The following is a 47438-nucleotide window of genomic DNA, read 5'->3' as shown; positions in this document are numbered from 1 at the left end:
CCCCCCCCCCCCCCCCCCCCCCCCCCCCCCCCCCCCCCCCCCCCCCCCCCCCCCCCCCCCCCCCCCCCCCCCCCCCCCCCCCCCCCCCCCCCCGCTGCGTTCCACGGCACTGCGTGTACGGCCGGGAGGACCGGGGTACGGCGTCAGTGCGGCCGACCGAACGCCGCACACCCGCACCCCGGGGAGGCACCCTTGCTGGTCGAGACGCTCGCCTTCGCCCTCGTCGGCCTGATCGTCGGCGCCGCCGCGCTGCTTTCACTGCCCGCGTACTTCCCGGCCGGGCGGGGGCTGACGATGGGGACGGCGCTGGTCTCGGCGCTGCTCGCCGGTGTGATCGCGCACTTCACGCTGGACGGCGGGTTCCCGGCGGTCAGCATCGCGGTCTCGGCGGTCGCCTCGGCCCTGCTCACCTCGGTGCTGGCCCGGCCCGACCTCGCCGCCGGGCGCCAGCCCGCCCACCGGCACCACCCGCACCGGGCCGGCGCCCACCGCCGGCACCGCCCCGCCTGACGGCCCCGGCTGGGCCGACGGCCGCGGACCCGCCTTACGAGGCGAGGCCCAGCGCGGCCATCCGCTTGGTGTGCGCCTCGGTGATCCGGTTGAACATCTTGCCGACCTCGACCAGGTCGAAGCCCTGCACGTGCATGCCGCCGACCAGCAGGTTGGAGAGCGCGTCCCGCTCCGCGACCACCCGCTGGGCCTGGCTCAGCGCCTCGCCCATCAGCCGCCGGCCCCAGAGCGCCAGCCGGCCGCCGGCGCGAGGGTCGGCCTCGATGGCCTGCCGCACCTTGTCGACGGCGAACTGGGCGTGCCCGGTGTCCGACATCACGCCGAGGACCAGGTCGCGGGTGTCGTCGTCCAGGCGGACGGCCACCTCGCGGTAGAAGTCGGTGGCGATCGCGTCGCCCACGTAGGCCTTGACCAGGCCCTCCAGCCAGTCCGAGGGCGCGGTCATCCGGTGGAAGAGCTCCAGCGGCTCGACGAACGGCCGCATCGCCTCCTGCGGGTCGGCGCCCACCTCGGCGAGCCGGTCGTGCAGCCGCTGGTAGTGCTGGAACTCGGCGGAGGCCATCCGGGCCAGCGCGGCCTTGTCGGCGAGGTCCGGCGCGAGCTTGGCGTCCTCGGCGAGCCGCTCGAAGGCGCTCAGCTCGCCGTACGCGAGGGCGCCGAGCAGGTCCAGCACGGCCGCCCGGTAGCCGGGGTCGGCCGAGCAGCTCGCCCAGTCCCCGATCGAACCGGCCCCGTCGTCCTGCGTCTCACCATGGGTCTCCATGACCGGCCACCTTAGTCCCGCCCGCCCTCCCGCACACGCATGGTCCGGCACCCGCCGCCCCGGCCCCGGGCCCCGCCGCCGCGCACCCGGCGAGCAGGCCGCCCACCGCCCCGCAGGCCCTCCGAGCAGCGATGTCATGCGCGTCACGTGTTCGAGTGGTCGCGTCACGGTATGGTGGTAGGGAGACCCGTAGTGCTCGCACGGTGTCACCGCCGTCTCGGTGCGCCGGGCAAGCCCGCTCCGTAGCGGGACCGTCCCTAGGACGTGTCCGTACCGGAAGCCGGGTCCTCACGTACGCGGATGCCCGGTCGGAGAGCCGATCGGCTCCGACCATGGCTTGGACTTCAAGCCTTGGCACCGCATCAGTGGCCGAGCGAGGGCCGCCGCGGACCGCGCCGCCCGGCGCAAGGTCCCGCGCAGGTCCCTCACGGGAAATCCTCCCCGACGCCGCCGGAGACGCGCCCCTTCACCGGGCCGCGCGCACCGGCCGGCCGCAGGGACCGGCGCGGTTGTGCGTCCGCGCAGCTGTCATCAGGGCCCCTGGCCCGTACGCAGCCGCGCGGCTGCCCGCCGCTCTCTCGCTCTCGGCCCCACCACACGGAAGAGGCAGCACCCTGTCCACCACCGCTGAACCCGCCAAGACCACTTTCCGGGACCTGGGGATCCTCCCGGAGACCGCCGAGGCCCTGGAGGCCGTCGGCATCATCCACCCCTTCCCCATCCAGGAGATGACCCTCCCGGTCGCGCTGACCGGCCACGACGTCATCGGCCAGGCCAAGACCGGCACCGGCAAGACCCTCGGTTTCGGCCTCCCGCTGATCGAGCGCGTCGTCGTCCGCGCCGACATCGACGCCGGCCGGGCCACCGAGGACCAGCTCTCCGACGGCCCGCAGGCCCTGATCGTCGTCCCGACCCGTGAGCTGTGCACCCAGGTCACCAACGACCTGCAGACGGCCGGCAAGGTCCGCGACGTCCGCGTGCTCGCGATCTACGGCGGCCGCGCCTACGAGCCGCAGGTCGAGGCGCTCAAGAAGGGCGTCGACATCATCGTCGGCACCCCGGGTCGCCTGCTCGACCTCGCGGGGCAGCGCAAGCTGGACCTGTCGAAGGTCCGCGCACTGGTCCTCGACGAGGCCGACGAGATGCTCGACCTGGGCTTCCTGCCCGACGTCGAGAAGATCATCACCATGCTGCCCGCCAAGCGGCAGACCCTGCTGTTCTCGGCGACCATGCCGGGCCAGGTCATCAGCCTCGCCCGCCGGTACATGAGCCAGCCGACCCACATCCGGGCCGCCGCGCCGGACGACACCGGCCACACCGTGGCCAACACCACCCAGCACATCTTCCGGGCGCACTCGCTCGACAAGGTGGAGATGGTCTCGCGCATCCTGCAGTCCGACGGCCGCGGCCTCGCGATGATCTTCTGCCGGACCAAGCGCACCGCCGCCGACGTCTCCGACCAGCTCACCCAGCGCGGCTTCGCGGCCGGCGCGGTCCACGGCGACCTCGGCCAGGGCGCCCGCGAGCAGGCGCTGCGGGCCTTCCGCAGCGGCAAGGTCGACGTGCTGGTCTGCACCGACGTCGCGGCCCGCGGCATCGATGTCGAGGGCGTCACGCACGTCATCAACTACCAGTGCCCCGAGGACGAGAAGACCTACCTGCACCGGATCGGCCGCACCGGCCGGGCCGGCGCCTCCGGCACCGCCGTCACGCTGGTCGACTGGGACGACATCCCGCGCTGGCAGCTGATCAACAAGGCGCTGGACCTCAAGTTCAACGAGCCGGAGGAGACCTACTCCACCTCGCCGCACCTGTACGAGCTGCTGAAGATCGCCAAGGGCACCACCGGTGTCCTGCCGCGGTCGGAGCGGACCCGGGCCGGGCTCGGCGCGGAGGAGGTCGAGGACCTCGGCGAGACCGGCGGGCGCGGTTCGCGTTCGGCCGGCGGCCGTGGCCGGGCCGCCGCGAAGGGCGGCTCCGGCAAGCCCGCCGCCGCCGTCGAGACCCCCGAGGAGAAGCCGGCCCGCCGGACCCGTGAGCGCCGCCGCACCCGTGCCGGCAGCGAGGTCGCGGCCGACGCGGTGACGGGCGTGCCCGTCGAGGGCGCCGCCGTGGTCGACGCGCCGGCAACCCCGGCGGCTCCCGCCATCGAGGGTGCCGAGGGCGAGGCCGCAGCGCCGCGCCGCCGCCGTCGCCGTCCGCGCAGCGCCGCCGCAGGCGAGGGCGCGGTCGCCGCGGTGGCCGAGGCTCCGGCCGCGGTCGCCGAGACCGCCACGGAGGAGAAGCCGGCCCGCCGCACCCGCAGCCGGGCCAAGGCGAAGGCCGAGCCGGCCGCCGAGGGCGCTGCGGCGCCCGAGGCCGCCGCGGACGCCCCGGCCGAGGCCCCGGCCCCGCGCCGCCGGACCCGGAGCCGCCGCCCGGCCGCCGAGGCCGCCGAGGCGACGCCGGAGAGCTGACACACCCGAGGCACCGCCCGGAGGGGGCGGCCCGGTCCCGCGTGTCGGGGCGGGGCCGTCCCCTCCGGCGTTTGACGCCATAGGCTCAGGGGTTACCGGCCGGTCACTCCGGCCGGGTCGCAGGAGAGCCGCAGGAGATCCAGGAGATCCGCCCATGAGCACGCCGCCGTTCCTCACCCTCCCCCGTTGTGCGCGTGCGCTGCGGGTGGCGACCGCCCGCGGGGAGTTCGCCGCCCTGCGGGCCGAACCGGCGGGCGCGGTACGCGGGTCGGCGCTGCTGGTGCCCGGGTTCACCGGCAGCAAGGAGGACTTCATCGCCCTGCTGGAGCCGCTCGCGGCGGCCGGCTACCGGGTGACCGCGGTCGACCAGCGCGGCCAGTTCGAGACCGGCGGCCCTGACGACCCGGCCGCCTACACCGTGGACGCGCTGGGCGCGGACGTCCGGGCGCTCTCCGCCGCGCTGGCCGCCGACGGGGCTCCGCTGCACCTGCTGGGCCACTCCTTCGGCGGCCAGGTGGTCCGGGAGGCTGTCCTGGCGGCCGCCGCCGACGGCCCGCTGCCCTGGCGTTCGCTGACCCTGATGTCCACCGGGCCGGGGGCGATCGAGCCGGGCGAGGCGGAGCGCACCAAGCTGCTGATCTCGGTGCTGCCGACGATGAGCCTGGAGGAGATCTGGCAGGTGCTCCAGCAGATGGAGGAGGGCTCGGGCGACCCGGCCCGCCACCGGACCCCCGAGGTCGCCGAGTTCCTGCACCGCCGCTGGGTGGCCAATGTGCCGCAGGCGCTCGTGACCACCGGCAGCCACCTGGTCGACGCGCCCGACCGGGTGGACGAGCTGGCCGCGGCCGCCGGCGGTCTGCCGACGCTGGTGCTCTCCGGCGTCCGGGACTACGCCTGGCCGGTCCCGGAGCAGACGAAGATGGCCGAACGACTGGGTGCCGGCCGGGTGGTGGTCGAGGACGCCGGCCACTCCCCCAACGCCGAGCAGCCGGCCGCCACCGCCGAGGCGCTGACCGGCTTCTGGAGCCGTTCCTAGCGGCGGTTCCGGGGGCTCCACCCCGGCCCGGCCGCCGTCAGCGCGGGACAAAATTCGTTAGTTACGGTAATATTTGATTCTGTCCGGGAATCGTCGACATCGACGTCGACGTCGGCGCGAATCAGCCGAAACCAGGACTTTACGGACGGGCAACGACCCGGTAGCAGCACCACGACAGAGTGGTTCACGCGGGACCAGAGGTCCTGGGCAAGCAGGGGGGAGCCCTTTTGCCGCAGCAGACCGTCGACCGTTCGACACGACAGACCCCGAAAGGGCTGATACCGACTCAGCCACGACCGCCCCGCACCGCGGGGCCAGGAAAGGAGACGCCCATGCGTTTCGAGATCCTCCGACTGGACGACGCCAACGGCACCGCCACCGACCGACTGATCGCCGACGCCGAGACCGTCCGCGAGTTCGTCCAGGCCGCCGCCCGCACCGGCGAGCGCCTGCTCATCCGTCCGTGCCCGACCGTCTGACCCAGCGCGGCGCCTCCGACCGGGAGCCCTCACCCGCCGCCGAAGACCCGGGAACGTCCGATCCCGACGTTCCGATACCCGACTGACGCCCCGTCGCCGCGATCGCCGATGACGGGGCGTCAGTGCGTCCGGGCCTCCCCCGCCGTCGGGCCGACGTTTGCCGCCGCCCGCCGCTGGACATTCCCTACCGGGAGCCGCCCGCACCGCGCCCACCCCGCGCCGGACGGACGCCCGCCACCGACAGGTGCCGCCGCGCCCTCCGTACGGGTGATCGTCCTTGACGCGGCGGTCCGGAGGGAGGAGCGTTGTCGGCTATGAGGGGCGAGCCAAGCTGCCCGAGGTGCGCCGGTCGGGTCCGCGCCCCCGGTCTGTTCTCAGACACCTGGCAGTGTGACCGGCACGGGGACGTGCACCCGATGCAGCCGGTGCTGCCCCCGAGCGTGGAAGCGCTCGACGTCGCCGTCGCCCGTTCACAGGTCCCCGTCTGGCTGCCCTGGCCGCTCCCGGTCGGCTGGCTCTACACGGGCATCGCGCACGTCGGCGACGACGTCTCGGGCGCCCGGGCCACCGCCGTCGCCTGCTCCGGCCCGGCGCCGCTCGGCGGCTTCGGGGAGCTGGTGCTGGTCGCCGAGGAGCTGGGCGTCGGGCTCGGCGCCCGGTACGCGGGGCTGACCGGCCCGGACCCGGGCGAGTCCGTCGCCCTCTACAAGCCCGCCGACGCCAAGCTGATGGCGGCCGGGCGGCCCACCCCGATGTTCCACGTCCCGGACGCGCCGGCCGACCGCGCGGTCTTCGTCGGCGAGGCCCGCGGGCTCTGGCTCTGGGCGGTGGCCTGGCCCGAGCAGTCGGCGCTGGTGATGTACGACGAGCTGGTCCTCACCGACCTGCGTGAGGCCGGCGCCGAGCTGGACCTGCTCCCCTGCGGGGCCCTCTCCCCCCGCCTGCTCGGCTGAGCCTCACGGGGGCCGCACTATCCTGGGCCGCACCCCGCCGCCCACCCCAGGAGCCGACCCCGTGCGCATCGACCTGCACGCCCACAGCAACGCCTCCGACGGCACCGACAGCCCGGCCGAGCTGGTCGCGGCGGCGGTCGCCGCGGGTCTGGACGTGGTGGCGCTGACCGACCACGACACGGTGGGGGGCCACGCCGAGGCCGCCGAGGCGGTGCACGCCCTGCCGGCCGGCACCCGGCTGACCCTCGTCCCGGGGGCCGAGCTGTCCTGCGTCGTGGACGGCATCAGCATGCACCTGCTGGCCTACCTGTTCGACCCGGCCGAGCCGGAGTTCGCGCAGGAGCGCGAGCTGGTGCGCACCGACCGGTTCCGGCGCGGGCGGGCGATCGTCGAGCGGTGCCGCACGCTGGGCGCGGACATCAGCTGGGAGCAGGTCGAGCGGATCGCGGGCGCCGGTTCGGTGGGCCGGCCGCACATCGCCAGCGCGTTGGTCGAGGCAGGCGTGGTGGCCACCGTCTCGGACGCGTTCACGCCCGAGTGGCTGGCCAACGGCGGGCGGGCGGACGTCCGCAAGCACGAGACCGACCCGGCCGAGGCGGTCCGGCTGGTCCGGGCGGCCGGCGGGGTGCCGGTCTTCGCGCACCCGGGCGCGGTCAAGCGCGGGCGGACCGTCTCCGACCAGGTGATCGCGGACCTCGCGGCGGCCGGGCTGGCCGCGCTGGAGGTCGACCACATCGACCACGACGAGCCGGCCCGGGAGCACCTGCGCGGGCTGGCCGCCGAGCTCGGCCTGCTGACCACCGGGTCCAGCGACTACCACGGCAGCCGCAAGACCGTCCGGCTCGGTGAGCACACCACCGATCCCGCCGTCTACGAGGCGCTGGTGGCGCAGGCCACCGGCGCGAAGCCGATCGGGGGGTAGGACCTCCCCGGCGCGCACGCCGGGGTGCGGGAGCGTCCGGAGGCTCGCAGATCCCGGCCTGAGCCGGCGTCAGTCCAGCGGTACCGCACGGCGGTCGGGGTCGCGCAGGTCGGTGCCGTGCTGGAGCCAGCGCTCCTCCAGCGCGGCCGCGCCGTGCACGCGCTTCCAGCCGGCCTCGTTGGGCGTCATCGGCAGCAGCGGCAGGAAGCGGACCGGGTCGGCCGGCTCGTCCAGCTCCAGATCGGGCACCAGGCCGCCCGGCTCGGCGGCCATCACCGAGGTGAACGGTGCGCCGTCCCAGAGCGGGGACCCGAGGTCCAGCGAGCCTCCGGGGGCCACCACCAGGCCCTCCACCTGCGGCGTCGCGGCGAAGGTGGCCAGGGTGCGGAGCACGCTGTCGCGCCCCCCACGGACCGTCAGGACCAGTTCGGCGCGCGGGCCGCGGACCTGGTCGGCGACCGTCGCGGTCGGGTCGGCCATCGGTGCGGCGGCCATCCCGAGCGTGGCGTAGCGGACCAGTCCCTCGGCGTCCGGGCCGAAGCGCAGCACCTCGATCCGGTCCGCGCCGAGGAAGGTGACCGCGGCACGGCCGCTCGGTTCGCCGAAGGTGGTCAGCAGCCGGGCCTCGACGGCGGCCAGCACCGCCTCCCGGGAGAGTCCGGAGGGGTCGTGGGAACTGCCGCCGGAGGCCGAGGAGGGGTCGCCGAAGAGCGGGAAGTCGTGCGCCATGCCGTGAGCGTAACCCGGGGCACCCGCCCGGTTGTCACGAGCGTCACGGGAACGCCGAAGCGGCAATGGCCGGTCAGATGTTAGTGTGAGCGACTGGCCACCGGGGATGCTTACCTCCTCCGGGGCAGCGGCGTGAAGGAGGTGGTTGCGGTGGATACCAGCCGACCATGCAGTACCGGCAGCTCTACCCGGCCCGGACGCCTTCCCCGTACCCCTCGTCACGCAGGCTGAAACAGCCCCAGCAGTAGCTGGGCCCGCCGCGTCCGTCGAGACGACCGAGGCAGTGTCGGGCCGGCCCGGGAGAGCACCCTCACCGGCGTCCGGTCGTTCCAGCGCGTGCCCCAGCAAGGCCGAGGACCGACCGCAGGCGCCCTTCCACCGGTGTTCCTTCGCCGTCGCACCACGGCCACTCTTCTCACCGTGCCGCCGTGCGGCGGCTCCTGCCCCAGGGAGCCTGCCATGTCGATGATCAACAGCCTGCGCGCCGCCGTCCGCACCAACCGCCGCCGCTCGGCGGCCGGCCTGTTCGACTCGATCCACCCGGGTGCCTCCACCTCGGCGGTGGTGGACTGCGCCGTCTACCAGCAGGGCCGGCGGCAGGGCGAGACCTGCAGCCCGCGCGAGGCGGCTCGCCTCGTCAAGGCCTCGCAGCAAGTACCGGACGGTGCAGGATCGTTCAGCTGGATCGGACTGCACGAGCCGACCGAGGCCGAGTTCGAGGGCATCGCCCAGCGCTTCGGCCTGCACCCGCTGGCGGTCGAGGACGCCGTCCACGCGCACCAGCGGCCCAAGGTCGAGCGGTACGACGACGTGCTGTTCGCCGTCTTCAAGACGATCCGCTACGTCGAGCACGACCAGCTCACCCCGACCAGCGAGGTGGTCGAGACCGGCGAGCTGATGGTCTTCGCCGGGCGGGACTTCGTGATCACCGTCCGGCACGGCGGGCACAGCTCGCTGCAGGAGCTGCGGCACCGGCTGGAGGCCGACGCGGACGGCTCCGGGCTGCTCGCCAAGGGCCCGTCCGCGGTCCTGCACGCGATCGCCGACCAGGTGGTGGACAACTACCTGCTGGTCGCCGACCGGCTGCAGACCGACGTGGACGAGATCGAGTTCGACGTCTTCTCCAACAAGGGCGGCCGGGGCACCGACGTCGGCCGGGTCTACCAGCTCAAGCGCGAAGTACTGGAGTTCAAGCGGGCGGTGACGCCGCTGCTGCGGCCCATGCAGCAGCTCTCCGAGCCGTTGCAGCGACTGGTCGACCCGGACATCCAGAAGTACTTCCGGGACGTCGCCGACCACCTCGCCCGGGTCACCGAGCAGGTGCACGGCTTCGACGAGCTGCTCAACTCGCTGCTCCAGGCCAACCTGGCGCAGGTCTCGGTGGCGCAGAACGAGGACATGCGCAAGATCACCGCCTGGGCGGCGATCTTCGCCGTGCCCACCATGATCACCGGCGTCTACGGCATGAACTTCGACTACATGCCGGAGCTGCACCACAAGTACGGGTACCCGATGGTGCTCGGCAGCGTCGTGCTGATCTGCATCGGCATGTACCGCGGCTTCCGCCGCAACGGCTGGCTGTAGAGCCCCGCGCGGGGCCGCCACGGCCCCACTCGGGCCCGCCGGAGCGCTACTTGCGGCCCCCGCGGGCGACCAGGACCAGGCCGAGCAGGATCAGCACCACCGCCGGGTAGGCGGCCACCGGGGGCCACTGGCCGAGCCAGAGCGCGGCGATCAGCGCGGCCCCCGGGGTCTCCAGCAGGATCGCGGTGGAGGTGACGGACGGGCCCAGGGTGCGCACCACCCGGTTGCTCAGCGAGTGGCCGAGCAGCTGGGCGGTGACCATCAGCAGCACGATCTGCCACCAGGCCCCGGCCGGCCAGCCGCTCATCGGCGTCCCCGCGGCCAGGCAGATCACCAGCAGCACCACCGCCGTGGTGGCGTAGCAGACCAGGGTGTACGCGGTGGTGCTGACGGTCCTGCGGACCTCGGCGCCCAGCAGCATGTACCCGGCCGCCGCGAGGCCGGCACCGAGCGCCAGCGCGTCGCCGAGCATGGCGCGGGGCGACAGCGCCATGTCGACGCCGGTGAGCACCAGCACGCCGGCGAAGGCCACCGACATGCCGATCCAGACCAGCCGGGGCGCCCGCACCCCGAACAGCCGCATCAGCAGGATGGTCCAGAGCGGGGTGGTGGTCACCAGCGCGGTCGCCGAGGCCACCGAGGTCATCCGCAGGCTCGGCATCCAGAGTGCGAAGTGCACCGCGAGCAGCGCACCGGCCGCCACCGCCAGCAGCAGCGCCCGCCGGCCGATCCCGCGCAGCTCGGCGCGGTGCCGCATCAGCGCGTACGGGCCGAGCACGCCGACCGACATGACGTTGCGCCAGAACGCGATCGCCAGGGCGGGGGCGGCGGTGGCGCTGATCAGCGGCCCGGAGAGCGAGATGCCGGAGACGGAGACGGCGAGCAGCAGCAGGTCGAGCTTGGGGAGCGGATGCGAGGGCGCCTGGTCGGCCGCGGTGGCGGTGCGGCCGGATTCGGCGGGGGCGGCGGTCTCGGGCCGGGCGGCGGGCACGGCGCTCCTCTGGCTCGTCGTGAGGGTGTGGGCGGCTCCTAAGGTAAGGCCCGTGGGGCAGTCATGGCACTGTCGCCCGACGGGTGAGACATCTCGTGGACGCCCAGGGCTTACGCTGTGCGCCATGGACCGTACGCCTGCCGCAGCCGCGACCGCCGACGACTTCCTCGACCGGGCCCTGCTGGAGGAGGCCGCGAAGAAGTCCGGCCTGCTCTGGGTGCGCGCCGAGGGCCAGGAGCACAGCCGGGCGCTCTGGCACGCCTGGCACGACGGCGCGGTGGTCGTGGTCGGCGACGGCGGCGAGCAGCCGCTGCACGGGCTCGCCTCCGGGGTCGGCGCGGTGGTCACCGTTCGCAGCAAGGACAAGGGCGGCCGGCTGACCGGCTGGCCGGCCCGGGTCACCGAGCTGACGCCGGGCAGCGAGGCCTGGCTCGGCGCCGTCGAGGAGCTCAAGGGCAAGCGGCTGAACGCGCCCGACACCGACACCATCACCGACCGCTGGGCCCGCGAGTGCCGGGTACTGCGGCTGGAGCCGGCCGCCGGGCTGACCGAGCACCCCGGCGCCATGCCGGACTCCTCGCACGCCGCCGCCCCGATGCCCACCCCCGCCACGACCCGGATGCCCATCCCGGCCGGGCTGCCCAAGCTGCTCCTCAAGCGCCGCAAGGGCTGAGCCGCACCTCCCCGGCCCCCGGAGCAGGAAGCCGGCCGGGCCGACCTCCCGTGCGGCCGCGGGCCGGCTCCCCCGCAGGTCACGTGCCCCGCACGCTTGCCGTGCCTCGCCGGGCCGGGCCCGGGGTGCCCGGGTAGCCTTGGCCGCGGGGCGCTCCCCCGCGCCCGTTCCGGGCATCGAGCAGGTCGAACGAGTCGAGGGAGTCCATGGCAGGGGCAGGCAGCCGGGTCTTCATCTCGCACCTCTCCGGCGTCGCCGTCTTCGACCCGAACGGCGACCAGGTCGGCCGGGTCCGCGACGTGGTGGTCTCGCTCCGCCTCGGCGGCCGCCCGCCCCGGGTGCTCGGGCTGGTGGTCGAGGTGATCGGCCGGCGCCGGATCTTCCTGCCGATGACCAGGGTCACCAGCCTGGAGTCCGGCCAGGTGCTCACCACCGGCGTCATCAACATGCGCCGCTTCGAGCAGCGTCCGTCCGAGACCCTCGTCCTCGGCGAACTGCTGGACCGCACCGTCACCTGGAGCAAGACCGGCCAGGAGGTCACCGTCCTGGACGTCGCGATGGTGCAGTCGCGCCTGCGCGAATGGGAGATCAGCAAGGTCTTCGTCCAGGTCGGCCGGGTCGGCCGGCTGCGCAAGGCCAAGGGCGAGACGATCACCGTGGACTGGAAGGACGTCACCGGCTTCGCCCTCCCCGAGGAGGGCCAGGGCGCCGCCAACCTGCTCGCCACCTTCGACCAGCTGCGCGCCGCCGACCTCGCCAACGTCATGCACCACCTCTCCTCCAAGCGCCGCGCCGAGGTGGCCGCCGCGCTGGACGACGAGCGGCTCGCCGACGTCCTGGAGGAGCTGCCCGAGGACGACCAGGTCGAGATCATCGGCAAGCTGAAGGACGAGCGCGCCGCCGACGTCCTGGAGGCGATGGACCCGGACGACGCCGCCGACCTGCTCTCCGAGCTGCCCGGCGACGAGGCCGAACGGCTGCTCCAGCTGATGGAGCCGGACGAGGCCGAGCCGGTCCGCCGCCTGCTGAAGTACGAGGAGAACACCGCCGGCGGTCTGATGACCACCGAGCCCATCGTGCTGGAACCGGACGCCACCGTGGCCGAGGCACTCGCCCGGGTGCGGGTCTCCGACAACAAGCCGGCCCTGGCCGCGCAGGTCTTCGTCTGCCGCCCTCCGAACGAGACCCCGACCGGCAAGTACCTGGGCACCGTGCACTTCCAGCGACTGCTCCGAGAGCCCCCGTACACCCTGGTCGGCTCGCTGGTGGACGACGACCTGGACCCGCTGCCGCCGGACACCCCGCTGCCGCTGATCACCAGCTACCTGGCGACGTACAACATGGTCGCCGCCCCCGTGGTCGACGAGGCCGACCACCTGGTCGGCGCGGTGACCGTCGACGACGTGCTCGACCACCTGCTGCCCGAGGACTGGCGCGAGGCCGCCCTGCACGGGCCGGCCGACGAGAGAGAGGCGACCGGTGGACGCTGACCGCAAGGGCCGACGGGACGACAGCCCCCGCCAGCGCCTGCAGGGCGAACTGCGCCAACTGCGCCAGCTGCGAGAACTCCGCGAACTGCGCGCCCGGGAGGGCGCCCGCGACCGGCGCGGCGAACCCTCGGCCGGCGGCCCCGCCCGCTCCCGGCTCGACCAGCCGCGGACCGCCCGCCCCGGCCTGATCACCCTGCCGACATACGACCCGGAGGCCTTCGGCAAGCTCTCCGAACGGATCGCCCGCTTCCTCGGGACGGGGCGGTTCATCGTCTGGATGACGATCGTGGTGGTCCTCTGGGTGGGCTGGAACACCGTGCTGCCGGACCAGGTCCACTTCGACGACTACCCGTTCATCTTCCTCACCCTGATGCTCTCGCTCCAGGCCTCGTACGCGGCGCCGCTGATCCTGCTCGCGCAGAACCGCCAGGACGACCGGGACCGCGTCAACATGGAGCAGGACCGCGCCCGCAGCGACCGCAACATCGCCGACACCGAGTACCTGACCCGCGAGGTGGCCGCGCTGCGCCAGGGCCTCGGCGAGGTCGCCACCCGCGCCTTCATCGCCTCCGAGCTGGGGAGCATCCGCTCCGAACTCCAGTCCCTGCTCAAGGAGATCGACGAGCGCCGGGAGACCTCCGACGTGCTGTGACCGGCGGCACGCTACCGCCGGGTTAACCGGTACGCCCGGAGCCGTACCATCAAGGCATGGCCAACGAGACAGAGGTCGCGGCCGGCGTCACGGAGGAGTCCGTACGCCAGGCGCTGGCGACCGTCAACGACCCGGAGATCAACCGCCCGATCACCGAGATCGGCATGGTGAAATCGGTCGAGATCGCCGAGGGCGGCGCGGTGCGCGTCGCGGTCTACCTGACGGTCTCCGGCTGCCCGATGCGCGACACCATCGTCACCCGCGTCCGCGAGGCGGTCGGCAGGGTCCCCGGTGTGACCGGGGTCGAGGTGGAGCTCGACGTGATGAGCGACGAGCAGCGCAAGGAGCTCTCCCAGCTGCTGCGCGGCGGGGCCCCCGAGCGGGAGATCCCGTTCGCCAAGCCCGGCACGCTGACCCGCGTCTACGCCGTCGCCTCCGGCAAGGGCGGCGTCGGCAAGTCCTCGGTGACGGTGAACCTGGCGGCCGCGATGGCCGCGGACGGCCTCAAGGTCGCCGTGGTGGACGCCGACATCTACGGCCACAGCGTGCCCCGGATGCTGGGCGTCGAGGGCCGGCCCACCCAGGTCCAGGACATGATCATGCCGCCGCAGGCGAACGGCGTGAAGGTCATCTCGATCGGCATGTTCACCCCGGGCAACGCCCCCGTGGTCTGGCGCGGCCCGATGCTGCACCGCGCGCTGCAGCAGTTCCTGGCCGACGTCTACTGGGGCGACCTCGACGTCCTGCTGCTCGACCTGCCGCCCGGCACCGGCGACATCGCGATCTCGGTGGCGCAGCTGGTCCCCAACGCGGAGATCCTGATCGTCACCACCCCGCAGATGGCCGCCGCCGAGGTGGCCGAGCGGGCCGGCACCATCGCGGTGCAGACCCACCAGAAGATCGTCGGCGTGATCGAGAACATGTCCGGCATGCCGTGCCCGCACTGCGACGAGATGATCGACGTGTTCGGCACCGGCGGCGGCCAGACCGTCGCCGACGCGCTCACCCGGACCGTCGGCGCCACCGTCCCGGTGCTCGGCTCGATCCCGATCGACGTCCGCCTGCGCGAGGGCGGCGACGACGGCCGCCCGGTCGTGCTCGCCGCCCCCGACTCCCCGGCCGGCGCCGCCCTGCGCGCCGTCGCCGGCAAGCTCGGCGGCCGCCAGCGCGGCCTCTCCGGCCTCTCCCTGGGGCTCACCCCGAAGAACAAGTTCTGACGGACATCTCGAAAGGGCCGGGCGCGTGCGCCCGGCCCTTCGTGCTGTCCGGGGCTACGGGCGGGTGTAGGCGGTCAGGTCGGGGACGGTGGAGAAGCCGGCGCCGTAGGCGCTGACGCCGCGGCCGTAGGCGCCGAGCAGGACGCCGGGGGCCTCGCCGGCGAGCACCCAGCCGTACTCGGACTCGCGGTAGCGGAAGGGTTGCGGCAGGCCGTTCACCGGGAGGCTGAGGGTGGACCAGCCGGGGCCGGCCAGGTCGTCGGCGAGGTCCCAGGCGAGGGCGGACTGCTGGTCCAGCCAGTCCTGGCGCAGGGTGCGGTCCAGCTGGCCCGGCCAGGTCGAGGCGAGCAGGCCGGAGCCGGCCAGCCAGGCCGCGGAGGAGGCGGAGGTCGCCTCCAGGGTGCCGGTGTTGTCGGCGCTGCGGCGGCTGTCCCGGCGGGCGACGGTGACCACGACCGCGAACTTGCGCATGTCGCGCGGCTCGTACTGGCGGGCCGGCTCCTCACCGTGGCCGAGCGTGCCGTAGTCGACGCTGCCGGCCGGTCCGGTGCGCGGGCCGCCGGCGCCGGCCTGCATCAGGTAGCGGCGGCCGGTCCAGCCGTCGTCCAGGCCGTACCAGGGGAAGTCCGCCGACAGGTAGGGCACCAGCGGGTCCGCCGGGCCGGCCTGGCCGCCGACCACCCGGCCACCGGCCGTGGCCGTCCCCACCGCATGACTCGTCGCGTCCATCCCCGGGCCTCCTCAAACGCACGTATTCCTGCCGCTGCGCGCTCCCATCGTGGCGTACCGCGGCGTCTCCGCCGTGCGTCTTCGGTCCGCAGGGGACCGGAAGTGACCGACGGCACAGCGGGAACAATCAGCACAATAGCGGCGCGGACGCCGCCGCCCCGCTCAGCCGTGCGGCCGGGCGGGGCGGTGGTGTCGTCGTGCGGACGCGTCCCCGCCCCGGGCCGAAGGGCACGCCGGGTGCCGAAAGGGTGGGCCCCGCCTGCCCGACGGCGGGCAAGGAGGGCGAGCGAGGAAGCCGTGAGGAACGAGCGGCATCGGAGCGCCGGCCGTCGGCACCCGCTCCGAACGCCCAGAGGCGAGCAGGCGGAGGTGAGCGGGCGGGCTACGTGGCGTCGGGGTCGAACGGGGGACGCTCGCCGGCCTGGAGCGGAGCGCCCGAGGAGGCGGCCGCCGGGGCGGCGGCGGACTTGTCCATGCTGACCGTGCCGGTGCGGCCGTGGCCGTTCACCGTGGCGGCGGGCTTGTCGTCCAGCACCGAGCGGATGTCGAGGGAGTCCCGCATCTCCTTGAGGCCCAGCGGGTCCTCGTTGCCGCCCATGAGCTGCTTGCGGACGAAGGTCTTGGGGTGGAGGTCCTCGAACTCGAAGTCCTTGAACTCCGGGCCGAGCTCGCTGCGGATGTCCTCCTTCGCGCTGTCGGCGAAGGACCGGACCTTGCGGATGAAGCCCATGGTGTCCTGGATCAGCTTCGGCAGCTTGTCCGGACCGAAGATCACGATGGCCATGATGACCAGGGTCAGGATCTCCAGTCCGCCTACGTCGCTGAACACCTAAGCTCCCTCAGCTCGTCGGACAACGGTTCCTAACAGCGTAATGGCCACCGGCGGTTCCAGGGCCCACGGTGTGATGAAGCCGTGGTGAAGACCCGCCGATGGCCGTGGCCGAGGTGACCCCGGGGTGCCCTAACGGGTCTCGTGGTGCAGACCTGCCAGGCCGGAGCTGGGAGTGCGGTCCGGACCGTCGTACGGCGGGGTCGCGCCGCGGGTGGCCGCCACCGGGCGGACCGGGAAGTCCACCGGGACCTGCGCGGTCATCGGGACCAGCCCGCCGCTGCGGCCGGTGCCGCCGACCGCCGGGCTGACCGAGGTGCCGTGCTGGTCCTCGCTCTGCGCGGTGAAGCCGCCGACACCGCCGAGCGTCACCGCGGCGACCGAGAAGGCCCCGGCGGCGGCGAAGACGAACCGGCGCCCGCGCGGCGGGACCTGCCGGACGACGGCGGGGCTCGTGGCGGCCGGCCCGGGGTGGGCGGAGGCCTCGAGGCGGCTGCTTCGCCGGCCCATCAGCGGGCGCAGCACCGATCCGCCGCGCCCGAACGCCCGGGGGTCGATGCCCGGCACCGGAGCGTCGGCGCCGAGCGCGCCCGCGCCGAAGGAGGCGCCGGCGCCGCGGCCGAAGGAACCGCCGTTCAGCCGGCTGCCGCCGAGCGTGCCCCCCGCCGCGGGGAGGCCGCCGCCGGGCAGGTCGTCGTCGTCCCGGCGCGGCCGGTCGGCGGCCGGCGGCCGCTCGTCCGAAAGGTCGTCCGGGAGGGCGCCCACGGCCATCAGCCGGGCCATCAGCCCCGAGGACGGACCGGGCGTGTCGGTACGGGTCAGCAGGTGCTTGACGGCGCGGCCCTCGTCGGCCTCGGCGAGGCACTGCGGGCAGGTCGCCAGGTGGGCCTGGACGCGGTCGCGCGAGTCGTGGCCGAGCTCGCCGTCGACGAAGGCGGAGAGCCGCTCCCCGAGGTGGTGTTCCTCGGCGTGCTCGGTGGGCCGGACGGCGACCGCGCGCAGCGCGGGCTCACCCGGCAGGGCGGCGGACGACGGCACGGGCACGTCGGTGCCGTCCTGGCCGCGGCGGCCCAGCTGGGGCCAGCCGCCCCGGCGGTTGGCGGCCTTGCCGGTCGCGTCCGGCCGGCCCGACCCTGACCGGCCGGTTCCGCTCACGATCGCCTCCGTCCGCGCCCGCCCGGCGCTCCGGGGGCCTCGCCGGCGGCGACGCCGACCGGCACCGGCTCCTCGGAGCCACCCCGGCGCTCGCGGCCGGGGGCCGCGCCGGGAGCGCGGTGCTTGAGCGCGGCGCGCAGGTGCGAGCGGCCGCGGTGGATCCGGCTGCGAACGGTGCCGAGCTTGACGCCGAGCGTGGCCGCGATCTCCTCGTAGGAGAGGCCCTCGATGTCGCAGAGCACCACGGCGGCACGGAACTCGGGGGCCAGCGTGTCCAGCGCCTGCTGGATGTCGGCGTCGAAGTGGGTGTCGCTGAAGTGCTGGGCCGGGCTGGGCTCGCGGGAGGCCAGCCGCTCGGCCGCGTCCTCGCCGAGCGCGTCGAAGCGGATGCGCTGGCGGCGGCGGACCATGTCCAGGAAGAGGTTGGTGGTGATCCGGTGCAACCAGCCCTCGAACGTGCCGGGGGTGTAGGTCGACAACGAACGGAACACCCGGACGAAGACCTCCTGGGTGAGGTCCTCGGCGTCGTGCTGGTTGCCCGTCAGGCGGTAGGCGAGGCGGTAGACGCGGGCGCTGTGGGCCTCGACGATCTCCTCCCACGTGGGCGGAGTCCAGGTCTGCGCGTCGGGACCCTCGGCGAAGCTCGCGAGGGCGGCGGGGGCCTCGGTGGTACCGGCGGCCGGCGTCGCGGCGGCCGGCTGGTCCAGGGGGGAGTGCGCAGGCTGGTTCATCACGGGCTTCGGCGTACGGGCCGACGTGGTGCTGCGGATGTGCCGCCGCACAGGGACGTCGCCCTCGGCCACACCTCCTCGGTCGGCTCTTCTGCCCAGCAGGGCCACCACCATATCCACCTCACCCGTCAAGCCCGGATAAAAGTGCCCGGGGCCGTCAAGCCCGGATACGGGCCCGGGGATGTCGGCTCACCCGGTCCCTGCTCCACCCAACGGCCCGCCGCCGTACGCGGTTCCCGCCCGGCCAGTAATCTGTGGCAGGAAATATCGACATCCGCTTCGACATCCGCTCCGCGCCGGGCCACCGCCCGGGGCTCCGAAAGAGGCAGCCATCAGCGAGTTCGGGCCCGCCCGCGTGGCCCTCGCCGACACCTATGTCGGCGAGGATGCGGTGCTGACGTACGCCCGGGCACAGTCCGCGCGGACCGGCATCAAGGCGATCGGACCGAGCGGCGGGGCCTGTCTGCGCCTGCTGGCGGCGGCGCTGGACGCCAAGGCGGTGGCCGAGATCGGCACCGGGACGGGCGTCTCCGGGGTCTACCTGCTGCGCGGGATGCGGCCGGACGGCGTGCTCACCACGGTGGACTCCGAGCCGGTCCGCCAGCAGCTGGCCCGGGAGGCCTACCAGGCGGCCGGGTTCGCGGCCAACCGGTCGCGGTTCATACCGGGCCGGGCGCTGGAGGTGCTGCCCCGGCTCGCGGACGGCCAGTACGACCTGGTCTTCTGCGACGGGGACCCGGCGGAGTCCCGGGAGTACCTGTCGGAGTCGATGCGGCTGCTGCGGCCCGGCGGGATGGTCTGCTTCGAAGGCGTCTTCCAGGAGGGCCGACTGGCCGAGCCGGAGCTCCAGGACCCGCAGACCCACGCGGTGCGCGACCTGGTCCGGGACGTCCGGGAGAGCGAGTCGCTGCTGCCGGCGCTGCTGCCGGTCTCGGACGGGCTGCTCTGCGCCGTGAAGCGCTGAGGGCCCCGGGCCGGGCCCGGGGACGGCAGCGGACCCCGGAAACCACAGGGCCCGGGCCGACGCAATCGTCGTACCCGGGCCCGGCAGCACATCTCAAGGAGATGGCGAGCACCCGCTGCGGTCAGCCGCAGGCCTTCTTCAGGGCCTCGCCGAGGGCGTCGGCCTCGTCAGGCGTGAGCTCCACCACAAGGCGTCCGCCGCCTTCGAGCGGAACGCGCATGATGATGCCCCGCCCCTCTTTGGTGACTTCGAGCGGGCCGTCACCCGTCCGCGGCTTCATGGCCGCCATGCTCGTTCCCCTTCCTGCAACCGCTCAGCTACGCACCGGCAGTCCGTCCACCGCCGGTATCGAACGCATTGATCGGAAGCCATTATCCCGCATGCCACGGCCTGATGACCAACATCACTCTCGGTGCAACCAGGGCCGGACCGGCCTCAAGCGGCACATTTCCCGGCATAAGCCCCGGCGCGGCGCCGGTCCGTACGCCACCGAAAGGTGCGATACCTCACACTCCCCACCCGGCCGTGTGCTCCGGCATCCTGACACACGACCGACCCGTGACGATCACAAGGGAGCCCCTCACCCATGTCCGATTCCGTGCTGTACGAGCTGGACGGCGGCCTGGCCGTCATCACCATCAACCGTCCGGAGGCGATGAACGCCCTGGACGTCGCCACCAAGGTGGCGCTGCGGGACACCGTGGCCGCCGCCGCCGAGGACCGGGCGGTGCGGGCGGTGCTGCTGACCGGGGCCGGCGAGCGGGCCTTCTGCGTCGGGCAGGACCTCAAGGAGCACCTGGGCCTGCTGAAGCGGGCCGAGGAGACCGGCGAGGGCGCGCTGAAGACCGTCGCCGAGCACTACAACCCGCTGATGCGGGCGCTGGCCGGGATGCGCAAGCCGACCGTGGCGGCCGTCGGCGGCGTGGCGGCGGGCGCGGGCGCCTCGCTGGCCTTCGCCTGCGACTTCCGGATCATCGCGGACACGGCCGGCTTCAACACCGCCTTCGCCGGGATCGCGCTGACCGCCGACTCGGGCGCCTCCTGGACGCTGCCCCGGCTGGTCGGGCACGCCAAGGCGACCGAGCTGCTGATGCTGCCGCGCACGGTGAAGGCCACCGAGGCGATGGAGCTGGGCCTGGCCACCAAGGTCGTGCCGGCCGCCGAGCTGGCCGCCACCGCGCGGGTCTTCGCCAAGGAGCTGGCCGAGGGCCCGACAGTGGCGCTCGGCGCGCTCAAGGAGTCGCTGGCGTACGGCGCCTCGCACTCGCTGGACGAGCTGCTCGACAAGGAGGACGAGCTGCAGACCCTGGCGGGCGAGAGCGAGGACCACCGGATCGCGGTCCGCGCCTTCATCGCCAAGGAGAAGCCGAAGTACCTGGGCCGTTAGGGCTTGAGCGCCTGGCGGACGTGGCAGTCCGCCAGGTGGTCGTCGACCAGGCCGCAGGCCTGCATCAGGGCGTAGGCGGTGGTCGGGCCGACGAAGCGGAAGCCCGCCTTCTTGAGCGCCTTCGCCAGCGCTGTCGACTCGGGCGTGACGGCCGGCACCTCGGCCAGGCTGCGGGGGGCCGGCCGGTCCGGGTCACCGGCGTACTGCCAGATCAACGCGTCCAGGCCGCCGTCGAGTTCGCGGGCGACCTTGGCGTTGGCGATGGACGCCTCGATCTTGGCGCGGTTGCGGATGATCCCGGTGTCGCCGAGCAGCCGCTCGACGTCCGCCGGACCGAACTCGGCGACCTTGTCGATCTCGAAGCCGGCGAACGCGGACCGGAAGCCCTCGCGGCGGCGGAGGATGGTGATCCAGGACAGGCCGGACTGGAATGCCTCCAGGCAGACCCGCTCGAACAGCGCGTCGTCGCCGTGCACCGGGCGGCCCCACTCGGTGTCGTGGTAGACCCGGTAGTCGTCCGTGGAGTCGCCCCAGGCGCAGCGGCGCAGGCCGTCCGGGCCGGTCACGGCGCCGTCCGCGCTCACTGGTCCGCCGCCGGCCTGGCGTCCTCGGGGTGCTTGGTGAGGCTCGCCGGCTCGACCACCTTGGCGAACTCCTCCAGGCCGGGCAGCGGTTCGGCGCCGGCGTCCGGGCCGTCGGTCGCCTCGACGGCGCCGCGCACCGTGGCGACGGCCTCCAGCTCGGCGATCCGGGCATCCCGGTAGGCGAGTTCGGCGCCCAAGCGGTCGAGGACGTCGTCCACCTCGTCCATCCGGTAGCCGCGGACGGCCATCGGCAGGCGGATGCCGTCCACGTCGTCCTGGCTCAGCGGACGGTCCTGCGGCAGCCGGGCGGCGATCCGGTCCTGCACCGCCTCCGGCAGCGAGCCGCCCCCTCCGAGCGCCACCAGCGCGGCGCCGCCGACCACCACGGCCATGGCCACCACGATCACCCAGAACACGTGCTGTCCTCCCGACTTCCCGGCCGGCCCCCGTACTGGTGGGATCATGGTTCCCGAGAGGCCGGGGGCCATCATCGCACCCGCAGCAGCTGTGGAGGAGACATCGGTGGCACTGCGCCTGGGACCACGGGAATTCGGTGACGACGAGCTGGTGATCATGGCGATCGTCAACCGTACCCCGGATTCGTTCTTCGACAGGGGCGCCACCTTCGCCGACGAGGCCGCGTTCGCCGCAGCCGACCGCGCGATGGCCGAGGGCGCCGCGATCCTGGACATCGGCGGGGTGAAGGCCGGGCCGGGCGACGAGGTCACGGTCGAGGAGGAGCTGCGCCGCACCGTGCCGTTCGTGGCGGAGCTGCGCAAGCGCCACCCCGAGGCCGTGATCAGCGTGGACACCTGGCGTCACGAGGTCGGCGAGGCGGTCTGCGAGGCCGGCGCGGACCTGCTGAACGACGCCTGGGGCGGAGTGGACCCGAAGCTCGCCGAGGTGGCCGCCCGGCACGACGTCGGCCTGGTCTGCACCCACGCGGGCGGCGCCGAGCCGCGCACCCGGCCGCACCGGGTCGGCTACGAGGACGTGATGGCGGACATCCTGCGGGTGACCGTCGGGCTCGCCGAGCGGGCGGTGGGGCTGGGCGTGCGACGGGACGCGGTGATCATCGACCCGGGGCACGACTTCGGCAAGAACACCCGGCACTCGCTGGAGGCGACCCGGCGGCTGCCGGAGATGACCGCGACCGGGTTCCCGGTGCTGGTCTCGCTCTCCAACAAGGACTTCGTCGGCGAGACGCTGGACAAGCCGGTGGACGAGCGCCTGCTCGGCACGCTGGCCACCACCGCCGTCTCGGCCTGGCTGGGCGCGCAGGTCTACCGGGCGCACCAGGTGGCGGAGACCCGGCAGGTGCTGGACATGGTCGCCTCGATCCGGGGCACCCGCCCCCCGGCGGTGGCCCGCCGGGGGCTGGCGTAGGCCGCTCTTCCAGGCGCTCGGCTCGCCTCCGGGCCGCTCGCGTGGGGCGGCGCCGGATCTCGTTGTCAGATCTCGTTGGCCGGCCGGCGGGCGTCGGCGAGGATCTTCATGACCTCGTCGATGTCGTCGGTGATGTGGAACAGCTCGAGGTCGTGCGGGGCCGCCTTGCCCTGCGCGACCAGGGTGTTCTTCAGCCAGTCGACCAGGCCGCCCCAGTACTCGCTGCCGAACAGGATCACCGGGAACCGGGTGACCTTCTTCGTCTGGACCAGGGTCAGCGCCTCGAACAGCTCGTCCAGGGTGCCGAGGCCGCCGGGCAGCACCACGAAGCCCTGCGCGTACTTCACGAACATCGTCTTTCGGACGAAGAAGTAACGGAAGTTCAGCCCGAGGTCGACGAACTCGTTGAGCCCCTGCTCGAAGGGCAGCTCGATGCCGAGGCCGACGCTCAGGCCACCGGCGTCCGAGGCCCCGCGGTTGGCCGCCTCCATCGCGCCCGGGCCGCCGCCGGTGATCACCGCGTAGCCGGCCTCGGCCAGCGCCCGGCCGATGGCCACGCCGGCCGCGTACTCGGGCGAGTCGACCGAGGTCCGGGCCGAGCCGAAGACGCTGATCGCGGGCGGGAGTTCGGCGAGTGCGCCGAAGCCCTCGACGAACTCGGAGGTGATCCGCAGCACCCGCCACGGGTCGGTGTGGAGCCAGTCGGTCGGGCCGGTGGTGTCCAGCAGGCGCTGGTCCGTCGTGCTTTCGCCGACCTGGTCCCGGCGCACCAGCACCGGGCCCTTCTGCTTCTCGGGCCATGCCTTCTTCGGGCGCGGCTCGCCCACCCGCTCGGGACCGTGACCGTAGTGCTTTTCGTCTCCAGTGCCTGTCATGACGAAACCCTACGCCCGTTGATCCCGGTTTTCAGGCAACGGTGGAAGGTCGGTTGGGCGACCGGAAGATGGCATTCGGCTGTTGATCCTCCGGCCCGCCCATCGGACCGGTCAGCCGGTCAGCCAGGCGCGGAGCCGGTCCTCGGTCTCGGCGATGGCGGAGAGCGAACAGTGCTCGTCCCGCTTGTGCGCCAGGTTCGGGTCACCGGGGCCGTAGTTGACCGCGGGGACGCCGAGCGCGCTGAAGCGGGCGACGTCGGTCCAGCCGAACTTGGCGCGGGCGACGCCGCCGGTCGCGGCCAGGAAGGCCTGCGCGGCGGGCTGGGAGAGGCCGGGCAGCGCGCCCGGGGAGGAATCGGTGACGGTCAGCTCGAAGCCGTCGAAGACCTCCCGGACGTGCTTCTCGGCGTCCGCCTCGCTGCGGTCCGGCGCATAGCGGAAGTTGACCGTCACCACGCACTCGTCGGGGATGACGTTGCCGGCCACGCCGCCGTCGATGCGGACGGCGTTCAGGCCCTCGCGGTACTCCAGGCCGTCGATCTCCACCCGGCGCGGCCGGTACGCGGTGAGCCGGCCGAGCACCTCGGCGGCGTGGTGGATGGCGTTGTCGCCGAGCCAGCTGCGGGCCGCGTGGGCGCGCACACCGGTCAGCCGGATCTGCACCCGCAGGGTGCCCTGGCAGCCGCCCTCGACGGTGGCCCCGCTGGGCTCCATCAGCACGGCGAAGTCGGCGGCCAGCCAGTCCGGGTGCGCGGCGGCGAGGTGGCCGAGGCCGTTGCGGTGGGCCTCCACCTCCTCGCAGTCGTAGAAGACGTAGGTGAGGTCGCGGTTGGGCTCGGTCAGGGTGGCGGCCAGCCGGAGCTGGACGGCCACACCGGACTTCATGTCGGAGGTGCCGCAGCCGTAGAGCAGGTCGCCCTCGACGTAGGACGGCAGGTTGTCGGCGATCGGCACGGTGTCCAGGTGGCCGGCGAGCAGGACGCGCTCGGCGCGGCCCAGGCTGGTCCGGGCGACCACGTTGTTGCCGTACCGGTCGACGGTGAGGTGCGGGTAGGCGCGCAGGGCGGCCTCCACCGCGTCGGCAAGCGCCTGCTCGTCGCCGCTGACCGACGGGAAGTCGACGAGCCGGGCGGTCAGCGCACCGCCGTCGAGGGTGAGGTCCAGGGGCGTCTTCGGGCTGCTCATGGTCGTCCAGCCTAGTCCCGCGGGCGGCTCCGGCCGTGAACTGCGGGCGGGTGCGGCCGCGAATCCGAGAACCGTGGGCGCCGCACATCCGTCCGAGTGGGTACGGTGTCGGATCAGATGCACGGTGGAGAGGGGCGGCGGTGGCCAGGAAGAAGAGCGGCGAGCAGGGCGGCGACGCGACGCCCGGGCGGCGCCGCAGGCCGCTGCGCGCGGTACTGATCGGACTGCTGGTGCTCGCGGTCGTCGCGGTGGGCCTGTTCTGGCTGCGCGACCAGAAGCTGCTGACCCCCGAGGGCTGCGCGGTGAAGACGCCGGCCGGCGAGGGCACCCTGGAGGTGCCGCAGGCGGCCAACGCGGCGACGATCGCCGCCGTCGCGCACGCACGCGGCCTCCCGGACCGGGCGGTGACCATCTCGCTGGCGACGGCGATGCAGGAGTCCAAGATCCGCAACCTGTCCGGCGGCGACCGGGACTCGGTCGGACTGTTCCAACAGCGGCCCTCGCAGGGCTGGGGCACGGCGGAGCAGATCATGGACCCGGTCTACGCGACCAACAAGTTCCTGGACGGCCTGGTCAAGGTCCCCGGCTACACCCGGCTGCCGCTGACCGACGCGGCCCAGCAGGTGCAGAAGAGCGGCTACCCGCAGGCCTACGCCAAGCACGAGACCAAGGCGACCCTGCTGGCCTCCGCGCTGACCGGCCGCGAGCCGGCCTCGCTCAACTGTGTGGTGCACGACTTCGCCGCGCCGGAGCCGGAGGAGGACACCGCCTCGCCGGCCGCCTCGGCCGTCCCCGCCGCCGCGGCCTCCGCCACCCCGGCCGGGCGGCCGGACCGGGCGCAGGTGCTGAGCGACCGGGTGCGCCGCGAGTTCGGCCGGACGGTGGCGCCGGCCACCGGCTACAGCTCCTCCATCAAGGGCGCCGAGAGCGCCGTCTCGCTCACCCCGGACCCGGCCGCCAGCACCGACGCCGGCCCGGACGCCGAGCGGCAGAACGGCTGGGCGGTGGCGCACTGGGCGGTGACGCAGGCCCAGCAGCTGGGCATCGAGACGGTCGCGTACGACGGGAAGATCTGGCGCAAGGCCAAGTCCGAGGACGGCTGGAAGCCGCAGCCGACCGGTACCTCGACCAAGCTGGTGCTGGTCTCGCTGGCGGCGCCGGCGAAGGCGTAGCGGCCTGCGGCGGTGCGGGCGCGGCGGCCCGCGGAGACACGGGAACGCGGACGGCGGTGGCGTCGCCGCAGCCGCCCGCGGTGGCGCGGCGGACGGTGGTCGCCGGGCGCTGACGCACTGGTGTCCGGGTTGCCGCTGAACGGGTGATTGCGGTCAACTTCGGTGGACGATAGCCCTGTTGCGGCAGGCGGGGTGCAGAACCGTCTCTGCCCTTGGCCCGCACCGTCTCCGCCCCGCCGGCAGGCCGGCCGTCGCACCCCGGCGTCGCACATACGATCCGATCGTCGGCCGGTCCTTTTCCTTGCTCCGGCCGAAACCTTCTGGCTTCTCAAGCGGTAATAACCTCGTCCGCCCGGCGGACGGGACGGACCCAGACCCTTCGAGGAGCCCCATGTCTCACCCCCTCACGCGCCGGATCGCCCAGGCCGCGCTGCTCGTGGCGGCCGGCGCGACCCCGCTGGTCGCGGCCGGCTCCGCGTCCGCCGCCGACGCCCTGCTGCCCAAGTCCGACCTGGCCGCCCCGCTGGGCCAGCTGACCAACACCGACGCGGGGTCCACCCTGCAGCACACCACCCACGAGCTGGGCCAGGCCGCCGGTGACACCGGCGCCGCCACCGTCGCCGCGGGCGTCCCGGCCACCGCCGACGCCACCGGCAACATCGTCGCCCACCAGCTCCCCGAGGCGAACGAGAAGGCCGGCTCGCTGACCGCCCCCGTCGACAAGACCGCCGCCACCACCGGCCAGCTCTCCGCCATCACCCCGAAGGTCGCGTCCGCGCTGGCCGGCAAGCTCGGCGAGGCCGTCACCGGCGGCCACGGCGCGGCCGGCCGCAGCGCCGGGGCCGGCGCCAACCCCGTCGGCGGGCTCTCCCAGACCGCCGGCCTGACCCAGGGTCTGCCCGGCACCGGGGCGCTCACCGGCGCCGTCCCCGGCGCCAACGTCGTCACCGACGCGCTGCCGCTCGGCGCGCTGGGCCGTGCGCTGCCGGCCGAGGCCACCTCCGCCCTGCCCGGCGCCGACGTGCTGGGCCTGGCCGAGCACGGCTCGGCCAACCGCCTCGGCGGCGCCGACCTCGGCCCGAACTCCCCGCTGTCCGGCCTCTCCCCGATCACCGGCCTGCTCGGCGGCATCGGTGGCGGCGGCCTCGGCGGCCTGCCGATCGGCTGATCCCCCGTCCTGACACGAAGGGGGCCGGCGTCCCGTCCCGGACGCCGGCCCCCTTCACTGTGCGGGTGCTCAGCCGCGCAGCCGCTCCACGGCCGCCGCGACCCGCTCGTCGGTCGCGGTGAACGCGACCCGGACGAACCGCTCGCCGGCCGGCCCGTAGAAGTCACCGGGCGCCACCAGGATGCCCAGCCCGGCCAGTTCGGCCACCGTCTCCCAGCACGGCCGGTCCTGGGTCGCCCACAGGTACAGGCTCGCCTCCGAGTGCTCCACCCGGAACCCGTACGCCTCCAGCGCCGCCCGCAGCGCCGAGCGCCGCGCCGCGTACCGCTCGCGCTGCTCGGCCACGTGCGCGTCGTCCGCCAGCGCCGCGATCGTCGCCGCCTGGACCGGCGCCGGCACGATCATGCCGCCGTGCTTGCGCACCTCCAGCAGCTCCCTGACCACCACCGGGTCGCCCGCCACGAAGGAGGCACGGTAACCGGCCAGGTTGGAGCGCTTGGAGAGGGAGTGGACGGCCAGCAGGCCCTCGTGCTGCCTTCCGTCGTCGGGGCCGCCGCAGACGTCCGGGTGCAGGACGGAGACCGGGTCGGCCTCCCAGCCCAGCTCCAGGTAGCACTCGTCGCTGACCAGCAGCGCCCGGTGCTCCCGAGCCCACTCCACCGCGCGGCGCAGCTCGTCCTTGCCGAGCACCCGGCCGGTCGGGTTGGAGGGCGAGTTGACCCAGAGCAGGCGCACCCTCGAACCGTCCAGCTCGTCCACGGAGTCGTACTCGACCGGCTCGGCGCCGCAGAGCCGCGCGCCCACCTCGTAGGTCGGGTAGGCGAGGCGCGGGTAGGCGACCTGGTCGCCGGCGCCGAGGCCGAGCTGGGTCGGCAGCCAGGCCACCAGCTCCTTGGAGCCGACGGTCGGCAGGACGGCCTGCGGGCCGATCTCGGCGCCGACCCGGCGGCGCAGCCAGCCGGCGATCGCCTCGCGCAGCTCCACCGGGCCCCAGACCGTCGGGTACCCGGGGGTGTCGGTGGCGGCGGCCAGCGCCTTCTGGATCACCTCGGGGACCGGGTCCACCGGCGTGCCCACGGAGAAGTCGCAGAGCCCGCCGGGGTGGGCGAGCGCGGTCCGCTTGTACGGCTCCAGCTTGTCCCAGGGGAAGACCGGCAGGAGGTCGGAAACGCGGCGCGCCGCCCCCGGGTGGCCCGGGAACGGCGCGTGCGTGCTGTCGTTGGTGCTCACAGCTCAGTTGCCACCGATCGTCAGTGGTCGGCGTTCTGCGGCGGCAGAGCGGCGATGAACGGGTGGTCGCGCTCGATCAGGCCGAGCTTCGAGGCACCACCGGGCGAACCGAGGTCGTCGAAGAACTCGACGTTCGCCTTGTAGTAGTCCTTCCACTCCTCCGGAGTGTCGTCCTCGTAGAAGATCGCCTCGACCGGGCAGACCGGCTCGCAAGCGCCACAGTCGACACACTCATCCGGGTGGATGTAGAGCGATCGCTCGCCCTCGTAGATGCAGTCAACCGGGCACTCTTCGATGCACGCCTTGTCCTTGACGTCGACACAAGGCTGCGCGATGACGTAGGTCACGCTGTCGTTCCTCCTCGGAAGGGCCCTGGCGGCCCATTCTGTTCTGCTCGCGTGCGCGGGTGAGCGCGGCGTCGTCGATGCCCGCCCCTAGTATCGCGGGTCGGAGACAGCAAATGCACAGGAGGTGCCCAGATGGCGGCTGGAGGACCGGTCCAGGATCGCCCGGAGGTCCGGATAGATCGCTCTGACGTGGGACGACGCGTGTCCGTCCGGCGTGTCACGGAGTTCGTGGACGGTCGGCCGGTGTTCCGGGATGCGATCGGCGTGCTCACATCGTGGGACGATCATGGGCTGACGGTCGTCCCGCGCAGCGGCGATCCGGTCTCCTTCGACGAGAAACTGCTGGTCGCGGGCAAGGTGGTACCGCTCTTCCCGGCCCGGCGCGCCCCCATGCCGGCCACCGCGCCGGTCGAGCTCCAGCGGATCGCCGCCCACGGCTGGCCCGCCGTCGAACAGGAGCCGCTCGGCGCGTGGACGCTGCGCGCCTCGGCCGGGTTCACCCGCCGGGCCAACTCCGTCCAGGCGCTCGGCGACCCCGGGCTGCCGCTGCCGGCCGCGCTGACCGCCGTCCGGGAGTGGTACGCGGCGCGCGGGCTGCCGGCCTGGGTCGAGGTCTCCACGCCCGGCTCGCCCGAGGCGCTGCGGGCCGAGCTGGACCGGCTGGGCGCGACGTACTCGCCGACCCTGGTGCGGGTGGCGGAGCTGGCGCCGCTGACGAAGCTCGGCGACAAGGCCGGCCGGGACCGGGTGCGGCTCGCGCGAACCGCCGACAACGACTGGATGTCGCTGTACCGGCGGGTCACCGACGCCCCGGCCGTCGGGGAGGCCGCCCGCGCGGTGATCCACGGCGGCCCTTCGGTCTGGTTCGCGACCGTCCACGACACCTACGGCTGCGAAACCGAAGGCGACGGGACGCCACCCGTCCTCGCCATCGGGCGCTGTGTCATCGACGGCGCGTGGGCGGGCCTCAGCGCGATCGAGGTCGTGCCGTGGGCCCGCCGCCAGGGCCTGGCCACCGCGGTGATGGCCGTGCTCGCCGCCCGGGCCGCCGAGGAGGGCGCCACCGGCGCGTACCTCCAGGTCGAGGCGGAGAACGACGGTGCGATCGCGCTTTATGACGGACTTGGCTTCACGACCAGTCACACTTACCACTACGCCCGCCTTCCCCAGGGGTAGGACTCCCCCGGGGGCTTCGCCCGCCTGTCCGTCTGTCCGCCCGTCTGTCCGCCCGTCTGTTGTCCGTCCCCCCGTTGTCCGACCGTCTGTTGTCCGCCCGTCGTACGAAAGCCGTCGCAGCCACCGTGACCGAGCAGAGCAGAGCACGCTTCCGGACCGAGGCCCGGGCCGAGCACCCCGATCCGGTGCTGCTCTGCCTGCTCGCCGCCGCCGAGCACACCCCCGCCCCGGACCCCGACGACCCACAGGACCCGCCCACCCTGGAGGCCCTGCTGGCCGCCTGCGAGGCCGCGCTGGAGCGGCACGCCGCCGCCGTCCGGCTGGCCGTCGCCGAGCGCGCGCCGGCCGGGCCGGAGGAGACCGCCGCGCTGCTGGCCGCCGTCCTGGGCGGGCGCGAGCGGTTCCACGGGCGGCAGTCCGACTACCGGCGGCTGGAGTCCTCACTGCTGCCGGAGGTGCTGCGGCGGCGGCGCGGGCTGCCGATCATGCTCTCGCTGGTCTGGACGGCCGTCGCCCGGCGGGCCGGGCTGACCGTCCACGGCGTCGCCCTGCCCGGCCACTTCATCGTCGCGGTCGGCGGCCCGGGCGGCGGCGAGGAGTATGTCCTCGCCGACCCGTTCCACGGCGGGCGGCTGCTCGACCCGGAGGACGCGGCCGCCCTGGCCGGCCGGACCGGCCACCCGTTCACGCCCGAACTGCTCACCCCCGCACAACCCCTGGACATCGTCCACCGGGTACTGGGCAACATCCGGGCCTGGGCCGCCGACCGCCCCGAGCACGCCCGCAGCCAGCTCTGGGCCACCGAACTCGCCCTGCTCCTCCCCCGCCACCCGGCCCAGCTCCGCCTGGAGCGGGCCGAGCTGCTGGTCCGCACCGGCGACTTCCTCGCCGGCTCGGCCGAGATGGACGCGTACGCGGAGATCCTGGACGCCTTCGACCCGGACACCGCCGCCCGGGTCCGCCTCGACGCCCGGGCGGCCCGGCACCGACTGAACTAAGGCGTTTCCGACGATTCCCGCCTGGCGCACGGAACTGTCGGACACGCCCCTCGCGCGGGCTCCTACAGCCAGCCCTTCTCACGGGCGATCCGGACCGCCTCGGTGCGGTTGCGGGCCTCGGTCTTCTGGATCGCCATCGACAGGTAGTTGCGCACCGTCCCCTCGGACAGGTGCAGCCGCCGGGCGATGTCCGCGTTCACCGCGCCGTCCGAGGCGGCCGCCAGCACGTCCCGCTCGCGGGCGGTCAGCGGGTTGGCCCCCTCGGCGAGCGCCGCGGCGGCCAGCACCGGGTCGATCACCCGCTCGCCGCGCAGCACCCGGCGGATCGCCTGGGCCAGCTCGGACGCCGGGGCGTCCTTCACCAGGAAGGCGTCCGCACCGGACTCCATCGCCCGCCGCAGGTAGCCGGGCCGACCGAAGGTGGTCGCGATCACCACCTTGGTCTGCGGCCGCTCCTTCCTCAGCAGCGCCGCCGCCTCGATGCCGGTCATCCCGGGCATCTCGATGTCCAGCACCGCGACCTGCACGTCGTTGGCGACCGCCGCCGCCACCACCTCGTCGCCCCGGCCCACCTGTGCGACGACGTCGATGTCCCCCTCCAGCCCGAGCAGCGCGGCCAGCGCCTCCCGGACCATGCCCTGATCCTCCGCCAGAAGCACCCGGACGGACGGGTCGGCATCGTTCTGAATCTCAGTCATGGGATCTGACCCTAGTAGTGCCCGGTCGGGCCGGAGCCGGGCCGCCGCTCCGGCACCGGCCTCCGGCCGCCCCGCTACCGGGCCGGGGCCGTCTCCGGGCAGTTGTGGTACGCCGCCACCAGCCAGCGGCCGTCGCGGCGGACCAGCGTCCAGGTGGCCAGCACCCAACGGTCGTCGGGCACCTGCCGCTCTCCCGCCAGGACCACCGCGCTGCGGCTGACCACCAGGGCGGTGCCGACAGCCGGGAAGCGCACGCTCTGCACCTCGTCCACCACCCGGGAGCCCTTGAGCGGGCCCGCGAAGCCGGCGGCCATCCGGTCCCGGATCTCCGTCCGGCCCACGCGGTGGGAGCCGGAGAGGGTGGAGGTGGCGTCCTCGGTGTACCCGGTGACGAAGGCGTCGGCGTCGTTGTCGCTCCACGCGGCGTACACGCCGTCCAGCACCGCGAGGACGGCCCGCTCGTCGGTCGTGACGGCGTCGGTGGTCGGGACGGCGTCGTCGGTCGTGACGGCGTCGGTGGTCGGGACGGCGTCGTCGGTCGGAACCGTGTCGGTGGTCGTCATGTCGGGGTCCTCTCGTAGGCTGTGCCACCGGCCGGCCGGCAGATGGCTCACCGGTACGTACCGGTGAGCCGGGCCGGATTCATCGCTTCGGCGGCAAGAGATTTCTTCGGGGGCAGCCATGAGGACGGCCGAGGAGTTCACGCGGGCCACCGACCCGTACCTTCGCGAGCTGCTCGCGTACTGCTACCGGATGCTCGGCTCGGTGCACGACGCCGAGGACCAGGTACAGGAGACGCTGCTGCGGGCCTGGCGCGCCCACGACCGGTACGACCCCGAGCGTGCCTCCCCCCGCACCTGGCTCTACCGGATCGCCACCAACGTCTGCCTCACCGCGCTCGACCAGCGCACCCGGCGCCCGCTGCCGTCCGGGCTGGGCGGCCGGCCGGGCGCCTCGCCGGACGAGCCGCTGGTCCGCGCGGACGAGGTGCCCTGGCTGCAGCCGTTCCCGGACGCCCCGGCCCGGCCTGGTGCCCCGGCCGGTGACCCGGCCGCCGACCCGCTCTCCGACGGCGGGCTGCGGCTCGCCCTGGTCGCCGCCATGCAGGTGCTGCCGGCCCGCCAGCGCGCGGTCCTGATCCTGCGCGACGTGCTGGGCTTCCCCGCCGCCGAGGCGGCCGCCGCGCTCGGCCTGACGGCCGCCGCCGTGAACAGCGCCCTCCAGCGGGCCCGCGCCGGCCTCGCCGCGGCCGGGCTGCGCGAGGAGGAGATCACCGAGCCGGCCGAGCCCGGCGCCCGCGCGGTGGTCGACCGGTACGTGGCCGCCTTCCGGGCCGCCGACCTCACCGCCCTGGCCGGGCTGCTGGCGGACGACGTGGTGCTGGAGATGCCGCCGTTCACCAACTGGTACACCGGCCGCGCCGCGTACACCGGCTTCATCGCCCGGGTGTACGCGATGCGCGGCACCGACTGGCGGATGGAGCCGGTCACGGCCAACGGCCAGCCGGCGGTGGCGGCCTACGCCCGGGATGCGGACGGCGTGTACCGGCTGCACACGCTCCAGGTGTTCACGGTCACGGGCGGGCTGGTCAGCCGGCTCACGGTGTTCCAGGATCGGGAGGTGTTCGCGGTCTTCGGCCTGCCGGCAACCGCTCCTGGTCCTTCCGGGGGTCGCACCTCTGCCCGCTGACCACGACCGAGGGCATGCCGGTGAGCCGGTGCCGAAGAACCCGAAGCCGCCTTGGCGTCCTTCGCCCGGCTCGTGTCCCGCCGGCCGGTCACAGCTTGAAGATCGCCCCGCGCCACGTCCACCCCGCGCCGAGAACCGCATCCCGCAAGGGGTCCTTCATCTCCGCGGGGTCGAAGCGGAACACCTCGGTCGTCCGCAGACGGCCGTCAGCCCCGCGCTCGACCTTCCACTCTCGCGAAACCCCGGTCACCTGCCCGCGGGAGTATTCGCGCGACGGCGCCGGCCTCGGCGTGTCGCCGACCCACGTGACCTCCAGCTGCTCGTCGAGCGCGCGGACTTCGTGGTTCGCCGGCACCAGACGCATCCGGGTCCGGACGGCCCGGTCCGGCTGGGTCCGGGCGAAGAAGGTACGCCAGGCAGGATCCCTGATCCGCCATTCCGCCACCAGGTCGGCGCCCTCGGAAGCAGTGCCGTTGCGCACGACGTACGGCACGTCGGGCCCGTTGAGCCCGAGCAGCGCCGCCCGGACATCCCCGGCGGAACGCGGTGCGACACCGCTGCCGGGGTGCTTGGTACCGGTCAATGCGTCGAAAAGGCCCATCGGGTCAGCCTATGAATGTCCGGCCGCCGGAGACAAGATCGCTCACCGGGCCGGTACCGTCAAAAAAGGGTGCCCGGGCCCGTCTTCGCCGACCGGCCGGCGGACACTCTTCGCCGTGGTCGCCGCCCGCCCGGACGTCGGCTCGTTCGTCCGGCGAATCCGCTTGAGTCTCCCGTGGGGGGAGACGCGAAAGTGGAGCCATGGACGACCGCACGTTGCAGTACTCGATCGGCGACCTGGCCCGGCGGACCGGCCTGACGGTCAAGACCATCCGGTTCTACGCCGACGAGGGCCTCGTCCCGCCCGCCGACCGGACGCCGTCCGGGTACCGCCGCTTCGACGTCCATGCCCTGGCCCGGCTCGACCTGGTCCGGACGCTGCGCGAGCTGGGCCTCGACCTGGCCGCGATCCGGCGGGTACTGGAGCGGGAGACCCCGCTGCGGGAGGTCGCCGCCGCCCACGCCGAGGCGCTGGACGTGCAGATCCGCACGCTCCGGCTGCGGCGCGCGGTGCTGCGGGCGGTCGCCGAACGCGGCTCCACCCCTGAGGAGATGAGACTCATGCACAAGCTCGCCAAACTGTCCGACGCCGAACGGCGGCGCCTGATCGGCGACTTCATCGACGAGGCGTTCGGCGGCCTGGACGCCAACCCGGAGTTCGTCGCGATGATGCGCTCGGCCATGCCCGAGTTGCCCGACGAGCCCAGCGCCGAACAGGTCGAGGCCTGGGTGGAGCTGGGCGAACTGGTCCAGGAGCCACAGTTCCGCGCCTCCGTACGGCGGATGGCCGAGCAGCAGGCCGCCGAGCGGGCTGCGGGCGATCCCGGCGGGCTGCACCACGCGCTCACCGAGGCCGTGCGCTCCGAGATCGGGGCAGCGCTGGCGGCCGGTGTCGCGCCGGACTCACCGGGGGCTTCCGCAGTGCTCGCCTCGCTGACCCGGCAGTACGCCGAGACCTTCGGCCGGCCGGACGACGCGGAGCTGCGGCGGTGGCTGCTAGACCGGTTGGAGACCGCCGACGACCCCCGCGCGGAGCGGTACTGGCAGCTGCTCTCGGTGATCAACGGCTGGCCGGTGCCGGAGAGCCTGGCCGAGGTGTTCAAGTGGTTCACCCAGGCGCTGCGGGCCCACGACGCCTGAGCGTTCTAGGCTGCGGGAATGATCAAGCCGATAGAACTCGTGATATTCGACTGCGACGGTGTGCTCGTCGACAGCGAACGAATCGCTGCCCGCGTCCAGGCCGCGCTGGGCGCCGAGTTGGGGTGGCCGCTCACCGAGGCCGAAGTCGTCGAACGGTTCATCGGGCGCTCCCAGGTGTCGATCGGCGCGCAGATCGCGGAGCGGCTCGGCGCGGAGACAGCAGCGCTCTGGTGCGAGCGGTTCGAGCAACGCCACCAGGAAGAGGTGGACACCCGGCTGGAGGCGGTCGAGGGACTGCCCGAGGCTCTCGACGTGATCGACCTGCCGACCTGCGTCGCATCGAGCGGCTCGCACGAGAAGATGCGCCACACCTTGGGCCGCACCGGCCTCTACGAGCGCTTCGCCGGCCGCATCTACAGCGCCACCGAGGTCACCCACGGCAAGCCCGCCCCGGACCTCTTCCTGCACGCCGCCCGGCAGATGGGCGTCGACCCGGCCGCCTGCGCGGTGGTCGAGGACAGCCGCCCCGGCGTCCAGGCCGCCCGCGCCGCCGGCATGCGCGCCTTCGGCTACGCGGGCGGCCTGACGGCGGCCGAGCTGCTGGAGGGCCCGGGAACGGTGGTGTTCCACGACATGCGCAAGCTGCCGGAGCTGCTCGCGGGAGGGTGAGCGGAGTAGGAGGTCGGCCTGGTCGACTCCTACTCGGTCAGCTCTCGTCCACCGCTGGTCGGACGAGCAGGGCGTCATCGAGTACACCGAGTGCTGCCTGCCGACTCGCTTCACCATCGGCTACGACTACGTGCCCTGAGCATCGACTCGTGGAGTGGGAGGTCGGACCGGCCGACTTCCCACTCCACCACAGCCCTTACAGCCAGCGCTTGGCAGCCTCGACGCTGTTGCCGCCGTTGGTGTTGAAGGCGATCGCGGCGCTCGGAGCGTGGCGGCGGGTCAGGTTGACGACCTGCTCGAAGAGCGGGAGCAACTGTTCGGTCTTGCGGATGCCACCGCCGATGATCACGACGTCCCACTCGCGCGAGGTCAGGGCCGCGATCACCGTGGCTTCGGCAGAGCCATCCAGGGCGATCAGCGCCATGGCCGCGTCGATGCCGTGGTCACCGAAGCGGGCGAGTTCGGCGTCGAGGGCTGCGCGAAAGGCGTCGCCGTCCGTGCCCGGGATGGCGTGCGGGTCGATTCCAAGAACGAGAGCAGTGGACATGATTGGTACACGTCCGCCGCGGCAGGCTCGGTTCCGGGCTCCTTCAGGAGGGTGGGCATACGCCCCCGCGTGGCGTCAACGACGACGCAGGTGCGCGGTCGACACGGCCAGCTCCTCCACTCGCAGCAACCGCCCGAGGAGGAAGAACGCCACCGCCAACCCCGCCCACGCCTGCTCAACCATCCGCGCCCCGGCCCAGGCGGCCGCCCCGGCCGGGACAGCGGCAACGAGCAGCCGCACATGCGCGCCCAGGATCCGCGCGGAGCCCAGCCCGCCCAGCCGCCGCCGCAGCACCAGCGCCGCCCCACCCACCGCGAGGAGGAAGGAGCCGCCGTAGCAGGCCGCCATCCCCGTCACCGCCCAGCGCAGCGGCAGGCACTCGTAGCAGAGCAGCGAGCCGGCGGCGGCCGCCGCGACGGGCAGCAGGTTGAGCAGGAACGGCGTCCGGCTGTCCCGCATCGCGTAGAAGAGGCGGGTGAGCGCGTAGGCCGCCGAGTAGAGCACCAGCCCGGGCGCGAAGGCCGTCAGCATCCATCCGATGGCCCGCACGTCCGCCTCCCCGGCCTTCCCGTGCCCGAATGCGACCTGCGCCAACTGCGGTGCCAGTACGGCGAGTCCGCATGCGGCCGGGACAGTCACCACGGCCACCGTCCGCAGCGCCCGCGAGGCCAGGTCACGTACCTGCGACAGCGAGCCCCCGGCCGCCGCCGCGCTCATACCCGGCAGGACGGCCGTCACCAGCGACACCGTCGTCACGCCGTGCGGCACGATCCAGAGCAGGTACGCGCTGCTGTAGGCGGTGTAGCCGACGCCCCCGGCCACGCCCGCCGTCTCGGCCTCTGCTCCGACCGCCGTGGAGAGCCGCGTCACCACCCAGTAGCCGGCCTGGTCGGTCAGGACGAGCAGCAGCGTCCACCCGGCGGCGCGCAGCGGGTCCGCGAGGCCGGCCTGGCGCCAGTCCCAGCGCGGGCGCAGCCGCACCCCGGCCGCCCGCAGGGCCGGCAGCAGGGCCAGACTCTGCACGACCACGCCGAGCGTCGTCCCCGCGCCGAGGAGGAGCATCTGGGCATCGCTCAAGGACCGCGCCCCCAGCATGGACCCGAAGACGGCGATCACCACGAGGTTGTTGAGCACCGGCGCCCACGCCATCGGCGCGAACCGCTGCCGGGCGTTGAGCACCTGGCCGAGCACGGTGAACAGGCCGTAGCAGAACACCTGCGGCAGGCAGAGGTAGGCCAGCAGCACCGTGCGGTCCAACTGCCCGCCGCCGTACGAGGTGTAGGCGCGGACGATCAGCGGCGCGGCCGGCACGACCACCGCCGTGATGACGACCAGCGCCGTCACCAGCAGGCTGACCAGCCGGTCGATGTGGGCCGCCCCGCCGTCCTCGGACTCCCGTGCCGTCTTGACCAGGTGCGGCACGAGGGCGGTGTTCAGCGCGCCGCCGATGAGCAGCACGAAGAGGATGTTGGGGACGGTGTTGGCGACGTTGTAGCCGTCTGCCAGCGGGCCGGAGCCGAGGACCGCGACGACCAGCGCCGCCCGGACGAAGCCGGTGGCCCGCGAGACGAGGGTGCCGGCGGCCATCACCAGGCTGGGCGGTATCCGACGACGCGGCTCGCGGTGGCGCAGACGCTGCACGGGCGGCCTCCCCCGTCGGCCCCAACGAGGTTGTGCTCGGCCGGAGTTGTCCGCAAACGAGTCACCCTGCCGCCGCGCGAGCGCAGCAGGTCGACGAGCGGCCGTCCTCGAACCCCCCTACCCCTGGGAGATGTTGGACGCCTGACCCACGTTGGACATCGAGACCGTCCGCAGCGGCACCAGCGCCCTCAGCCGGAAGCCCTTCCCACGCTCGCCCGGCCCGGTCTCCAGCCGGCCGCCGACCAGCGCCAGCCGCTCGTCCAGGCCGGAAAGCCCGTTCCCCGGCGCCGACTTGCCCGACCCGGCCCCGTTGTCGGTGATCTCCAGGACGGCGTACCGCTCGCCGCCGCCCTCCCACACCTCGTCCCCCCGCACGGTGCAGAGCGTCGCACCCTCGCCGTGCCGGACGATGTTGGTGACCGCCTCGCGCAGCGCCCAGGCCAGCGCGCCCGCCTCCTCCGTGGCCAGCCCCGGCCAGGCGTCCACCAGCTCCGGCGCCGCCTCCAGCCGGACCTGCGCGGCCGCCAACGCCGTGCGGGCCGCGGCGAGTTCGACCGGCAGGGTGGGGCGGCGGAACCCGGTCACGGCCTCCCGGACGTCGATCAGCGACTGCCGGGCGACCTTCTCGATGTCGGCGACCTGCGCCCGCGCCGCCTCGTCCTTGCCGCCGTCCATGAACCTCCCGGCCAGCTCGCTCTTCAGCGTGATCAGCGACAGCGAGTGCCCGAGCAGGTCGTGCAGGTCCCGGGCCAGCCGCAGCCGCTCCTCGGAGGCGGCGAGGTGGGCGACGGCGGCCCGCGCCTCGCGCAGCTCCCGCATGGTGGTGACCAGCCTCTGCAGCCCGGTCATGGCGACGCCGGAGAGGAAGGCGGTGAGCGCGATGGTGGGGATGTCACCCGGGTCGGCGTGGCTGAGCAGCCCGGTCACGACGGTGAGCCCCGCCATGGCGCCCACCCCGGCCAGCGCGTACCGCACCGGCGCGATGATCGCGACACTCACCGAGGCGTAGGTGAACAGCGTGAGCCACGCGGTGCCCAGGGCGAAGGCGCTCCCCACGGCGGTCACCACCATCGCCGCGACCACCACCTGGCAGGCCCGTGGCCGCATGCTCGCCGTCGAGCGGAAGACCACCAGGCTGATGTAACAGCCGACGAAGGCCACCAGGGCGATCCAGCCCGCCACCGTGGCGGCCGTCGTGTGCCTGTGCTGGAGCAGGTCGCCCACCGGGTAGAGGAGGTAGACCATCCAGAGCAGCATCCAGCTGACCTTGACCAGCAGTTGCCGCCGGTTCTCCACCGGAGCACCGGGGACGTTCATGAACGACACGCGCCCCGCCCCCACCTCCGGCTGCTCGTCGGTCCGGTGGGCGCGGGGCGTGTCTGACATGGCCGCCATCATGCCTGCCGGGTGTCCCGGCGGTACAGCGCGGCCGCGCCGGCGCTGAAGACCACCAGGAAGCCGGCCAGACCGGCCACCGCGACCAGGTCGAGCGAGTGCCCGGGCTGGGTGAAGGTGGCGAGCTTGTTGTAGAGGTACACCGGGTCGAACCGGGCGAACTTCTCCAGCGTGCCGGTCACCGGGAACCACGTCCCGCCGAACAGCGCCATCGCCATGTAGGCGATCATCACGATGGTCTGCACCGAGTCCGGCGCCGCCGCGTAGCCGAACGCCACCCCGAGCGCCGCGAAGACGAAGCTGCCCAGCCAGAGCGCGGCCGCCAGGCCGGCCCACTGCCCCGCGCTCAGCCGCACGCCCTGGGTCGCGCCGACCGCGAACACCACCAGGATCGCGGGCAGTGTGGTCACCGCGCTGGAGGCGATCTTCGCCACGGTGTACGCCCGGCCGGGCAGCGCGGTCAGCCGAAGCTGCCTGGTCCACCCGCTCTTGCGCTCCAGCGAGATCCGCTGCGCGCTGCCGGTCAGCACCGAGCCGACCGCGCCGAAGGTGGCCATCGACACCATGAAGTAGGTCTTCACCGGCAGGCCGCCGGCCGCCTTGCCGGTGCCGTAGGCGTTGATGAAGAAGAAGTACATCAGCGCCGGGTAGAGGATCGTGAAGAGCAGGTACTTCTTGTTGCGCAGGGTGCGCATGATCTCCAGCCGGATCAGGGTGGTCATCGCACGGCCTCCGTCGCGAACTCGGTGGTGCCGGCGGCGTCCTGCTCGCCGGTGATGGTCAGGAAGGCCTGCTCCAGACCCAGGCCGGTGACCTCCAGGCCGCGCGGGTACAGGCCCGCCCGGTAGAGCCCGGCGACGCCCGCGTCGGCGTCGGCGGTCCGGATCCGGACCGTCCGCACCCCCGGCACCCGGGCGCTGACGTCCAGCGCCAGCGTGCCCGGCAGGGTGCGCAGCAGCGACTCCTCGAACGGGCCGTCCACGTCGTGCAGTTCGAAGGTGATCCGGCGGGCGCCGGCCTTCGCCTTGATCTCCGCGGACGTGCCGTCGGCGATCAGCCGGCCCCGGTGCAGGACGAGGACGCGGTCGGCGATCGAGTCCGCCTCCTCCAGGTAGTGGGTGGCGAACAGCACCGTGCGCCCGGCGTCGGCCTGCGCCCGCATGCTCGCCCAGAAGGCCTGCCGGACGGAGACGTCCATGCCGGTGGTGGGCTCGTCCAGGACGATGAGGTCGTTGGCGCCGGCGATCGCCAGGGCGAAGCGGACCCTTTGCTCCTGGCCGCCGGAGAGCCTGTCGACCCGGCGCTCGGCCAGCTCGGTGATCCCGGCGTCGGCGAGCACCTCCTTGACGGCCCGGCCGCGCGGGTGGACGTCACAGGCCAGCCTCACCAGCTCGCGGACCGAGACGTCGGCCATCAGCCCGCCGCTCTGCAGCATCGCGCCGACCCGGCCGGCCGTGATCGCGTCGCGCGGGGCGCCGCCGAACAGCGAGACGGTGCCGTGGTCCGGCTCGCGCAGGCCGAGCAGCAGGTCCAGGCTGCTGGACTTGCCGGCGCCGTTCGGGCCGAGCAGGGCGACGGTCTCGCCCGGCCGCAGCACCAGGTCGAGGCCGTCGACGGCCCGCACCCGCCCGTAGTTCTTGCTGACGCCCCGGAAGGCTGCCACCTCTGTGCCCATCGCCCCGGTCCTCTCCCCTGCTGGTGTCGTTCGCACCACCTCAGAGTCCCGCGCCGGCCCGGTAGGGCGGCAGTGCCCGCCGTCGTGCCTTCCCCATGACGGATGTCATGCCGGCGGCCGGTACCCGGATCACGGGCACCGGCCGCCGAAGCCGCAGGTCAGCAGATCAGCAGGGGAAGGGGTCAGATCCCCAGCGACTTCTTCACGAAGTCGACCTGGAGCAGCAGCAGATTCTCCGCGACCTCCTCCTGCGGGGTCATGTGCGTCACGCCGGACAGCGGCAGCACGGTGTGCGGCCGGCCGGCCGCGAGCAGGGCCGAGGAGAGCCGCAGGGTGTGCGCGGCCACCACGTTGTCGTCCGCCAGACCGTGAATGATCATCAGCGGGCGCTCCAGCCCGGCCGCGTACCCGCTGAGCGAGTTGGCGGCGTACACCTCGGGCCGCTCGGCGGGGTGGCCGAGGTAGCGCTCGGTGTAGTGGGTGTCGTACAGCTCCCAGTCGGTCACCGGCGCCCCGGCGACGGCCGCGTGGAAGACGTCCGGGCGGCGCAGCACGGCCAGCGCGGAGAGGTAACCGCCGTACGACCAGCCGCGGATGGCGACCCGGCCGAGGTCCAGCGGGAACTCCTCGGCGAGCGCGTGCAGCGCGTCCACCTGGTCGTCGAGGGTGGCGCCGGCGAAGTCGAAGGCGATCGACTTCTCCCAGGCCGGCCCGCGCCCGGGGGTGCCGCGCCCGTCGGCGACGATCACCGCGAAGCCCTGGTCGGCGAACCACTGCGAGTTGAGGTGCGGGTTGTGCGCCTGGACGACGCGCTGGCCGTGCGGGCCGCCGTACGGGTCCATCAGGACGGGCAGCAGGCCGTCCCGCTCCCGGTCGTAGCCGGTGGGCAGGAAGACGGCGGCGGGGATGCGGCGCTCGCCGGCGTAGCGGAAGACCGGGCGGGCGGTGATCACCGGGGTCTCGGCGTAGGACTCGATGGCGGCGATGTCGTCGACCACCACGCCCTCCGGCAGGTCGCGGGCGACCTGGACCAGCGTGCCGGGCAGGTCGGGCTCGGCGGTGGCCCGGACGGTGATCCCCGCCGCGTGCACGGCGGTGCTGACGGAGGTGAACGGCCGGCCGTTGGCGGCCTCCCAGCCGAGCCGCTTGCCGTCGTGACCGATCCGGCCGACGGCGATCCAGCCGGGCTCGGGGTCGGTCTCCTCGGCGCCGCCGGAGGCGGTGAAGAAGACCTCGTCCGCCGTCACGGCGAGCACCGAGCGCAGGTGCAGGTCGGCCCCGGTGACGGCGTGGTCGCCGATCACCAGCGCGCGTACGCCTCCCTCGTCACCGATCCGGACCAGCTTGCCGTCCGGCGTCCAGGCCGGGACGCCCTGGAACAGCTCCAGCCAGGCGTCGTCGCGCTCCTCGTGCAGCACCTCGGTGGCGCCGGTCTCCACGTCCACGCCGAGGATCTGCTGGCTGCGCTGGTCGCGGGCCTGGACGAGCAGCAGCGGCACGCCGCCCTTCGACCAGTGCACCCGGGCCAGGTAGGGGAAGGCCGCGCGGTCCCAGTCGACCTCGACCCGGGTGCCGTCCAGGCCGAGGGCCCAGAGCCCGACCTCGGCGTCGGCGGTGCCGGCGGCCGGGTAGGCGATCTCGGCGGGCTCGCTGCCGGGGTTGGCCGGGTCGGCGATCCACCAGCGGCGCACCGGGCTGTCGTCGGCCCGCTCGACCAGCAGCCGGTCGCTGTCGGGGGACCACCAGAAGCCGCGGTCGCGGCCCATCTCCTCCTGGGCGATGAACTCCGCCTGGCCCCAGCTCACGTTCGCGCCGTCGGGCTCGGCGAAGGCCCAGTCGGCGGTGCCGTCGGTGCGGGTGAGCCGCAGCTCGCCGGCGGTGTTGGCGTACGCGACGAAGGTGCCGTCCGGGGAGAGCCGCGGGTCCAGCAGCGGGCCCTCGGCGGGCAGCTCGGTGCTGGTGCCGGCGACCAGGTCGGCGGTGAACAGCCGGCCGGACAGGGCGAAGGCGGCCAGCGCGCCGGCACCGTCCAGGGCGTAGCCGACGATGCCGGCCGAGCCCTCGCGGCTGCGCTCGCGGCGGGCCTTCTCGGCCGGCGAGAGGTCCTCCTCGCCACCGCCGAGCAGGACGGCCGGGTCGGCGGCGATCCGCTCCTCGCCGGTGGCGGTGTCGATGGTCCAGAGCAGGTTGGCGCGGTCGCTGCCGGATCGCGAACGGAGGAAGACGACCCGGGAGCCGTCGGATGCGACGGAGAACGACCGGGGCGCGCCGACGGTGTAGCGCAGGGTGCGCGCGTACTGCCTCGGGAAGGTGTCCGCAGGGGTGTGGGAGGTCATGGCACCAGACCTTATGACGTTCCGGTGCCACCGCCCGGCGGATTGTGATCACTCGTTCGGAGCATCGCCCGGAAGTGTGCACCGAACGGACCCACACCCCTTCCGACCGGCCTGTACGCCCCCGTCGTACACCGATGCCCCGGCGCGTGCAGACTCACTGAACGTAATGCTCCCCTCACTCATCGGGTATGACTGGTCCAACGAGTGATCGTCAAGCCCCGTCCCGGGCCGCGGTCACCCGGCCGCAGGTCCCCACGGTCCCGACCGCCGCCCTCCCGAGGGGGTGGCGCACCCGAGAAGGGGTGTGAACCGACATGGCTTTGTCCATCTCCGCAGCCATGCTGATGCTGGTCATCGTGGTGGTGCTGATCCGCCGCTCCGGCCTGAAGCTCGCGCACGCGATCGTCTGCGCACTGCTGGGCTTCTACCTGGCGTCCAGCTCCATCGCCCCCTCGATCAGCCAGGTCACCAGCAACCTCGCCGGGATGATCAACGGCCTGAAGCTCTAGCCGCCCGCCGCCGGTCGTTAGGCTTCCTCCCATGACCGTGACTACCGGCCGCCGCCTCCTCCTGGTCCACGCCCACCCCGACGACGAGTCGATCGGCAACGGCGCCACGATGGCCAGGTACGCCGCCGAGGGCGCGCACGTCACCCTGGTGACCTGCACCCTCGGCGAGGGTGGCGAGGTGATCCCGCCGGAGCTGGCCCACCTGGCAGCGGACCGGGAGGACGCCCTCGGCCCGCACCGGATCGGCGAGCTGACCGACGCCATGCGCGCGGTCGGCGTCGCCGATTTCCGCTTCCTCGGCGGCCCGGGCCGCTACCGCGACTCCGGCATGATGGGCGTCCCCGACAACAAGGCGCCCAGCTGCTTCTGGCAGGCCGACGTGGACGAGGCGGCCGGCCACCTGGTCGCGGTGGTCCGCGAGGTGCGGCCGCAGGTGCTGGTCACCTACGACGAGAACGGCGGCTACGGGCACCCGGACCACATCCAGGCGCACCGGGTCGCGATGCGCGCCTACGAGCTGGCCGCCGACCCGGCCTGGCGGCCCGAGCTGGGCCCGGCCTGGCGGATCGCCAAGGTGTACTGGAACCGGATGCCCCGCTCGGTGATCGAGCAGGGCCTCGCCCGGACCGCCGCCGAGGCGCGCTTCCCCGGCGTCGCACAGCAGACCGACGTCCCCGGCGTGGTGGACGACGCGGTGGTCACCACCGTGCTGGACGGCGCCGCGTACGCCGCCCCCAAGGCGGCTGCGATGGCCGCGCACGCCACCCAGATCATCGTGCACGGCGCGTCGTTCACGCTCTCCAACAACCTCGGCCAGCCGCTGATCGCCACCGAGTACTACCAGCTGGTGCGCGGCCAGGCCGGGCCGGAGCGGCCCGAGGGCGACCTCTTCGCCGGCCTGGACACCGCCGCGGACGACAGCACCGCGGACCTCGCCGCCGCGGACCGGAGCAGCAACCCGGCCCGCAGCACCGCGGCCCGCACCGTCGAGGAGAGCGCCCGATGACCGAGCCGACCGAGACGAAGGCGCCCCGCCGATCGATCACGGTGGCCGTCCTCGGCACCCGGAACGAGCGCCTGAATGAGCCCCAGCCCCCGTTGGCCGGGCGGATCGCGGCTTATGTCCTGTTCTTCCTGCTGGGCATCGCGGTGTCGGTCTGCGGAGCATTTGTGCAGGCCTTGTGGCCGCCCGTGGGAGTCCTGCTGGCGCTCGCCGCGACCGCCGCGACCTTCTACGCGGGCCTGCGGGTGACCGGCACCCGGCTCGGCGCGGCACTGCCGGCGGCCGGCTGGTTCATCGCCCTGCTGCTCCTGATGGTCCCTCGCCCGGAAGGGGACAATGTGCTCTGGACCAATGCCACGTCGCTCGCCTGGCTGTTCGTCGGCTCGATCCTGGGCGTGATCTGTGCCACCCTGCCGACCCGGACCAGCTGGTTCCCCGGGGTGCCCGGCCCCCCTCGCTGACCGCCCCACCGGGCCGCGTACGGTACCGCGTACGACGAGCAGTCAGGACCACACGGCCGTACTCTCATACCGGAGGAACCGGACGTATCAGGTTCTATCCGAACCGGTTCACCGGTCAGTTCTTCCCAGTATGGTGGTGCGGCAGAACGCCGTACCCGACCGCCGCCCGCCAGGCCCGGCGCCCACGAACCGCGGTCGCGCCGCACGGCCCGCCCGCGAACCCGGAGCAGAGCAGCATTGAGCAGCCGCGAATCTGAGAACGCCCACCCGACGCCTCGGCGCACGGGCCCGGACGCCTACCCGTCGGGCACCCCGCCCTACGGCACACCGGGATTCCCCGGCGGCGACCGTGCGGGTGCCGGTGCCGTCGAGGGTTCGGCGCCGGGTGACGAGGACGAGGCCCCGAAGACCGAGACCACGCTGACCACGCGGGTCCGGATCAACATCCCCGGCTCGCGTCCGATCCCGCCGGTGGTGGTCCGCTCCACCGTCAAGACCGAGGACGGACCCGGCGAGGAGAACCCGCCGGCCGCCTCCGAGCCGGCCGGCCCCCGGCACCGCTCGGCCGCTTCGGCCTCCCCCGTGCTCGGGGTGATGGACGGCAGCGCCCGGACGGCGACCCCGCCGAACCTGCCGCCCGAGTGGGAGATCCCGCCGGCGACCTCGGAGTCCGAGTCCACCGGCGCCTGGTTCCGGCCGCGCCAGAAGAAGGGCTCGGCCGCCGATCCCGCCCCCGCCCCGGTCCCGGCCGGCGCCCCGGGCGCCCCTGCTGCCGCCGCACCGGCCGAGCCCGCCGCCGGCACCGAGGCCCGCCCGAACGGCGCGCGTCCGAAGAACGCCGGCCGTCCGCAGCAGCAGGGCCCCGGCGCGGCCCGCCAGGGCGGCCGCCCGCTGCCCGCCCAGGCCGCCGCCCCCGCCCCGCGCCCCACCGGTGCGCCGGCCTCGCCGTTCGGCGCCGGACCGGACGCCCCGGCCGACGAGGCCGGCGTGTACGAGGACGCCCCGTTCACCCAGGGCGCGCCCGCCGACCCCTTCGCCCCCAGCCGCGACCTGCCGCGCCGCAACCCGCAGGGTGGCGGCCGTCCGCAGCCGCAGGGCCCGGGCCGGCCCGCCGGCGGTGCGCCCGACGCGGCGAACCCGGAGGACACCTCGGTCGACGGCTTCGAGCCGATCCACGAGGACACCCCGCCGCCCGGCGCCATATCCGGTCTGTCCCAGAACGGCCGGCCCCAGCAGGGCGCCCCGCAGAACGGCCGTCCGCAGCCGGGCCTGTTCGCCTCGGCCCCGGCCGGTACGGACCCGTTCGCGGTCCAGCGGCCCCCGGCCGGTGCCGAGCCGTACGGCAGCGCCGCGCCCGGCGGCCTCTTCCCCGGCGCCCCCGGCCGCCAGGGCGAGCCCGCCGCCCCGGCCGACCCCTTCAACACCTCCCCCGCCCAGCCGCGCCCCGGCGCGCACGCCGGCCCGGACGGCGAGGCCCCCGCGGGCCCCGCCGCGGTACCCGTCCCCGCGCCCGGCCCCCGGCCGGACGGGCCCGCCACGCCGGCGGCCCCCAAGACCGGGGCCGCCAAGGCCAAGCGGGGCGGCACCGGCAAGAAGCTCGTCAAGCTCGGCGTCTACGGCATCGGCGGTGTGCTTTTCCTGGGCGCCGCCGCGTACGGCACCGGCCTGATGATGAACCAGTCCGACATCCCCAAGGGCACCGTGGTGCTCGGCACGGACATCGGCGGCAGCAACCGCGACCAGGCGATCCACCAGCTCGACGAGAGCGTCGGCAAGGCCGGCCAGCAGCCGGTCAAGCTGAAGGTCGGCGACCAGACCCTGGACCTCGACCCGGCCGTCGCCGGGCTGGGCTTCGACACCACGGCCACCGTGGACAAGCTCACCCAGCACTCGTACAGCCCGGTCGATGTGATCACCTCACTGAAGGGCGACGAGAAGGCCGTGCCGCCGGAGGTCAAGGTGGACCGGGCCAAGCTCAAGGCCGCGCTGGAGGCGCTGGCCGCCGGCTCGGGGCAGGGCCTGACCGAGGGCTACGTCAAGTTCGGTGACAACGGCGAGCCGGTCGTGGTGCCCGGCAAGGCCGGCCAGGCGGTGGACTCCGCGTCCGCCGTCGACCAGGTCGAGCAGGCCTACCGCGACCGCGCCGCCGGCAAGCCCGAGCAGCCCGTCGCGCTCACCGTGACGGCCGCCCAGCCCAAGGTCTCCCCGCAGGCCCTGCAGGCCGCCGCCGACAGCCTCGGCAAGTCCGCGGTCAACGGCAAGATCCACCTCGTGGCCGGCGCCAAGACCTGGGACTTCGGCCCGAAGACCGCCCCCAAGACGCTCACCCTGGTGCCCGACGCCTCCGGCAAGATCGTGCCCAAGTGGGACCTCGACGCGCTGGGCGGCCAGCTGGGCACCGTGTTCGACAAGCTGAAGGTCAAGAAGAACGGCCAGCCCGCCGCGATCACCCCGCAGGACGTCGCCGACGCCATCACCTCCGTGCTGGACAAGACCGGCGACAAGGACCGCACCTTCAAGTTCACCGTCGTCTGAGCGGTTTCACCACCGCCCGAACAGGCTCCGCCGAGGGGCGGGCCCGCCCCTGGAGGTGGGGGGGGGGGGGGGGGGGAGCACAACCACCCACCCGCCCCTGCCCCCGACAGGGGGAGGAGCCCAACCCCCGCCCGGGGCGGCCGCCACCCCCGAGGAGGGAAAACAGAAA

The 47438-nt window shown here is 73.9% G+C and carries 48 protein-coding genes; 25 read left to right on the top strand and 23 right to left on the bottom strand.

The genetic code is table 11. From position 1 onward, the window contains the following. Window positions 1-192 precede the first annotated feature (192 nt). Complete coding sequence (locus ACZ6NC_RS20730; protein ID WP_465734758.1) at window positions 193-510, top strand: hypothetical protein; 318 nt, start codon at window positions 193-195, stop codon at window positions 508-510. Window positions 511-544: 34 nt separating this feature from the next. Here ACZ6NC_RS20730 and ACZ6NC_RS20725 read toward each other — a convergent pair whose 3' ends face one another. Then, on the bottom strand, window positions 545-1273 hold the full coding sequence (locus ACZ6NC_RS20725) for a ferritin-like fold-containing protein (protein ID WP_465734756.1): 729 nt from the start codon (window positions 1271-1273) through the stop codon (window positions 545-547). 728 nt (window positions 1274-2001) lie between these two features. Between ACZ6NC_RS20725 and ACZ6NC_RS20720 the strand changes: the two genes are divergently transcribed. The 5 genes from ACZ6NC_RS20720 to ACZ6NC_RS20700 all read left to right on the top strand — a co-directional run bounded on the left by ACZ6NC_RS20720 (window position 2002) and on the right by ACZ6NC_RS20700 (window position 7119). Further along, complete coding sequence (locus ACZ6NC_RS20720) at window positions 2002-3729, top strand: DEAD/DEAH box helicase (protein ID WP_465734773.1); 1728 nt, start codon at window positions 2002-2004, stop codon at window positions 3727-3729. A 154-nt stretch (window positions 3730-3883) separates the two neighbouring features. Beyond that, a complete protein-coding gene (locus tag ACZ6NC_RS20715) occupies window positions 3884-4765 on the top strand; it encodes an alpha/beta fold hydrolase (RefSeq protein WP_465734754.1) in 882 nt (293 codons plus the stop codon). A 332-nt stretch (window positions 4766-5097) separates the two neighbouring features. After that, entirely contained in the window at window positions 5098-5244 is a 147-nt protein-coding gene (locus tag ACZ6NC_RS20710) for a hypothetical protein (protein WP_153882781.1), read from the top strand. A gap of 314 nt (window positions 5245-5558) precedes the next feature. Further along, complete coding sequence (locus ACZ6NC_RS20705) at window positions 5559-6197, top strand: DUF6758 family protein (protein WP_465734752.1); 639 nt, start codon at window positions 5559-5561, stop codon at window positions 6195-6197. Window positions 6198-6258: 61 nt separating this feature from the next. Further along, window positions 6259-7119, top strand: coding sequence for a PHP domain-containing protein (locus ACZ6NC_RS20700; protein ID WP_465734750.1), 861 nt, complete (start codon window positions 6259-6261; stop codon window positions 7117-7119). Between the two features lie 69 nt (window positions 7120-7188). Here ACZ6NC_RS20700 and ACZ6NC_RS20695 read toward each other — a convergent pair whose 3' ends face one another. Then, window positions 7189-7848 (bottom strand): suppressor of fused domain protein, encoded by a 660-nt coding sequence (locus ACZ6NC_RS20695; RefSeq protein WP_465734748.1) that lies wholly within the window; start codon window positions 7846-7848, stop codon window positions 7189-7191. 459 nt (window positions 7849-8307) lie between these two features. Here ACZ6NC_RS20695 and corA point away from each other — a divergent pair, with 459 nt between their 5' ends. Next, window positions 8308-9432 (top strand): magnesium/cobalt transporter CorA, encoded by a 1125-nt coding sequence (gene corA, locus ACZ6NC_RS20690; protein ID WP_465734746.1) that lies wholly within the window; start codon window positions 8308-8310, stop codon window positions 9430-9432. A gap of 46 nt (window positions 9433-9478) precedes the next feature. Here the strand turns inward: corA and ACZ6NC_RS20685 are convergent, their stop codons facing one another. Next, entirely contained in the window at window positions 9479-10423 is a 945-nt protein-coding gene (locus tag ACZ6NC_RS20685) for a DMT family transporter (RefSeq protein ID WP_465734744.1), read from the bottom strand. 124 nt (window positions 10424-10547) lie between these two features. Here ACZ6NC_RS20685 and ACZ6NC_RS20680 point away from each other — a divergent pair, with 124 nt between their 5' ends. The 4 genes from ACZ6NC_RS20680 (at window position 10548) to ACZ6NC_RS20665 (ending at window position 14455) form a co-directional block, all read left to right on the top strand. Then, window positions 10548-11096, top strand: coding sequence for a hypothetical protein (locus tag ACZ6NC_RS20680; RefSeq protein ID WP_465734742.1), 549 nt, complete (start codon window positions 10548-10550; stop codon window positions 11094-11096). A 206-nt stretch (window positions 11097-11302) separates the two neighbouring features. Beyond that, on the top strand, window positions 11303-12586 hold the full coding sequence (locus ACZ6NC_RS20675) for a magnesium transporter MgtE N-terminal domain-containing protein (RefSeq protein WP_465734740.1): 1284 nt from the start codon (window positions 11303-11305) through the stop codon (window positions 12584-12586). 37 nt (window positions 12587-12623) lie between these two features. Beyond that, window positions 12624-13238 (top strand): DUF1003 domain-containing protein, encoded by a 615-nt coding sequence (locus tag ACZ6NC_RS20670; RefSeq protein WP_465734771.1) that lies wholly within the window; start codon window positions 12624-12626, stop codon window positions 13236-13238. Window positions 13239-13294: 56 nt separating this feature from the next. After that, the gene (locus tag ACZ6NC_RS20665) at window positions 13295-14455 is read left to right on the top strand and encodes an Mrp/NBP35 family ATP-binding protein (protein WP_148643045.1); all 1161 of its coding nucleotides are present in this window, start codon (window positions 13295-13297) and stop codon (window positions 14453-14455) included. 54 nt (window positions 14456-14509) lie between these two features. Here ACZ6NC_RS20665 and ACZ6NC_RS20660 read toward each other — a convergent pair whose 3' ends face one another. The 4 genes from ACZ6NC_RS20660 to sigE form a co-directional block, all read right to left on the bottom strand. After that, window positions 14510-15184, bottom strand: coding sequence for a hypothetical protein (locus ACZ6NC_RS20660; protein WP_465734737.1), 675 nt, complete (start codon window positions 15182-15184; stop codon window positions 14510-14512). Between the two features lie 382 nt (window positions 15185-15566). Next, a complete protein-coding gene (locus tag ACZ6NC_RS20655; protein WP_465734735.1) occupies window positions 15567-16013 on the bottom strand; it encodes a sec-independent translocase in 447 nt (148 codons plus the stop codon). A 132-nt stretch (window positions 16014-16145) separates the two neighbouring features. Further along, window positions 16146-17168: an anti-sigma factor family protein gene (locus tag ACZ6NC_RS20650; protein WP_465734733.1), complete on the bottom strand. Its 1023-nt coding sequence runs from the start codon at window positions 17166-17168 to the stop codon at window positions 16146-16148. Beyond that, window positions 17165-17899, bottom strand: coding sequence for an RNA polymerase sigma factor SigE (gene sigE / locus ACZ6NC_RS20645; protein ID WP_396320950.1), 735 nt, complete (start codon window positions 17897-17899; stop codon window positions 17165-17167). The genes ACZ6NC_RS20650 and sigE overlap by 4 nt, the downstream gene beginning before the upstream one ends. A 355-nt stretch (window positions 17900-18254) precedes the next feature. Here sigE and ACZ6NC_RS20640 point away from each other — a divergent pair, with 355 nt between their 5' ends. Continuing rightward, the gene (locus ACZ6NC_RS20640) at window positions 18255-18863 is read left to right on the top strand and encodes an O-methyltransferase (protein WP_241002579.1); all 609 of its coding nucleotides are present in this window, start codon (window positions 18255-18257) and stop codon (window positions 18861-18863) included. 121 nt (window positions 18864-18984) lie between these two features. Here ACZ6NC_RS20640 and ACZ6NC_RS20635 read toward each other — a convergent pair whose 3' ends face one another. Beyond that, window positions 18985-19152 carry a DUF3117 domain-containing protein gene (locus ACZ6NC_RS20635; protein WP_014137929.1) on the bottom strand — a complete coding sequence of 56 codons (168 nt, stop codon included), beginning with the start codon at window positions 19150-19152 and terminating at the stop codon, window positions 18985-18987. A gap of 297 nt (window positions 19153-19449) precedes the next feature. On the opposite strand from ACZ6NC_RS20635, the gene ACZ6NC_RS20630 reads away from it, so the two are divergent. Next, window positions 19450-20250 (top strand): enoyl-CoA hydratase-related protein, encoded by an 801-nt coding sequence (locus tag ACZ6NC_RS20630; protein WP_465734731.1) that lies wholly within the window; start codon window positions 19450-19452, stop codon window positions 20248-20250. Here ACZ6NC_RS20630 and ACZ6NC_RS20625 read toward each other — a convergent pair. Together ACZ6NC_RS20625 and ACZ6NC_RS20620 are read right to left on the bottom strand one after the other, a co-directional pair. After that, window positions 20247-20834 carry a DNA-3-methyladenine glycosylase I gene (locus ACZ6NC_RS20625; protein ID WP_465734729.1) on the bottom strand — a complete coding sequence of 196 codons (588 nt, stop codon included), beginning with the start codon at window positions 20832-20834 and terminating at the stop codon, window positions 20247-20249. The two genes, ACZ6NC_RS20630 and ACZ6NC_RS20625, sit on opposite strands and share 4 nt — an antisense overlap. Further along, window positions 20831-21250 (bottom strand): DivIVA domain-containing protein, encoded by a 420-nt coding sequence (locus ACZ6NC_RS20620; protein ID WP_465734728.1) that lies wholly within the window; start codon window positions 21248-21250, stop codon window positions 20831-20833. The genes ACZ6NC_RS20625 and ACZ6NC_RS20620 overlap by 4 nt, the downstream gene beginning before the upstream one ends. Before the next feature lie 157 nt (window positions 21251-21407). On the opposite strand from ACZ6NC_RS20620, the gene folP reads away from it, so the two are divergent. Beyond that, the gene (gene folP, locus ACZ6NC_RS20615) at window positions 21408-22220 is read left to right on the top strand and encodes a dihydropteroate synthase (protein WP_465734769.1); all 813 of its coding nucleotides are present in this window, start codon (window positions 21408-21410) and stop codon (window positions 22218-22220) included. Window positions 22221-22285: 65 nt separating this feature from the next. On the opposite strand, the gene ACZ6NC_RS20610 is transcribed toward folP, so the two are convergent. After that, complete coding sequence (locus tag ACZ6NC_RS20610) at window positions 22286-23095, bottom strand: LOG family protein (RefSeq protein ID WP_465734726.1); 810 nt, start codon at window positions 23093-23095, stop codon at window positions 22286-22288. A gap of 111 nt (window positions 23096-23206) precedes the next feature. Next, complete coding sequence (gene dapE / locus ACZ6NC_RS20605) at window positions 23207-24280, bottom strand: succinyl-diaminopimelate desuccinylase (protein ID WP_465734724.1); 1074 nt, start codon at window positions 24278-24280, stop codon at window positions 23207-23209. 140 nt (window positions 24281-24420) lie between these two features. On the opposite strand from dapE, the gene ACZ6NC_RS20600 reads away from it, so the two are divergent. Both ACZ6NC_RS20600 and ACZ6NC_RS20595 read left to right on the top strand, forming a co-directional pair. Further along, window positions 24421-25452 (top strand): VldE C-terminal domain-containing protein, encoded by a 1032-nt coding sequence (locus ACZ6NC_RS20600; protein WP_465734722.1) that lies wholly within the window; start codon window positions 24421-24423, stop codon window positions 25450-25452. A gap of 391 nt (window positions 25453-25843) precedes the next feature. Next, a complete protein-coding gene (locus tag ACZ6NC_RS20595; protein ID WP_465734720.1) occupies window positions 25844-26620 on the top strand; it encodes a hypothetical protein in 777 nt (258 codons plus the stop codon). Between the two features lie 69 nt (window positions 26621-26689). On the opposite strand, the gene dapC is transcribed toward ACZ6NC_RS20595, so the two are convergent. Both dapC and fdxA read right to left on the bottom strand, forming a co-directional pair. Further along, complete coding sequence (gene dapC, locus ACZ6NC_RS20590) at window positions 26690-27850, bottom strand: succinyldiaminopimelate transaminase (protein ID WP_465734718.1); 1161 nt, start codon at window positions 27848-27850, stop codon at window positions 26690-26692. A 20-nt stretch (window positions 27851-27870) separates the two neighbouring features. After that, the gene (gene fdxA / locus ACZ6NC_RS20585) at window positions 27871-28197 is read right to left on the bottom strand and encodes a ferredoxin (protein WP_030061559.1); all 327 of its coding nucleotides are present in this window, start codon (window positions 28195-28197) and stop codon (window positions 27871-27873) included. A 132-nt stretch (window positions 28198-28329) separates the two neighbouring features. Between fdxA and ACZ6NC_RS20580 the strand changes: the two genes are divergently transcribed. Both ACZ6NC_RS20580 and ACZ6NC_RS20575 read left to right on the top strand, forming a co-directional pair. Next, the gene (locus ACZ6NC_RS20580; RefSeq protein WP_465734716.1) at window positions 28330-29373 is read left to right on the top strand and encodes a GNAT family N-acetyltransferase; all 1044 of its coding nucleotides are present in this window, start codon (window positions 28330-28332) and stop codon (window positions 29371-29373) included. Between the two features lie 125 nt (window positions 29374-29498). Then, window positions 29499-30371, top strand: a complete 873-nt coding sequence (locus tag ACZ6NC_RS20575; protein WP_465734714.1) for a transglutaminase family protein — start codon at window positions 29499-29501, stop codon at window positions 30369-30371. A 62-nt stretch (window positions 30372-30433) separates the two neighbouring features. Here the strand turns inward: ACZ6NC_RS20575 and ACZ6NC_RS20570 are convergent, their stop codons facing one another. Further along, complete coding sequence (locus tag ACZ6NC_RS20570) at window positions 30434-31069, bottom strand: response regulator transcription factor (RefSeq protein WP_465734712.1); 636 nt, start codon at window positions 31067-31069, stop codon at window positions 30434-30436. 74 nt (window positions 31070-31143) lie between these two features. After that, window positions 31144-31632: an SgcJ/EcaC family oxidoreductase gene (locus ACZ6NC_RS20565; RefSeq protein WP_465734710.1), complete on the bottom strand. Its 489-nt coding sequence runs from the start codon at window positions 31630-31632 to the stop codon at window positions 31144-31146. Between the two features lie 100 nt (window positions 31633-31732). Here ACZ6NC_RS20565 and ACZ6NC_RS20560 point away from each other — a divergent pair, with 100 nt between their 5' ends. After that, window positions 31733-32758 (top strand): RNA polymerase subunit sigma-70, encoded by a 1026-nt coding sequence (locus ACZ6NC_RS20560; protein WP_465734767.1) that lies wholly within the window; start codon window positions 31733-31735, stop codon window positions 32756-32758. An 88-nt stretch (window positions 32759-32846) separates the two neighbouring features. On the opposite strand, the gene ACZ6NC_RS20555 is transcribed toward ACZ6NC_RS20560, so the two are convergent. Continuing rightward, window positions 32847-33359 carry a hypothetical protein gene (locus tag ACZ6NC_RS20555; protein WP_465734708.1) on the bottom strand — a complete coding sequence of 171 codons (513 nt, stop codon included), beginning with the start codon at window positions 33357-33359 and terminating at the stop codon, window positions 32847-32849. Window positions 33360-33559: 200 nt separating this feature from the next. On the opposite strand from ACZ6NC_RS20555, the gene ACZ6NC_RS20550 reads away from it, so the two are divergent. Then, the gene (locus ACZ6NC_RS20550; RefSeq protein WP_465734706.1) at window positions 33560-34498 is read left to right on the top strand and encodes a MerR family transcriptional regulator; all 939 of its coding nucleotides are present in this window, start codon (window positions 33560-33562) and stop codon (window positions 34496-34498) included. 18 nt (window positions 34499-34516) lie between these two features. Next, entirely contained in the window at window positions 34517-35167 is a 651-nt protein-coding gene (locus tag ACZ6NC_RS20545; protein ID WP_465734704.1) for an HAD family hydrolase, read from the top strand. A 196-nt stretch (window positions 35168-35363) separates the two neighbouring features. Here the strand turns inward: ACZ6NC_RS20545 and ACZ6NC_RS20540 are convergent, their stop codons facing one another. The 6 genes from ACZ6NC_RS20540 to ACZ6NC_RS20515 form a co-directional block, all read right to left on the bottom strand. Further along, window positions 35364-35714 carry a hypothetical protein gene (locus ACZ6NC_RS20540; RefSeq protein WP_465734702.1) on the bottom strand — a complete coding sequence of 117 codons (351 nt, stop codon included), beginning with the start codon at window positions 35712-35714 and terminating at the stop codon, window positions 35364-35366. Between the two features lie 75 nt (window positions 35715-35789). Next, a complete protein-coding gene (murJ, locus tag ACZ6NC_RS20535; protein ID WP_465734700.1) occupies window positions 35790-37355 on the bottom strand; it encodes a murein biosynthesis integral membrane protein MurJ in 1566 nt (521 codons plus the stop codon). Window positions 37356-37472: 117 nt separating this feature from the next. Next, complete coding sequence (locus tag ACZ6NC_RS20530; protein WP_465734698.1) at window positions 37473-38741, bottom strand: sensor histidine kinase; 1269 nt, start codon at window positions 38739-38741, stop codon at window positions 37473-37475. An 8-nt stretch (window positions 38742-38749) separates the two neighbouring features. After that, complete coding sequence (locus ACZ6NC_RS20525; RefSeq protein WP_465734696.1) at window positions 38750-39472, bottom strand: ABC transporter permease; 723 nt, start codon at window positions 39470-39472, stop codon at window positions 38750-38752. After that, a complete protein-coding gene (locus ACZ6NC_RS20520) occupies window positions 39469-40425 on the bottom strand; it encodes an ABC transporter ATP-binding protein (RefSeq protein WP_465734694.1) in 957 nt (318 codons plus the stop codon). The genes ACZ6NC_RS20525 and ACZ6NC_RS20520 overlap by 4 nt, the downstream gene beginning before the upstream one ends. Window positions 40426-40607: 182 nt before the next feature. Next, on the bottom strand, window positions 40608-42761 hold the full coding sequence (locus tag ACZ6NC_RS20515) for a S9 family peptidase (RefSeq protein ID WP_465734692.1): 2154 nt from the start codon (window positions 42759-42761) through the stop codon (window positions 40608-40610). A 314-nt stretch (window positions 42762-43075) separates the two neighbouring features. Here ACZ6NC_RS20515 and ACZ6NC_RS20510 point away from each other — a divergent pair, with 314 nt between their 5' ends. The 4 genes from ACZ6NC_RS20510 (at window position 43076) to ACZ6NC_RS20495 (ending at window position 47269) form a co-directional block, all read left to right on the top strand. Then, window positions 43076-43270, top strand: a complete 195-nt coding sequence (locus tag ACZ6NC_RS20510) for a DUF2304 family protein (RefSeq protein WP_030307746.1) — start codon at window positions 43076-43078, stop codon at window positions 43268-43270. Window positions 43271-43301: 31 nt separating this feature from the next. Then, a complete protein-coding gene (gene mshB / locus ACZ6NC_RS20505; RefSeq protein WP_465734689.1) occupies window positions 43302-44276 on the top strand; it encodes an N-acetyl-1-D-myo-inositol-2-amino-2-deoxy-alpha-D-glucopyranoside deacetylase in 975 nt (324 codons plus the stop codon). Further along, window positions 44273-44734, top strand: a complete 462-nt coding sequence (locus ACZ6NC_RS20500; RefSeq protein WP_465734687.1) for a DUF6113 family protein — start codon at window positions 44273-44275, stop codon at window positions 44732-44734. Before mshB ends, ACZ6NC_RS20500 begins: the two co-directional genes overlap by 4 nt. Before the next feature lie 237 nt (window positions 44735-44971). Continuing rightward, the gene (locus ACZ6NC_RS20495) at window positions 44972-47269 is read left to right on the top strand and encodes a peptidoglycan binding domain-containing protein (RefSeq protein WP_465734685.1); all 2298 of its coding nucleotides are present in this window, start codon (window positions 44972-44974) and stop codon (window positions 47267-47269) included. Window positions 47270-47438 lie beyond the last annotated feature (169 nt).

It is taken from the genome of Kitasatospora sp. NPDC041988 (assembly GCF_055588525.1).
Note: the sequence above shows the minus strand (reverse complement) of the source record. Positions and strands in the feature narration are given on the sequence as shown.

Bases quoted from the DNA above. Each gene is read 5' to 3' on its own strand.
- ACZ6NC_RS20635 (WP_014137929.1), bottom strand. From the start codon at position 19,152: ATGGCGGCCATGAAGCCGCGGACGGGTGACGGCCCGCTCGAAGTCACC.
- ACZ6NC_RS20520 (WP_465734694.1), bottom strand. From the start codon at position 40,425: ATGGGCACAGAGGTGGCAGCCTTCCGGGGCGTCAGCAAGAACTACGGG.
- folP (WP_465734769.1), top strand. From the start codon at position 21,408: ATGGCGATCGTCAACCGTACCCCGGATTCGTTCTTCGACAGGGGCGCC.
- ACZ6NC_RS20510 (WP_030307746.1), top strand. From the start codon at position 43,076: ATGGCTTTGTCCATCTCCGCAGCCATGCTGATGCTGGTCATCGTGGTG.
- ACZ6NC_RS20630 (WP_465734731.1), top strand. From the start codon at position 19,450: ATGTCCGATTCCGTGCTGTACGAGCTGGACGGCGGCCTGGCCGTCATC.
- ACZ6NC_RS20675 (WP_465734740.1), top strand. From the start codon at position 11,303: ATGGCAGGGGCAGGCAGCCGGGTCTTCATCTCGCACCTCTCCGGCGTC.
- ACZ6NC_RS20565 (WP_465734710.1), bottom strand. From the start codon at position 31,632: ATGACGACCACCGACACGGTTCCGACCGACGACGCCGTCCCGACCACC.
- ACZ6NC_RS20580 (WP_465734716.1), top strand. From the start codon at position 28,330: ATGGCGGCTGGAGGACCGGTCCAGGATCGCCCGGAGGTCCGGATAGAT.
- ACZ6NC_RS20570 (WP_465734712.1), bottom strand. From the start codon at position 31,069: ATGACTGAGATTCAGAACGATGCCGACCCGTCCGTCCGGGTGCTTCTG.
- ACZ6NC_RS20720 (WP_465734773.1), top strand. From the start codon at position 2,002: ATGACCCTCCCGGTCGCGCTGACCGGCCACGACGTCATCGGCCAGGCC.
- ACZ6NC_RS20665 (WP_148643045.1), top strand. From the start codon at position 13,295: ATGGCCAACGAGACAGAGGTCGCGGCCGGCGTCACGGAGGAGTCCGTA.
- ACZ6NC_RS20545 (WP_465734704.1), top strand. From the start codon at position 34,517: ATGATCAAGCCGATAGAACTCGTGATATTCGACTGCGACGGTGTGCTC.
- ACZ6NC_RS20530 (WP_465734698.1), bottom strand. From the start codon at position 38,741: ATGTCAGACACGCCCCGCGCCCACCGGACCGACGAGCAGCCGGAGGTG.
- ACZ6NC_RS20550 (WP_465734706.1), top strand. From the start codon at position 33,560: ATGGACGACCGCACGTTGCAGTACTCGATCGGCGACCTGGCCCGGCGG.
- corA (WP_465734746.1), top strand. From the start codon at position 8,308: ATGTCGATGATCAACAGCCTGCGCGCCGCCGTCCGCACCAACCGCCGC.
- ACZ6NC_RS20695 (WP_465734748.1), bottom strand. From the start codon at position 7,848: ATGGCGCACGACTTCCCGCTCTTCGGCGACCCCTCCTCGGCCTCCGGC.
- ACZ6NC_RS20705 (WP_465734752.1), top strand. From the start codon at position 5,559: ATGAGGGGCGAGCCAAGCTGCCCGAGGTGCGCCGGTCGGGTCCGCGCC.
- ACZ6NC_RS20525 (WP_465734696.1), bottom strand. From the start codon at position 39,472: ATGACCACCCTGATCCGGCTGGAGATCATGCGCACCCTGCGCAACAAG.
- dapE (WP_465734724.1), bottom strand. From the start codon at position 24,280: ATGAGCAGCCCGAAGACGCCCCTGGACCTCACCCTCGACGGCGGTGCG.
- ACZ6NC_RS20715 (WP_465734754.1), top strand. From the start codon at position 3,884: ATGAGCACGCCGCCGTTCCTCACCCTCCCCCGTTGTGCGCGTGCGCTG.
- ACZ6NC_RS20540 (WP_465734702.1), bottom strand. From the start codon at position 35,714: ATGTCCACTGCTCTCGTTCTTGGAATCGACCCGCACGCCATCCCGGGC.
- mshB (WP_465734689.1), top strand. From the start codon at position 43,302: ATGACCGTGACTACCGGCCGCCGCCTCCTCCTGGTCCACGCCCACCCC.
- ACZ6NC_RS20680 (WP_465734742.1), top strand. From the start codon at position 10,548: ATGGACCGTACGCCTGCCGCAGCCGCGACCGCCGACGACTTCCTCGAC.
- sigE (WP_396320950.1), bottom strand. From the start codon at position 17,899: ATGAACCAGCCTGCGCACTCCCCCCTGGACCAGCCGGCCGCCGCGACG.
- ACZ6NC_RS20515 (WP_465734692.1), bottom strand. From the start codon at position 42,761: ATGACCTCCCACACCCCTGCGGACACCTTCCCGAGGCAGTACGCGCGC.
- ACZ6NC_RS20660 (WP_465734737.1), bottom strand. From the start codon at position 15,184: ATGGACGCGACGAGTCATGCGGTGGGGACGGCCACGGCCGGTGGCCGG.
- ACZ6NC_RS20555 (WP_465734708.1), bottom strand. From the start codon at position 33,359: ATGGGCCTTTTCGACGCATTGACCGGTACCAAGCACCCCGGCAGCGGT.
- ACZ6NC_RS20710 (WP_153882781.1), top strand. From the start codon at position 5,098: ATGCGTTTCGAGATCCTCCGACTGGACGACGCCAACGGCACCGCCACC.
- ACZ6NC_RS20500 (WP_465734687.1), top strand. From the start codon at position 44,273: ATGACCGAGCCGACCGAGACGAAGGCGCCCCGCCGATCGATCACGGTG.
- ACZ6NC_RS20595 (WP_465734720.1), top strand. From the start codon at position 25,844: ATGTCTCACCCCCTCACGCGCCGGATCGCCCAGGCCGCGCTGCTCGTG.
- ACZ6NC_RS20725 (WP_465734756.1), bottom strand. From the start codon at position 1,273: ATGGAGACCCATGGTGAGACGCAGGACGACGGGGCCGGTTCGATCGGG.
- ACZ6NC_RS20610 (WP_465734726.1), bottom strand. From the start codon at position 23,095: ATGACAGGCACTGGAGACGAAAAGCACTACGGTCACGGTCCCGAGCGG.